The sequence below is a fragment of the Pseudomonas sp. 15A4 genome (assembly GCF_016925575.1).
Lineage (GTDB): Bacteria > Pseudomonadota > Gammaproteobacteria > Pseudomonadales > Pseudomonadaceae > Aquipseudomonas.
In genome coordinates, this window is sequence record NZ_CP068986.1 from 871,137 (window position 1) to 928,807 (window position 57,671).

The following is a 57,671-nucleotide window of genomic DNA, read 5'->3' on the forward strand; positions in this document are numbered from 1 at the left end:
AAGCGCTGGCGATCTGCATCCGGTCGGTGTGCCAACCGGGCGACATCGTTGCAGTCGACTCGCCGAGCTTTCACGGTGCCATGCAGGCGCTCAAAGGGCTGGGGATGAAAGCTTTGGAAATCCCGACTGACCCGCTCACCGGCATCAGTCTCGAGGCACTGGAGCTGGCGCTGGAACAGTGGCCGATCAAAGCCATTCAACTGACCCCGAGCTGCAACAACCCGCTGGGCTACATCATGCCGGAGGACCGCAAACGCGCACTGCTGACCCTCGCACAACGCTTCGATGTGGCAATCATCGAGGACGATGTGTATGGCGACCTGGCCTACACCTACCCTCGCCCGCGCACGATCAAATCCTTCGATGAAGACGGCCGCGTCCTGCTCTGCAGCTCGTTTTCCAAGACGTTGGCGCCGGGATTGCGCGTCGGCTGGGTCGCCCCCGGGCGATACCTCGATCGCGCCCTGCACATGAAATACATCAGCACCGGCTCCACCGCGACCCAGCCGCAACTGGCGATTTCCGATTTTCTCAAGGCCGGGCATTACGAGCCGCATATGCGCCGGATGCGTGGCCAGTACCAGCGCAGTCGCGACCTGATGACCGGCTGGGTCACGCGTTATTTTCCAGAGGGCACCCGTGTGAGCCGTCCCCAAGGCGGCTTCATGCTGTGGATCGAATTGCCGGAGGACTTCGACTCGTTGCGCCTGAACCGCGCGTTGCAGGGGCAAGGCGTACAGATCGCCGTGGGCAGCATATTTTCGGCGTCCGGCAAATACAGAAACTGCCTGCGCATGAACTTCGCCGCCAAACCGACCGCGCAAATCGAGGACGCGGTGCGCAAGGTCGGCGCTGCCACGGCGCTGCTCATGCAGCGGACCGACCCTGCATGACCATTGCGGCTAAACCTTCTGAAGCTTTTAACCTTTTGGGGCTTTTAACCTTTAGGAGAAAGCGCGGTCATATCGCCATGACTGATTTTCGGATGATCGCGTTGACGAACTTACGGGCGGTGCCCCTCCTTCTGGCTCTCGCCCTCGGGCTCAGCGGCTGTGCGCACACGCCCGCCCCCGATGGCCCGAGTCAGGCGCTGCCGGCGGCGCAGTCCTCGTTCGGCCGCTCGATCATGGCCCAGGCCGCACCTCACGAAGGGCGCTCGGGCTTCCGCCTGCTGCCCAACAGCACCGAAGCCTTCATGGCCCGCGCCGAGCTGATTCGCAACGCCAAAACCAGCCTGGACCTGCAGTACTACATCGTTCACGACGGCCTGAGCACCCGGGCGCTGGTTGACGAATTACTCAAAGCCGCCGATCGCGGCGTTCGCGTGCGCATCCTGCTGGACGACACCACCAGCGACGGGCTGGATGAAGTCATCGCCACACTCGCTGCGCACCCGAACATTCAGATTCGCCTGTTCAATCCGCTCAATCTGGGCCGCAGCATGGGCGCCACCCGTAATCTGGGCCGGCTGTTCAATCTGTCCCAGCAGCATCGACGCATGCACAACAAGTTGTGGCTGGCCGATGGCGCCGTGGCCATCGTCGGCGGGCGCAATCTGGGCGACGAGTATTTCGACGCTGAGCCCAATCTGAATTTCACCGACATCGACATGCTCAGTGTGGGGCCTGTGGCCGAGCAGCTGGGTCACAGCTTCGATCAGTACTGGAACAGCACGCTCAGCAAGCCGATCAACGACTTTCTCTACTGGCAGCCCGACCGTAAGGATCTGACCAAAGCGCGCGCACTGCTGGCCGAGTCGCTGGATCAGGCCCACGTTGAGAAGAAGGCCCTGTATGAACGGCTGATGGACTATCGGACTCACCCGCGCATGAAGACCTGGCTCAATGAGCTGATCTGGGCGCACAACCAGGCCTTGTGGGACGCCCCCACGAAGGTGCTGTCACGGGGCGAGCCTGACCCGCACCTCCTGCTGGCGACCCAACTGAGCCCTGATCTGGGCAACGTGCATAAGGAGCTGATGCTGATCTCGGCCTACTTCGTGCCAGGGCAGGAAGGCTTGGTGTACCTGACCGGGCTCTCCGATAAAGGCGTGTCGGTGAACCTGCTGACGAATTCGCTGGAGGCCACCGATGTGCCCGCGGTGCATGGCGGCTATACGCCTTACCGCCGCGCACTGCTGGAACACGGCGTGAAGCTGTTCGAGCTGCGCCGGCAGCCAGGCGACCCGAGCAACGCTCAAGGCAGCGGCCCGAGATTTCTGCGCACAAATCTGATCAAGGGCGGCTCGGAATCGAGCCTGCACAGCAAAGCGATGATCTTTGATCGACAGAAGATGTTCGTGGGTTCGTTCAATTTCGACCCACGGTCAGTGCTGTGGAACACCGAAGTCGGCGTGCTGGTCGACAGCCCCGAGCTGACCGAATACCTGCGCGAACTGGCGCTTCAGGGTATGGCGCCGGCCATCAGCTATCAGGTCAAGCTAGAGAATGACCGGTTGGTGTGGGTGACAGAGGACAACGGCAAAATCCATACGCTGTCCAAGGAACCCGGCGACTGGTGGCGCCGGATGAACGCCTGGTTCAGCACGGCCATCGGCCTGGAAAAGATGCTTTAAGCCGACACCGCTTGTGCCCCGAAAGCCTTGGGACGCTGGGACAGGATCACCAGCCCCAGCGCCCCAGCCGCCATCAGCAACGGCAGCGCCTGACCGCTGACCCACTGACTACCAGCGCCAGCCGCCAAAGGGCCGAGCAGGCAACCGATCCCCCAGAGCTGAGCGACGTGGGCGTTGGCGCGCACCAAGGCGTCATCGCGGTAGCGCTCGCCAATCAGAATCAGCGAGAGGGTGAACAGCCCGCCAGCGCTGGCGCCGAACAGCACCCACAGCGGCCAGATGGCGAGGGTGTCGACCAGCATCGGAATCGCCAGGCTCGACACCATCAGCACCAACGCACACCCGGAGAACAGCTTCCGACGCGACACCCTGTCGGCCAGCGCACCAATCGGCAGTTGCAACAACGCGTCACCGACCACCACGGTGCTGACCATTGCCAGGGCCACGTCGGGCGTATACCCCTGCTGTAGGCAATACACCGGCAGCAAGGTCAGAATCATCGCTTCAAATCCTGCGAACAACGCGATGGCCCACGCAATGGCCGGCAAACTCCGACAGAAGCCGCTGAGATCGCGCAGCGTTACATGGCTGGATTCCGCGCTCGGTGCGCCTGTTCTGCCCAGTAATAAAAGCGGCGATACCGCCAGCAACAGGGTCCCGACCCAGAACCCGTAATCGGCTTCCGTGCCAATGAAGCCCAGCAGCACCGGCCCGCCCAACTGACTCAGCGCGTAAGAACTGCCATATAGCGCCACCAGCTTGCCGCGCAGCCGTTCGATGACCAGCTGGTTGATCCAGCTTTCGCCGAGCACGAACACAATGGTCAGGATCATGCCGAGCATCAGTCGCAGAACCAGCCAGATCCAGTAATTGGGCAATAACGCCAGTAAACCTACAGAAACCGACCCGGCCCACAGGCACAGACGCATCAGGTTGGCGGTGCCGAGGTTTGAAGCGAGTCGGCTGCCAAGACTGGCGCCCACCAACACGCCGATCGCGGGCATCGCGGCCATGACGCCGATGGCAAACGCGCCGTAACCCCAGGCCTCCAGCCGCAGGGACACCAGCGGCATGCTCACGCCCAGCGCCAGGCCGACGCTCAACACCGAGGCCAACACAGCGAAATAAGTACCCCAACGCATCACCACGCTCCTGTGGCTCAAAAGGACGAAACAAAACAGCCGGGCTTTGAGGTAAGTCCGGCTGCATTGGTTTTCTAACGACTGAGTTTGAAGTTGTGCGGCCCTTTACAGCTTGATCCAGGTTGCCTTCAGCTCGGTGTATTTATCGAACGCATGCAACGACTTGTCGCGCCCGTTGCCGGACTGCTTGAAGCCACCAAACGGCGCGGTCATGTCGCCGCCATCGTACTGGTTGACCCACACGCTGCCCGCGCGCAACGCCTTCGCGGTCAGATGCGCCTTGGACAAGTCAGCCGTCCACACCGCCGCAGCCAGGCCATAAGGCGTGTCGTTGGCAATCTGAATGGCTTCTTCAGCGGTATCAAAGGTCAGTACAGACAGCACCGGCCCGAAGATCTCTTCCTGCGCGATCTTCATGGCGTTGGTCACGCCGTCGAAAATCGTCGGCTCGACGTAGGTGCCGCCGGTTTCCTGAAGAATGCGCTTCCCACCCACGACCAGCTTGGCGCCGTCGGTGTGGCCGGCTTCGATGTAAGACAGCACGGTATTCATTTGCTGGGTATCGACCAGCGCGCCAACGGTTGTCGACGGATCAAGCGGATTGCCCGGCTTCCAGGCTTTCAGCGCATCGATCACCATCGGCAGGAATTTCTCTTTGATAGAGCGCTCGACCAACAGGCGGGAGCCGGCCGTGCAGACCTCGCCCTGGTTGAAAGCAATGGCGCTGGCCGCGGATTCCGCCGCCGCTTGCAGATCTGGCGCATCGGCGAAAACGATATTCGGGCTTTTGCCGCCGGCTTCCAGCCAGACGCGCTTCATGTTCGATTCGCCCGAGTAGATCAGCAACTGCTTGGCGATCTTCGTCGAACCGGTAAACACAGCGGTGTCGACATCCATGTGCAGCGCCAGCGCTTTACCCACGGTGTGGCCGTAACCGGGCAGCACATTCAGCACGCCGGCCGGAATACCGGCCTCAATGGCGAGCTGAGCGACGCGGATCGCTGTCAGCGGGGATTTTTCCGACGGCTTGAGGATCACCGAGTTGCCGCTCGACAGCGCAGGACCCAGCTTCCAGGAAGCCATCAACAGCGGGAAATTCCACGGCACGATGGCCGCTACAACACCGATCGGCTCGCGAGTCACCAGGCCCAATTGATCGTGCGGCGTGGGCGCCACTTCGTCGTACAGCTTGTCGATGGCCTCGCCGCTCCAGCTCAACGCCTGGGCGGAGCCGGGAATGTCGATGCCATAGGAGTCGCTGATCGGCTTGCCCATGTCGAGGGTTTCGAGCAGCGCGAGCTCTTCGACGTTCTCGTTGATCAACTCGGCCAAACGAAGCATGGCTGCCTTGCGCTTGGCCGGCGCCAATCGCGACCAGACGCCGGAATTGAAGGTAGCCCGGGCGTTTTCGACGGCGCGTTGCGCATCGGCGGCGTCACAACTGGCGACATGGGCGAGGAAGCGGCCATCGACCGGACTGATGCAGTCGAACGTCGAGCCGGATGCGGCGTCTGTGTATTCACCGTTGATGAAAGCACGGCCTTCGATTTTCAGATCCTGGGCGCGTTGTTCCCAGTCAGCATGAGTCAGGGTGGTCATGAAACGTCCTCCTCTAATGAAATAGGCGCGTCTTCGCACTCCAATCGGGCTTCAGGACAGGGCCTGACGCGTCATCGGATCGGCCGAAGGCATTCGCCACCCTAAACCAGCATTGGGCGAATTTCCAATATATTGGACAAAAGTGGGCGAAACCTGACCGGATCGTGCATTTTATTCAACAGCTGCCCGGGCTCGCCTGCGCTTTCCATCCGGCCCTCGGCGAGCAACAATCACGCAGCGCCCACTTCAGGAATCAGATATGAGCATCGAAAGCATCGTCGACTTCAGCGAAGCCACTACCGCAGCGGAGCGTTTCACCCCTGCCGCTGAAAAGATTCTCAAAGGCGAGCCTAACCAGACGGTTTACAACCACTACAACAGCCCATGCGGGCAGCTGAATGCAGGTGTCTGGGAAGGGGAAGTCGGTCAGTGGAAAGTGAACTACACCGAGCATGAATACTGTGAAATCGTGCAGGGCGTCTCGGTCCTTCGCGACGAAGCAGGCAAATCGAAAACCCTGCGCGCGGGCGATCGATTTGTGATTCCCGCAGGATTCAAAGGCACGTGGGAAGTGCTGGAGGCATGCCGCAAGATCTATGTGGTGTTCGAACAGAAGGCCTGAATGATCGCCCACAAAAAAGCCCGCATCGCTGCGGGCTTTTTTGTAAGACGCAAAAATCAATTACTTGATTTTGGCTTCTTTGTAGATCACGTGCTTACGAACAACCGGATCGAATTTTTTAATTTCGATTTTGTCCGGAGTCGTGCGCTTGTTCTTGTCGGTGGTGTAGAAGTGGCCGGTGTTAGCGGTCGACACCAAACGGATCAATTCACGCATGATTTTCTCCCTTAGACCTTCGCGCCAGCACGGCGGATTTCGGCCAGAACAACCGTGATACCACGCTTGTCGATGATACGCATGCCTTTAGCAGATACGCGCAGACGTACGAAGCGTTTCTCTTCTTCAACCCAGAAGCGGTGATGCTGCAGGTTTGGCAGGAAACGACGACGGGTTTTGTTGTTTGCGTGGGAAATGTTATTCCCGGTTACCGGACCCTTACCGGTAACTTGACATACTCTCGACATGCCTCAGCCCTCTAAAACCACATGCCCAACCCGGCATGGGTTGGCCGCTTAATCTCTCAGTCATTTGGCGCCAGGCGCCGCGTTTCTTCAGGGGTCTTACCGGCCACACCTGCGGTGAAGGCAGCGGGCCCCTAGAAAAGAGCGCTGCTTTATACCAGAAAGCCCCCGGTGCAACAACACAAACCACGAATTGCCTGCCAGATAGCCGCGCCATTCAACCCGGTAACGCCAGCGGCGTTAGGCGCGGCGGGAAATATACCACTCGTCGCGCAGCGGCGATTGTTCTGCGCCAATCGATGGTCTAGGGTTACTGACTCTCCAGACTGCGCCGGCAGATGGGCTCTCTCTGAAAGGAAAATCGCCATGCGCCTAGCCGTTCTACCCCTGTTGCTCGCGTCCCTGTCCACGCCATTACTGGCCCAGGCGGCAACGACGCTGAGCGTCTGCACGGAAGCCAGCCCCGAAGGCTTCGACGTGGTGCAGTACAACTCGCTGACCACCACGAACGCGTCGGCCGACGTGCTGATGAATCGCCTGGTGGACTATGACGCCAAGGACGCCAAGCTTGTCCCGAGCCTGGCGCAGAGCTGGAATGTGTCGCCTGACGGGCTGACCTACGACTTCAAACTTCGCGCTGGCGTGAAATTCCATCACACCGACTATTTCACCCCCACGCGTGAGCTCAACGCTGATGACGTGGTGTTCAGCTTCCAGCGCATGCTCGATCCGGCCAATCCGTGGAACAAGGTCGCTGTGCAGGGCTTCCCCACGCGCAATCCATGCAATGGCCATCGCTCATCAAGAAAGTCGAAGCGACCGACGCCAACACAGTGCGCATCACTCTGGATCACCCGGACGCGACTTTTCTGGCGACGCTCAGCATGGGTTTCGCTTCTATTTATTCCGCCGAGTACACCGCGCAGCTGTTGAAGGCCGGCACTCCGGAGAAGCTTAATAGCCAGCCAATCGGCACCGGCCCATTCGTCTTCAAACGCTTTCAGAAAGACTCGGTGGTGCGTTACGAGTCCAATCCGGATTACTTCGCCGGCAAGCCCGCCGTCGATACGCTGGTCTACGCGATCACCCCGGACGCCAACGTTCGCCTGCAACGCATTCGCCGCAATGAATGCCAGGTTGCCCTGTCTCCCAAGCCGCTGGATGTCGCTGAGGCCGCGAAGGATTCAAACTTGAGGGTCGAAAAAACCGACGCCTTCATGACCGCTTTCCTGGCGATCAACAGTCAGCATTCGCCGTTGGACAAGCCGGAAGTGCGTCAGGCAATCAACTTGGCGTTCGACAAAGACACATACCTGAAAGCGGTGTTCGAGGGTTCGGCGCGCCCGGCCAACGGCCCGTATCCGCCTAACACCTGGGGCTACGCCAGTGACCTGCCGGGCTACAAGCATGACGTGGCGAAAGCCAGGGAGCTGCTGGCCAAGGCCGGGCTGAAAGACGGCTTCAAGACGACGATCTGGACTCGGCCGTCGGGTAGCTTGCTTAATCCCAACCCGAACGCAGGTGCTCAATTGCTGCAGAGCGATCTGGCCGCGGTAGGGATCAAGGCAGAGATCAAAGTCATTGAATGGGGTGAGCTGATTCGCCGTGCCAAAACCGGTGAGCATGACCTGCTGTTCATGGGTTGGTCGGGTGATAACGGTGACCCGGATAACTTCCTGACGCCTCAGTTCTCCTGCGCCGCGGTCAAGTCCGGCACCAACTTTGCCCGCTACTGCGATGAAGGGCTGGACAAGCTGATCAGCAAAGGTAAAGCGGTGACCGATCAGGCCGAGCGCAGCAAGCTGTATCACCAGGCTCAAGAGCAGATCCAGAAGCAGGCACTGTGGCTGCCGCTCGCACATCCAACGGCCTATGCCCTGATCCGCAAGGATGTCGAGGGCTACAGCGTCAGCCCGTTTGGTCGTCAGGATTTCTCCAAAGTGAACGTGAAGTAATTCGCCAAGACTCCGGAGTAAGCGTACGTTCCCCGTAGACCGGCTTCAGCCGGGAAGAGGCCGGTTTGCGCACCGATAGTTTTGCGGTGTGACCGCCAGCGTATTCCCGGCTAAAGCCGGTCCTACATTCGTTCGGCGGCCAGCCCTAGAATCTCCGTGATTAGCCAGTCCTAATGCCGCTACATCAACCCATACTCAACCATCGACAACGGATCGCCGTCGCCGATGATCAAGTGATCCAGCACCACCACGTCCACCAGCGCCAGCGCCTGTTTCAGATGCCGCGTCAGGTCAATGTCGGCTTCGCTGGCATCTTTGACGCCGGAAGGATGGTTATGACAAAGGATCAAGCCCGCCGAGTTGTGGGCCAGTGCCCGCTTGACCACCTGCCGCGCATGGACATGCGCCGTGTTGATCGAGCCGTGAAACAGCACTTCGAAGGTCTGAACCCGATTCTTGCTGTCGAGAAACAAGCAGCCGAAGACTTCATGCTGCTCGTGCCGCAACAGCGCTTTGAGGTAGCGCCGCACCTGAGTCGGGTTTTCCAGGACGGAATCGCGCTTCAAATCCTCGCCCATGTTGCGCCGGGCCATTTCCATGACCGCCTGCAACTGCGCGAACTTGGCGGGTCCAAGGCCCAGTTCGCTGCTGAATGCCGTCAGGTTGGCTTCGAGCAACGCACGCAGACTGCCGAACTGATGCAAAAGGTGCCGGGCCAGGTCCACGGCGCTTCTCCCCGAGACGCCCGTGCGCAAGAAAATCGCCAGCAATTCAGCGTCCGACAGACTCGACGCCCCCGTTCCAGCAGCTTCTCCCGCGGACGCTCTGCCGCCGGCCAATCGCGAATACTCATAGCAGCTCCCTGTCTGTGGCGCCGCTGTTCCCGTGCGGTCGCTGTGCTATCTTAGCCGCTCTTTTTTGCGCGACAGTCAGGCCTGGGGAGGCGTAATGATTGCCGCGTGTTAACCGACCTAAAGGCAGGCCTATGCAGCGGCTGTATCGAAAACGCATCGTTCTCGGCGTCGGCGGTGGCATCGCGGCCTACAAGAGCGCCGAACTGGTCCGCCGTTTGCGCGACCACGGTGCAGAAGTCCGCGTCGTCATGACCAAAGGCGGCGCTGAATTCATTACCCCGCTGACCATGCAGGCCTTGTCCGGCCACCCGGTTCACCTCGATTTGCTCGACCCCGCAGCCGAAGCTGCCATGGGCCATATCGAGCTGGCCAAGTGGGCCGACATGATCCTCATCGCACCGGGTACCGCCGACCTTATGGCCCGTCTGGCCCAGGGCATTGCCAACGATCTGTTGACCACCGTGGTGCTGGCGACCGACGCTATCGTCGCCGTCGCGCCCGCGATGAATCAGGCCATGTGGCGCGACCCCTCCGTGCAGGCCAATCTGCAATTGCTCGAACAGCGCGGCTTTCGCATGTTTGGCCCGGCCAGCGGCAGCCAGGCCTGTGGCGACGTCGGCTACGGGCGCATGCTCGAACCCAATGACCTGGCGCAATCAGCCGCCGATTGCTTCCAGCGCCTGACGCTGACCGGCAAGCACGTGTTGATCACCGCCGGCCCGACCCAGGAAAACATCGATCCGGTTCGCTACATCACCAACCACAGCTCCGGAAAAATGGGTTTCGCCCTGGCCGAAGCCGCTGCCGAAGCGGGTGCGCGTGTCACTCTGATCACCGGCCCGGTGAACCTGCAGACGCCTGACCGGGTGTCGCGCATCGATGTTGTCAGTGCCCGGGACATGCTCGCCGCCTGCGAAGATGCCATGCCTTGCGATCTCTTCATCGCCTCGGCAGCCGTTGCGGACTACCGGCCGGAAGCCGTCGCCACACAGAAATTGAAGAAAGATCCCACCACCGGTGATGGTCTTCTGCTGCAGATGGTCCGTAACCCGGACATTCTCGCCACCATTGCCCAGCGCCCGGATCGCCCGTTCAGCGTCGGCTTCGCGGCCGAAACCGAACACCTGCTTGATTACGCCGCTCGCAAGCTCAAGGACAAGAACCTTGACCTGATCGTCGCCAATGACGTCGCCAATCCCACTATTGGCTTCAACAGCGAAGAAAACGCCTGCAGCGTGATCGACCGAGCGTTGCAAGCGACGCTCTTCGCCCAGACCAGCAAAGCCAAGATCGCGCGGCAGCTGGTGACTTTTATTGCCGATCGCATGAACCAGGTTTAATCACGAATGCACGCTCTACAAGCCAAGATCCTCGACCCTCGCATTGGCAGCGAATTCCCGCTTCCCGCTTACGCCACTTCAGGCTCGGCCGGCCTGGACCTGCGCGCCATGCTGAAAGAAGACACCCTGCTCGAACCCGGCCAGACCCTCTTGATTCCAACCGGGCTGTCGATATACATCGCAGACCCTGGCCTGGCTGCGCTGATCTTGCCGCGCTCGGGACTGGGCCATAAACACGGCATCGTGCTGGGTAACCTGGTAGGCCTGATCGACTCCGATTATCAAGGCGAGCTGATGGTCTCCTGCTGGAACCGCGGCCAGACTGCTTTCAAGATTTCCATCGGCGAGCGTCTGGCGCAGCTTGTACTGGTGCCGGTGGTGCAGGCGCACTTCGAAATCGTCGAAGATTTCGATGAAAGTCAGCGTGGCGCTGGCGGCTTCGGTCACTCCGGCAGCCATTGATCCGGCCACAAACACTCACTTTGGCTAGCGCACTGCTTTTGGCCTGACGGGCTTTGAGCGGTGCGTAACAACAAGAACGCGTCAGGACGACCCAGCAGGGAGAGTTAGTTTGAAAGGCATCAAACGCACGGCCAAAGCGACCCCCACGCCGGAAACGACTGACGCGGCCAGTAAAGACGCCAATTTGAGTTTATCGACCCCCGGCGTCACTCCTTCGCTCATTGGCCTCCTGGCTGCAATGGTGCTGGTGTGGCTCGCCATTCAAAGCCAACCTCAGCAACAGGAGCAACTCGTTCAGGCCTGGGGAGCGCACAGGCCGGGGCCGTCAACAAGGCGCTGCGCCAGATCAACGCCGACACCCAAACCGCTGCAATGGACCCCGCGCTGGGCCAGGCCCTGTTGAGCAACAATCCGTCGGTCATTGAAAGCGCGCAGACGCAGATGCGTTATCGCGACGGCGTGGTGGGCGCACGGCTTAACCCCTTGGGGTTCAACGGCGTCGACACCCAAAGCGCGCTGCCGATCAGCTTCGCCACGCTGGACATGCTGGCCAAGGCTGGCAAGGGCGAAACCCCTGCCCCTGAAGCTCGCAAGGTCGGCGACACATGGCTGATCTACAGCGCAGCGCCCCTGCGCACGGCGCCAGACGCGCCGATCACCGGGACCCTGTTGCTGGCGTTCAACCCGCAGCGCCTGATCAACGCACTCCCCGAAACGCCTGCCGATGCGGGTCAGGTGGTGCTCGTCCAGCAGTTCGGTAACGCCACCGCACAGAGTTTTCTCACCCGTGGCGAGCACGATGGCAGCCGTCCCCAGGAATTCTCCACCGGCTACCCTAACTGGAAACTGACCTTTGCCGCCGGCCCCGCACTGCAAGGCTCGACGCCTTGGCTGATGCTGCTGCTCGCCTTGCTGGTTGCCGCCGGGGCGATGCTGTTGGGGTTGTATCTGAACGAGAGTGCACTCAAGCGCCGGGTGGCGGCTGATGCGCGACAGCTCGAGCAACTGCTGCAAGAGCTCTCCGGAGGCAAGGCCGTCAAAGCCTTCGGCTTGAGCCTGCCCGCGCTGAACGGGCTCGCCCAGAGCATGGCCCGGTTCTCACTGCGCAATAATCCAACGGCAGCCGGAGCGACAGAACAGGGTCAGCCAACCGGGACACCGCCCCACAGCGCCGCGCCGCTCCTTCCGGTTGCGTCGGAGGACGACCACCTGACCGACCCGCTGTTCCAGGACACCGATATTCTGGACCTTGACTTGATCGATGAACCCCAGGACTTCTCGAAGTCGGAGCCATCCCACGCCATGAGCAACACCGCCTCCATCGCCCCGCCTTTTCCGGAGACGATTTTTCGCGCCTACGACATTCGCGGCATCGTCGGCGATACGCTGAGCACTGAAACCGCCTACTGGATCGGCCGAGCCGTCGGTGCAGAAAGTCTGGCGCAGGGCGAGCCGCATGTTTCTGTGGGCCGCGACGGCCGACTATCAGGCCCTGCGCTGGTCGCGGACTTGATCAAGGGTCTGCATGACAGCGGCTGCCACGTCAGCGACATCGGGTTGGTGCCTACCCCCGCGCTGTATTACGCCACCCATGTGCTGGCGGGCAGAACGGGTGTCATGCTGACGGGTAGCCACAACCCGAAAGATTACAACGGCTTCAAGATCGTCATCGCCGGCGACACACTGGCAGACGAACAGATTCAAGCGCTGCATGAACGCATCAAGGCCAACGACCTGCCTTCTGCCAAGGGCAGCATCATCAAGGTCAATATCCTCGACCGTTATGCCAGCGAGATCATTGGCGATGTCGTGCTCGCGCGGCGCATGAAAGTGGTGGTGGATTGCGGCAACGGCGCAGGCGGCGTGATCGCCCCGCAATTGATCGAAGCGCTCAACTGCGAAGTCATCCCGCTGTACTGCGAGGTCGACGGCAATTTTCCCAACCATCACCCTGATCCAGGCAAGCCGGAAAACCTTCAGGACCTGATCGCCAAGGTCCGGGAAACCGGTGCCGATCTCGGCCTGGCCTTCGACGGTGATGCTGATCGTGTCGGTGTCGTCACAAACGCCGGCACTATCATCTACCCCGACCGCCTGCTGATGCTGTTTGCCCGCGATGTGGTCAAGCGCAATCCCGGGGCTGACGTGATTTTCGACGTCAAATGCACGCGCCGCCTGATACCGTTGATCCACGAATACGGCGGCCGCCCGGTGATGTGGAGGACGGGTCATTCGTTGATCAAAAAGAAGATGAAAGAAAGCGGCGCCTTGTTGGCCGGCGAGATGAGCGGACACATCTTCTTCAAGGAGCGCTGGTTCGGTTTCGACGACGGCATCTACAGCGCAGCACGCCTGCTGGAAATCCTCAGTCAGGAGAAACTCAGCGCCGAGAAGCTTTTCCAGACTTTTCCGAACGATTTTTCGACCCCGGAAATCAACGTCAAAGTCACCGAGACCCGCAAGTTCAGCATCATGGAAGCGTTGGAGCGCGACGCCCAGTGGGGCAACGCCAACCTCACCAACATTGATGGTGTGCGGGTCGACTATCCGAGAGGCTGGGGTCTCATTCGCGCGTCCAATACCACGCCAGTGCTGGTGTTACGCTTCGAGGCCGAAACCGAGCAAGAGCTGCAGCGGATCAAAGACGTCTTCCACACCCAGTTGAAACACGTAGCACCGGATCTAGAACTTCCTTTTTGACCCTATTTTGAGTGGAGCCCAAATGACCCTCGAACATGATGCCGCAGCCAATGCCGCCAAGGTCCTCTCCGAAGCGTTGCCCTACATCCGACGCTTTGTCGGCAAGACGCTTGTTATCAAGTACGGCGGCAACGCCATGGAGAGCGATGAGCTGAAAAACGGCTTCGCCCGCGACATCGTGCTGATGAAAGCGGTGGGCATCAACCCGGTCGTGGTTCACGGCGGTGGCCCTCAGATTGGTGACCTGCTCAAGCGCCTGTCCATCGACAGCCACTTCATCGACGGTATGCGCGTCACCGATGCGCAAACCATGGACGTGGTGGAGATGGTGCTGGGCGGCAAGGTCAACAAGGACATTGTCAACCTGATCAACCGCCACGGCGGCAGCGCCATCGGCCTGACCGGTAAGGACGCGCAGCTGATTCGTGCAAAAAAGATGAACGTCACGCGCCAGACTCCGGACATGCTCAAGCCGGAAATCATCGACATCGGCCATGTGGGTGAAGTCGTCGGCATTAACACCGACCTGCTCAACATGCTGGTGAAGGGCGATTTCATTCCGGTTATTGCGCCCATTGGCGTAGGCGCGGATGGCGAGTCCTACAACATCAACGCCGATCTGGTCGCAGGCAAAGTCGCTGAAGCTCTGAAGGCTGAAAAGCTGATGCTGCTGACCAACATCGCCGGCTTGATGGACAAGGAAGGCGAAGTGCTGACCGGCCTGACCACCGAGCAGGTCAATGGCTTGATCGCCGACGGCACCATCTACGGCGGGATGCTGCCGAAGATCCGCTGCGCACTGGAAGCGGTGCAGGGCGGCGTGAACACTTCCCACATCATCGACGGCCGTGTGCCGAATGCCGTGCTGCTGGAAATTTTCACCGATACCGGCGTCGGCACGCTGATCAGCAATCGCAAGCGTCACTGATTGCCACTGCAAACAGCCCCGCCCGGTTCACTGCCCGGCGGGGCTTTTTTACGGCTGGCCTTAAACCGCCCCCACAGACGCGTCAGACAGATCCGACCTGCCTTATCGCTGCCAGATGACAGCAACGCACTCAGAATCTGAACACCGTAGGTCTCGCTCATTATCTCGAGACCTTTTATGTCGACGCTGCATCGCAATACCTCGCTACCCGTTCAACCCGAACCCTCATTGGTACTCCTTTTGCCCGGCGAGCAGCCGGATGCAGCACTGGCACCCCCGGCAGGTCTACTGGAGCCCTACGTCAGCGCGCAGTCGCTGACCGGGCACGTTGCACTTGAGGACGTCGGGCCCTTCAACGGCGTGTACAACATCGACGGCCTGCTGTTCATCGAGCTTGACGGCCACACATACGAAGTGGAGTTCGATTCGGACAACTTCCGCTTCAACGTTGTGTCGCCCAATGACCCCGCTCGAGGAAGTGACAAAGGCGCCAGCGAGCCGACAAACCGCGAGCAGATACTGCGCGAATGGCACCCGCTGTACCGTGAAGACTGTCAGACGTGGATGTTGCTGAGTGCGGGTGCGCGCTTGAATGACGCAGAGCAACCCGCTCGCGTGATGACGCTGCCTCAGCGGGTCGACGCACTCCTCAAGTTCGACGACTTACTGACCATCAGCGAGACAGTGAAGGGTTTCGTGCGGTCACAAGTGTCGCAGGACGCTCACTCGGCACGGACGCACACACTGCTTTTATTGCTTGCGGCGCCACATTTACCCCCATCGACGCTAAGCCACGATAACGCGAAGCGGGCGCAGCAACTGAGCATCGTCCTCGAACAAATGATCAGCTCGGCTCAAGCCGACACGCTCGCCAGGCAACTGCTCTCAGCGCTGAAGTGGTATGGAGGTGACGAGGGCGAAACCACGGCTCCAGTCATCCGACAGCACTTGGTTTGGGCAGCGCTGATGCTGGAGCTCAACCCTCCACGACAACAGCGGCGGGACTACATAGCGGGCTATGACTTGGAGGGGCCGCAAAACTGGGGTTTGACCTATCCGCAACGTCGAGAGCAACTGCTCGTTGCACTCTCGGCCAAAACCTCACTACAAGAATTGGCGCTGCACATCCTGACGCCTGCCCTCCCCGATTTTATGGTTCAGGGCATCGACGAAGACCTGCGCCATGGCACGGCGCCATGGGCGAATTTCATTCACGGTGTATCCCTCGCCAACGCGCTGGATCCGGCCGCAGCGGCGACGCTTACGTTCGAGGCGTTGATTCATTTGCCCATGACGCTGAGCGAAGCAGCCGCCCCTGAAGAGCTGATGCTGATCGCCGCCACCCGGGTGGGTCCGAGTCTGACGTGGGCGATCGCCAACGGTGTGTTATCCGGCAAGGCGCGCACGGACTACTCGTTATCGGAACTGGCCACGGCGGCATCCGCTCTGGATGCTCATATCGCGAACGGCGTAAGCGCGGCGGAGGGGCTGACGCGTGAGGCGCCTGATCGCCTGCAGATGGCACTGCAGAAGCTGCACCAACTTTTCGGGGACAGCGCTGAGCAGATAAAAAAACGAATCATGCATCCCGTCAACATTGCGGACAGGTTTGACTACTCCCTGCGCAGCGAGAACATCTACTCAGGCGCACAGTTTTACCTGCTGGACGTCTTCGCAGCAGGGTACATGAAAAATGGGATGGATAAATTCCAGCCCGTCTCGTCCCATGATCAAGTGCTGGTCAATCGGGCGTTTGGAAGCATCGCTCATCAGCTCGAAGGCATCGACATTCCGCACATGTTCGAAGGGGGTTACCGATTCTATGAGGCTCAGTCCAGGCTGGCCTACACGTTCATTATCGACAGCCTGTGGGCGCAAATAGCGGTCGAGGATCGACGAGCGTTGCACTACGGGAGGGTGAAGATTCATACGCTGCGAACGTTCACGGGAAAAATCGCGGGCATGGAAAGCGTTCAGGATAGGGAGCGCGCGCGAGGCCGGTATGGCTTTATCCTTGAATGTAGCTACCAGAATAGCTCGTTCTTCTACGAACTCCTCCCGTTGAAAGGCATAGTGATCCGCCACGCCAGGATGGCGATACCGACCAAGCCCAAGCCCAAGCCCAAGCATGCCTATCCGTCAGCCCTGCCTTCATTCCTGGAAATCTTCTCTGGCTGCGAGATCGGCGTCGATTGGAACGCCTACGCCTCGCTTTCTGCACCGGTGAGCGGCGCAGTGTCTTTGGTCATCAGCGAAGTCATCATTGAGCTCGCCCCTATCGAGGAGCCTGATAACGACATACCCACGCCGCTCACCTCCCCTCGTTTAAACGCCATTTCGATCGCCGTCGCCAGCCACCACCTGTTTTTCTACCCCCATGACGCCTATCAGCGACTCCGGCATGAAACGGGTTCTGAGGAAGTCGCCAACAACTACCCGACGCTTTTGCGCGAGCTCGCGCTGATCGTGCCGGGGCTCAGTTGTGTCAATTCGATCATCACAGACGAAGCTCCAGCCATCGTATGCGCACTTGAGGGGCTGACATTTGGCATACCTGCTCTCAAGCTTCTGCGGGGTACGATCCAGCTGGCATTCAGGGCAGGAAAGCTACTCATCACAAAGGTCTTGCCACGGTTTGCCTCGCTGTCGACCGAGGTCATCATGCAGTCCACTCAGTTTCAACGTGCAATGAAGACTGCAGGCACGTTGATGCCCGGCGCGCTGAACAGGCTTGCAGGGGCAAAAGCATTTGATCTACGCGCCTTTCACGCGCTGGCCAGCAGATTGCGCAGCTACGCAGTGCCGGCCTCCGACCTGACAGGGGGCTTGCGTCATGTGTCGGGTATTCCCACCATCACCGTGCCCGCGCAATGGCGTGGCACCGGTGCCTTTGACACGCTGGCCGAAGTCAGCGGAATCCAGAACGTGCCAGTCCGCCAGCTATCCAACGCCGTGTCTGGCACATTGGGCCGGCATTATCTGATCGAATCCGGCATGGCGTATGGCCCGCCCTTGATCGTCCGGCAATCGGCCACGGCCGCATTGCAAAGGGTCAACGGCAGGGTGGGGTATCCGATGTCGGGGCGGGGCGCGATAAGAAGCCCCATCGCGAAGCCGGTCCACACAAGGCTGGGGGCTCAGGTCAAAGCCTCCACAGCTCTGGGAGAGGTCATCCAGGCCAATAACATCAGCGCCACTCCGGAGCAGCTCAGCTTGATAAAAACAGCGATGGATGACGGTGCACCACTTTTCGTCTACACAACCCGCGATGGCACCGCAAGTCTGGCGCTGCATGACGTGTATGACGGAATTTACCTGGACGCCTTCACCAACAATCGGGTGAGCATCTCCAGATTCTACGATCACGCCGTCGAGAAAACGTGGCGAGTGGACCCTGCGCTTCAGGCCAACGTCCAGCAGATTGACCCGCAATTGCTGACGACCAATGGAAGGGAGCTGATCAAGGAACGTTTCGACGCGATCAAGTCGGGGATTATGGACGGGCAATATTTGCCGCCTATCCATGTCAGCCCGAAGGCGGGTGGGTTTTACCCGGTAGTGAACGGCAATCACCGGTTGGCGGTTGCGCGGGAGATGAAGCTTGAAACCGTGCCGGTGTTGATCGTTCAGGGGTAACGCCTGAACGGCTGCCTTACCGACCGAGAAGCTTCTGCAACCGCGCGCGATCCTGCGCAAACTCGGCCTCAGCCTGAGTTCGAGCGGTCTGGTAACGAAGGATGTCGACTTTCAGGTTCTGCTGCTGATCACGCAGATCGTCCATCTGATCAAGCAACGTCTTCGGCACTGGCCGCCCTGCCCGCTCCTGATCAGCCGCTTGCGTCTGAAGCGCGCCTTGCTGCGCGACGAGGTTCTGAATATTGCCTTGCGCCACGACGATCAGGCCGTCGAGCTCGGCGAGTCGACGATTCTTCGCACGGTCGACGTCTTCGACGCTGCTGTACAGCCGCAGCAGATGCGCATCGGCGTCGGACTGAAGCTTGGCGGCCTGGGCGTCGCGCAATTCATCGGCGGACGGTGCAGGCGGAATCGTCTGCACCACGCGACCACGCTGATTGAGCACCTCATATCCCTTGCCGACGTACTCTGGCGGCACGCCCTGGCGATCAAGTACCGTCACGCCGCGACTGTCGACGTAGCGATACAGCACGATGCCCGGAGCGTCGTCCGCTTGAACGCTTGCAATGCAACCCAAACCCAGCGACAGACAAAAACCCAACGTGCCCAGCTTGAGCATAAACCGCATCCTTTTGGAGGCTCAGATTCCGTATTGAGCCCGGTACGCTTCGACGGCAGGCAAGTGCTGCTTGAGCTGCGGATCGTCGGCCAGGAATTCCAGCACCTGATTCAACGAAACGATGCTCACCACCGGAATGCCGAAATCGCGCTCGACTTCCTGGATGGCAGACAGCTCGCCGTTGCCACGTTCCTGGCGATTCAACGCGATCAGCACGCCGGCAGCGTTCGCGCTTTGGGCCTGAATAATCTGCATGACCTCGCGGATAGCTGTACCTGCGGTGATCACGTCGTCGATGATCAGCACGTTGCCGGTCAACGGTGCGCCCACCAGGCTGCCGCCTTCGCCATGGGCCTTGGCCTCTTTGCGGTTGAAGCACCAGGGCAGGTCGAGACCGTGATGCTCGGCAAGCGCCACGGCGGTCGCCGCCGCCAGGGGAATGCCTTTGTAGGCCGGACCGAACAGAACGTCGAAGGAGATACCGCTTTCAACAACGGCGGCGGCGTAGAACTTACCCAGTTGGGCAAGGGCCGAACCACTGTTGAAAAGACCGGCATTGAAGAAGTAAGGACTGGTGCGCCCAGACTTCAAAGTGAACTCACCGAAGCGCAAAACTCCGCGATCGATGGCAAAACGAATGAAATCGCGTTGATACGCCTGCATGAAAAAAGCCCCGAATACCACGGATTTAGCTAATTAGGTAGAGCTCGGGTATCATACACGCACGTGATTTTTGGGGCCATTTATGCGGATCATCAGTGTGAACGTTAATGGTATTCAGGCTGCAGTCGAGCGTGGTTTGCTCAGTTGGCTGCAAGCCCAGAATGCCGACGTCATCTGCCTTCAGGACACCCGCGCCTCCGCCTTTGAACTGGACGACCCAGCCTTCCAACTGGACGGCTACTTCCTATACGCCTGCGAAGCCGAAGTCCCTGCCCAGGGTGGCGTGGCGCTTTACTCGCGGCTGCAACCGAAGGCGGTTATCAACGGTCTTGGTTTCGAGACGGCTGACCGTTACGGGCGTTACCTGCAGGCAGATTTCGACAAAGTCAGTATCGCGACCTTGCTGCTTCCTTCCGGGATGAACGGCGATGAAGACTTGAATCAGAAATTCAAGCTCATGGACGATTTCGGCAAGTACCTCGACAAGCAGCGGCGCAAACGTCGCGAGTACATTTACTGTGGCTCGCTGTACGTGGCGCAACAGAAGCTGGACATCAAGAACTGGCGTGACAGCCAGCAATCTCCAGGCTTCCTGGCACCAGAGCGTGCATGGATGGACGAGATCGTTGGCAACATGGGTTATGTCGATGCCCTGCGCGAAGTCAGCCGTGAAGGCGATCAGTACAGCTGGTGGCCGGATAACGAACAGGCCGAGATGCTCAACCTGGGCTGGCGCTTCGATTATCAGTTGCTGACCCCGGGCCTGCGCCGTTTCGTACGCAGTGCGCGCCTGCCACGCCAGCCGCGCTTCTCGCAACACGCGCCGCTGATCGTGGACTACGACTGGACGCTCACCATCTGACGTTCAGTTGCTCAAAAAAGCCGACGGGAAGTCGGCTTTTGTTTGTCCGCTGATCAGGCATATGCCCGATCTCCGTGAAGTCTTACTTGATCAACCGCCAGGTAAACGGATAGCGGTAGGCGACGCCGTCATTGACCTTGACGCCCGCGATTATCGTCAGCACCAGCGCGCCGACGCCCACCAGCATCAACAGCGGAAAGCCGATGATCACCACCATCAGCAAAAAACAGATCATCGCGGCGATGGCGACGGTGATCTGAAAATTAAGGGCTTCCTTGCCCTGGGCATCGATGTACGGGTCGACTTCTTTCTTGAGCTGCCAGACGATGAGCGGCCCAAGCAAATTGCCGAACGGAAAGATCAGGCCGAAAAACGCAGCGAAGTGGCACAGCATCGCCCACTGACGAACTTCTTTACTCGGCGTAGGCAACGGCGACTGACTCTCGATCATCATGCTTTCCCTGTTTTGATGCAGCGCTCTGACGTAGTGTTCTAACTTATTGAAAATCGATCAGTCGGCCAGTGCCGCCTGCTGCAGCTCGAAGATTTCATTCATGCCTTTTTGAGCTAGTGCCAACATTGCGTTCAGGTCTTCAGGCTGGAATGGCGCGCCTTCGGCAGTGCCCTGCACCTCGATGAAACCGCCCGCGTTGGTCATGACCACGTTGAGGTCAGTCTCGGCCGCAGAGTCTTCCAGATAATCCAGGTCCAGGACCGGCTCACCCTGATACATGCCCACCGATACGGCCGCGATCATCTGCTTCAACGGATCGCCACCCTTGAGGCCGCCACGCTTTTTTATCGATTTGAGTGCATCGATCAGCGCAACCATGGAGCCGGTGATCGACGCAGTGCGCGTCCCGCCGTCCGCCTGGATCACGTCGCAGTCGACGTACAGGGTGATTTCACCGAGTTTGGACATGTCCAGTGCCGCGCGCAGCGAGCGCCCGATCAGGCGCTGGATCTCGAGGGTACGGCCGCCCTGCTTGCCACGGCTGGCTTCGCGCTGGTTACGCTCGCCGGTTGCACGAGGGAGCATGCCGTATTCAGCCGTCAACCAGCCTTGGCCCTGCCCCTTGAGAAAACGCGGAACGCCGTTTTCAACGCTGACGGTGCAGATCACCTTGGTATCACCGAACTCGACCAGCACAGAACCCTCGGCGTGCTTGGTGTAGTTGCGGGTGATGCGGATCGGGCGAAGCTGATCGGCAGCGCGACCACTTGGACGTTTCATCTGGGATACCTGTACTGGGAGACGGAAAACTGGGCTGCATTATAGAGGTGCATACGCGGGTTGGGACATCTAATGACGCATTGCTCACGACCGGCGCCGCAGATTTGTACTGCCGGCCAGCAGGATCACTACGCCGCGCATCGCTTGCGACAATGCCACATTTGGGCGCACACCCTGCACTGAGCTACAATCCTGCGCCTTTATAGCCAGTCGTTTCCCCACGACACGTTGCCGGGGATTCATCCCGGTCCGGCTATCCGCAACCGCCTGAATTTATAGAGGTACTTCCCATGGTGCACAGCATGACGGCTTTTGCCCGCGCTGAACGAGCCGGCCCACAAGGCACGCTGAGCTGGGAAATGCGCTCGGTCAATCACCGTTACCTCGAACCCCATCTGCGGCTGCCGGAGTCATTCCGTGACCTGGAAGGCGCCGTGCGTGAGGCCCTGCGCCAAGGCCTATCCCGCGGCAAAATCGAATGCACCCTGCGTTTTACTGAAGAAACCGCAGGCAAGCCGCTGCAGGTTGACCGCGAACGCGCAGGGCAACTGGTCGCGGCAGCGGAGATGGTCGCCAGCCTGATCAAGCAACCTGCTGCGCTGAACCCGCTTGAAGTGCTGGCCTGGCCCGGTGTTCTGGTGGCCGACGCTGCCGACCCGCAAGCGCTGAACAACGACGCACTGGCCTTGTTCAACGAAGCCCTCGAAGAGCTCAAGGCCGGTCGCGCCCGTGAAGGCGCCGATCTGGCCAGGCTTCTCGACGAACGGCTTACCGCGATCAAAACTGAAGTCGCGACCTTGCGTACGCTCGTGCCGCAGATGCTCGCCGCCCAACGCCAAAAGGTGCTCGATCGCTTTGCCGACATGAAGGCCGAGCTCGATCCGCAGCGCCTGGAACAGGAAATGGTCCTGCTGGCGCAAAAAAGCGACGTCGCCGAAGAACTCGACCGCCTGAGCACTCACGTCACCGAAGTACGCCGCGTACTCAAGGCCGGCGGGCAGGCCGGGCGCCGGCTGGACTTCCTGATGCAAGAGCTCAACCGCGAAGCCAACACCCTGGGCTCCAAAGCCTTTGATCCTCGTAGCACGCAAGCCGCCGTCAACCTCAAAGTGTTGATTGAGCAGATGCGCGAACAAGTGCAGAACATTGAGTAAGGCCACCTCTGACATGACCCACAGCACCGGCACCCTGTACATCATTTCCGCCCCATCGGGCGCGGGCAAGACCAGTCTGGTCAACGCCCTGATCAACGCTCAGCCGCAGATCCGCGTGTCGGTGTCACACACCACCCGGGCCATGCGTCCGGGCGAAGCAGACGGCGTGAACTACCACTTCGTCGACCGCGCCGAGTTCGTGCGAATGATCGAGCACGGCGACTTTCTCGAACAGGCAGAAGTCTTCGGCAACATGTACGGGACGTCACAGAGCCGTTTGCAGCAGACCCTGGACGAAGGTCATGACCTGATTCTGGAGATCGACTGGCAAGGTGCGGAGCAGGTTCGCAAACTGATGCCCCGCGCACGCTCGATCTTCATTCTGCCGCCGACTCAGCAGGCGCTGCGCCAGCGTCTGACCAATCGAGGTCAGGACAGCGACGAGATCATCGAAGGCCGTATGCGCGAAGCCGTCAGCGAGATGAGTCACTACGCGGAATACGATTACATTGTGATCAACGACGATTTCGCCACGGCGCTTGAAGACCTGAAAGCAATCTTCCGCGCCAACTTGCTGAGCCAGGAGCATCAGCAGCAGCGCCACACCGAGTTATTGGCTCAACTGCTGGCCTGACCGTTTTATCAGGCAAAACCGACCCATTCAAAATCAGCGCTTCCCTAAACGCTGGTGATTTTTTAGACTGTCGAGTCCGCTCGCCCATTCGGGCACCGCGCATATCGCATTTGCTACGAGGAATACCCATGGCCCGCGTGACCGTTGAAGACTGCCTGGAACATGTAGATAACCGTTTTGAGCTGGTCATGCTCGCCACCAAGCGCTCGCGTCAACTGGCGACCGGTGGCAAAGAGCCAAAGCTGGCATGGGAAAACGACAAGCCTACCGTAGTGGCCCTGCGTGAAATCGCTGCAGGCCTGATGGATTACGCTGTTATCGCAGAAGCCGAAATCGTTGAAGATGAACCACTGTTCGCCGCATTCGAGGACGAGTCCAGCGAGGCCGTCTAAGCCTATGCCTGGTCGACGTAGCAAGGCGCAGGGTCACAGCCTTCGGCAAGGAGAATTATCTTGCCGAGCATAGACGCCCTCGCCGATCGCCTCTCGACCTACCTCGGCGCAGACCAGGTCAATCTGGTCCGCCGGGCGTACTTCTACGCCGAACAAGCCCACGACGGCCAACGCCGTCGCAGCGGTGAAGCCTACGTCACGCATCCGCTGGCGGTGGCCAATATCCTTGCCGACATGCACATGGACCATCAGAGCCTGATGGCCGCCATGCTGCATGACGTGATTGAAGACACCGGCATCGCCAAAGAAGCGCTCTGCGCACAGTTTGGTGAAACGGTGGCCGAACTCGTCGATGGGGTCAGCAAACTGACCCAGATGAACTTCGAGACCAAAGCCGAAGCTCAGGCCGAGAACTTCCAGAAGATGGCGATGGCCATGGCGCGGGACATCCGCGTGATTCTGGTCAAGCTCGCCGACCGCCTGCATAACATGCGCACGCTTGAAGTCCTTTCCGGAGAGAAGCGCCGCCGCATCGCCAAAGAAACCCTCGAAATCTACGCCCCTATCGCCAATCGCCTTGGCATGCATAGCGTGCGCATCGAATTCGAGGACCTCGGTTTCAAGGCGATGTACCCGATGCGCTCTTCGCGCATCGGCCAGGCGGTCAAGCGCGCGCGCGGTAACCGCAAGGAACTGGTCAACAAGATCGAAGAATCGCTGAGCCACTGCCTTGCCGTCGATGGCATCGAAGGCGAAGTCAGCGGTCGTCAGAAGCACCTGTATGGCATCTATAAAAAGATGCGCGGCAAGCGCCGGGCCTTCAACGAGATCATGGACGTCTACGCGTTCAGGATCATCGTCGACAAGGTCGACACCTGCTATCGCGTGCTCGGCGCTGTACATAATTTGTACAAGCCACTGCCCGGCCGCTTCAAGGATTACATCGCGATCCCGAAAGCCAACGGCTACCAATCGCTGCACACTACTCTGTTCGGTATGCATGGCGTGCCCATCGAGATCCAGATTCGTACACGCGAAATGGAAGAGATGGCCAACAACGGCATCGCCGCGCACTGGCTGTACAAGTCGTCTGGCGATGAACAGCCCAAGAGTACCCATGCGCGGGCCCGTCAGTGGGTCAAGGGCGTGCTGGAAATGCAGCAGCGTGCGGGCAATTCGCTGGAATTCATCGAAAGCGTGAAGATTGACCTGTTCCCGGACGAGGTCTACGTGTTCACGCCCAAGGGCCGGATCATGGAGCTGCCGAAAGGCTCCACGGCGGTGGACTTCGCATACGCCGTCCACACCGACGTCGGCAACAGCTGTATTGCTTGCCGGATCAATCGCCGGCTGGCGCCGCTTTCCGAACCGCTGCAAAGCGGCTCGACCGTCGAGATTGTCAGTGCGCCGGGAGCACGCCCTAATCCGGCCTGGCTCAACTTTGTCGTGACCGGCAAGGCCCGCACGCACATCCGCCATGCGCTCAAACTGCAACGCCGGTCGGAGTCGATCAATCTCGGCGAACGCTTGTTGAACAAGGTCCTCAACGGCTTCGACAGCACGCTGGAAAAGATTCCGGCCGAACGTGTGCGTTTGATCCTCACCGAGTACCGGGTCGAGGTCATCGAAGACCTGCTCGAAGACATCGGCCTGGGCAATCGCATGGCGTATGTGGTTGCGCGCCGATTGCTGGCCAGTGAAGGCGATCAACTGCCGAACGCCGAAGGTCCTCTGGCTATTCGCGGTACCGAAGGCCTTGTGCTCAGTTATGCCAAGTGTTGCACACCCATTCCGGGGGACCCGATCGTGGGGCATCTGTCGGCGGGCAAAGGCATGGTCGTGCACCTGGACAACTGTCGGAACATCGCGGAAATCCGCCATAACCCCGAGAAGTGCATTCAGCTGTCGTGGGCTAAAGACGTTACCGGCGAATTCAATGTCGAATTGCGCGTCGAACTGGAGCACCAGCGCGGCCTGATCGCCCTGCTCGCCAGTAGCGTCAATGCCGCGGACGGCAACATCGAAAAAATCAGTATGGATGAACGCGATGGTCGCATCAGCGTGGTCCAACTGGTGGTCAGCGTGCACGACCGCGTGCATCTGGCCCGTGTGATCAAGAAACTGCGCGCCCTGGCCGGCGTGATCCGCATCACCCGTATGCGCGCGTAGTCAAACCGCAGACAGGAGTTTTCCATGAGCAAGACCGTCATCTCCAGCGACAAAGCCCCCGCCGCCATCGGCACCTATTCTCAGGCAATCAAGGCGGGCAACACCGTGTACATGTCGGGCCAGATTCCGCTGGACCCGAAGACCATGGAGCTGGTCGAAGGCTTTGAGGCTCAGACCGTTCAGGTCTTCGAAAACCTGAAAGCTGTGGCCGAAGCCGCAGGCGGTTCGTTCAAGGACATCGTCAAGCTGAATATCTTCCTCACCGACCTGAGCCACTTCGCCAAGGTCAACGAGATCATGGGCCAGTATTTCGAGCAGCCGTACCCGGCGCGTGCCGCCATTGGCGTTGCTGCGCTGCCGCGTGGCGCGCAGGTCGAAATGGACGCCATTCTGGTCGTCGAGTAAATCCCGGTGCGGAGCTCAAGCACGCTCCGCCTCCTCAGAAAAGGAAGGACTCCACCCATGCGCGTTGCGTTTGCCCTCTCGCTGCTGGTCGCACTGCTCAGCGGCTGCGCCAGCCACTCCGACAAAAGCCCGGACGGCACCTGGATCAACCAGGCCGCCATTGACGCTGCAGGCCAAGGCGGCAATCTGCGTCAGGCGCTGCTGGCCCACGGCCCCAATCTGGAATGGAACATCAACACCAAGGCCGGACAAGCCACTGCTTCAAACGGCTTCGAGCTGAGTGAAGGCAAGATAGCCAGTAATGCCGACGGCAAGCTGCGCATCGACTTCTACGGCAATGCGTCTGATGAACTGACCATCAAGGGCGACGAGCTTGTGCAGCGCGCCAGCGATACCGGACCCGAGCAGCATTTCCGCTCGCCGAAAGAAGCGCCCCGGCTGGCGCCCAACCCGGTACCAGCTTTGAGCGCGCGCTTTACACTGCCTACCTCGGCGGCAAATGGACCATCGTCAATGGCGAGGGCCAGGGCAGCACGGTTGAGTTTCTGCCAGACGGCAGCGTCAGTGGCCTGCCGGGCAATGATCGCTACGCACTGTGCCTCGCTGGCGACTGCGCGGCCATGAGCGGTGAATACGACAGCATGTGGCTGGAGAAGAACGAGCGCGGCAACCCGTGGATCTTCGTCCGTAACGGCAAACAGCTGGAGTTGTTCCAGGCGGTCAACAACGCCCAGGCAACTGAAATGCCTGACCTGCGCCCGGGCGAGAAACGTTGGGTGCTTGAGAAGAACTGACTATCGCATATGCAGGGTAGGACCGGCTTCAGCCGGGAAGAGGCCAGTCCATACAACCCCAATTTCCCGGTTGTTAACCTGACGCCTTCCCGGCTAAAGCCGGTCCTACCAATGGGCGCCAAAGCGACCTACTTCGGCTGGTCCGCCAGCATCGCCTCATACCCTTCTTTATAGGTCGCATAACGCGGCGTCCAGCCCAGCGCCTTGGCGCGGGCATTGCTGCAGCGCTTGCTGCCGGCGCGGCGCACGTTGTTTTCATCTGACCACTCCGTAACACCCAGACGCTGACGCATCCAGTCGACCACTTCGGCCAGCGGCGCGGGCGCATCGTCGACGCCGATATAACAGTCTTCCAGCGCTACATCGTCTGCAGCCGCACGCAGCAAAAACGCCAGCAGCCCGGCCGCATCGTCGGCATGAATGCGGTTGCCATACAGCGGCGGATCGATCGCAACGCTGTAGCCCTGCCGCACTCGATTCATCAGGTCACTGCGTCCCGGGCCGTAAATCCCGGTCAGCCTGACGATGGTCGCTGGCACGCCGCTGTCCAACGCCACTTGCTCCGCCTCGCGCATGACTTGGCCCGAATACCCGGTAGCTTCGACGGGCGACGTTTCATCAACCCATTCGCCGTGCTGCTGACCGTAAACGCTGCTGCTGGACACGAAAAATATCCGCTTCGGTCTCTGTCCGCTGCGCTCGCTCCAGCCCAGCACGTGCCGAAGGCCTTCTACATAAGCCGCTCGGTAACCGGCCTCATCACGGTCAGTGGGTGTGGCGCAGTAGACCAGGTAATCAAGCCGGCCTTCCGGCCAGTGCGCGGGAATCCGGGGTCGAAAAGATCGCCGCTGACGCCGAGCACGCCATTGGGCAGTTTCTCTACCGAGCGGCGCAGGCCGTACACGGTCCAGTCATCAGGCATAAGTTGGGAGGCCAGTCGGCTCCCGATATCGCCACATCCAGCAATCAAAACGGATGGCGCTGACATGTCCAATCTCCACATCACTTGTTGAATTTGAGCCTGTAAAACGGGCTGTAAAACCGACCGTTGGGAAGCATTCTCAGGAAAAAGAGACGCTCTTACTTTTGTTAACAAGAATTACTTGCAATAATGACGGCCCTTTGTTCTCCTCCGCTCGCCTCGCGCCAGCGTGACGCTCTCAGAACGAACACCTATTTTCATATCAGGTCGGGCCAGCATGACATCTATTCAAACCCCCGCTTCGTCCATTGCCAATCGAGGTCTGCCACGCGCAGGACGCGCCGTTGCCGCGCTGCTGTTCAGCCTGATGTTGACGCCCGTAGCGCTCGCCGACTCCAACGCTCCCGCACAAAACCCCGCCATACAGGCCGAGGCGCCAACTGCCACACCGGTTGACCCTGCGACTACGCCAGGCGTTCAAGAACTGACCCCGGCATCTGCTCCGGCTGAGTCGCTCGACGCCGTCGCGGAAGATAACAGCCTGGGCATGTCCCACGACCTCTCGCCATGGGGCATGTACAAGAACGCGGACATCATCGTCAAAGCTGTGATGATCGGTCTGGCCATCGCATCGGTCATTACCTGGACCATCTGGATCGCCAAGGGCTTCGAACTGCTGGGCGCCAAGCGTCGTCTGCGGAGCGAAATCGCTGCGCTGAAGCGCGCGCGCAACCTGGACGAAGCCAGCGCAGGGGCGAAGAAAGAAGGGACCCTTTCCCATTTGCTGGTGCATGACGCACTGGAAGAGATGCGCCTGTCGGTTAACACACGCGAACGGGAAGGCATCAAGGAGCGCGTCGCTTTCCGCCTTGAACGCCTGGTCGCCGCTTGCGGCCGCAACATGAGCATGGGCACTGGCGTACTGGCCACCATCGGTTCAACCGCGCCCTTCGTTGGCCTGTTCGGCACCGTCTGGGGATCATGAACAGCTTCATCGGCATCGCCAAAACCCAGACGACCAACCTGGCCGTTGTGGCGCCGGGCATCGCCGAGGCCTTGCTGGCCACCGCGCTGGGTCTGGTTGCAGCAATTCCGGCCGTGGTCATTTACAACGTCTTCGCCCGCTCCATCGCCGGTTACAAGGCGCAAGTGTCCGACGCTTCGGCGCAGGTTCTGTTGCTGGTCAGCCGCGATCTGGATCACCAGCCCGCGGTCGAGCGCAGTCAATCGCCGCACATGGTAAAGATGGGGTAAACCATGGGCCTGCATTTGAAGGAAGGCGACGACGATCTCGCCGAGAACCACGAAATCAACGTGACGCCGTTCATCGACGTTATGCTGGTCCTGCTGATCATCTTCATGGTTGCCGCACCGCTGGCAACCGTGGACATCAAGGTTGATCTACCGGCCTCCACAGCTAAGCCGGTGCCTCGGCCCGAGAAGCCGATTTTCCTGAGCGTGAAAGCCGACCAGAGCCTGTACCTGGGCGATGAAAAGGTCGCGCGCGAGCAGATCGGTCAGGTGCTGGATGCCAAGACCAAAGGCAAGAAAGACACCACGATCTTCTTCCAGGCCGACAAGGGCGTCGACTACGGCGACCTGATGGACGTCATGAACGCACTGCGCGGCGCCGGCTACCTGAAGGTGGGCCTGGTGGGTCTTGAGACGGTCGGCAAGAAATGATCAATACGCGCCAAAAGCTGACGCGCTATAGCGGTAGTCTCTTGTTGGTGCTGGCGGTCCATGCCGTGGCGATTGTCGTCGCGTTGCGCTGGCCCTCCTCGCAGGCCATCGAGCTGCCGCCGGCCGCGATGATGGTTGAGCTGGCGCCTGCTCCCGAGCCTGCTCCGCCGCCACCGCCGAAAGTCGTGCAACCACCGCAGCCGCCTGCGCCTGAAGAACAACTGCCGATTCCGCCAGTCGCCGAGGCGCCCAAGGCCGAAATCGCTGTACCCAAGCCGGTCAAGCCCAAACCCAAACCACAGCCGCCAAAACCTGTGAAGAAGGTCGAGCCGCCAAAGGAAGAAAAACCCGCCGACGATAAGCCGCTGGAGGCGCCGCCATCCAACGCCAAGCCGGAGAAGTCAGCGTCGCCGCAACCTGCTGCGCCCACACCGCCAAGCAATGCATTACCCACTTGGCAAGGCGAACTGCTGAGTCACCTGAGCAAGTTCAAGCGTTATCCGGAAGACGCCCGACGTCGCGGCATGCAGGGCACCAGTAAGTTGCGCTTTGTGGTCGATGGCGAAGGTCGCGTATTGTCCTACGAACTGGCTGGAGGTTCAGGAAGCGCCTCGCTGGACAGAGCGACGCTGGAAATGATCCGCCGCGCGCAGCCGCTGCCTAAACCGCCGCCGGAACTGCTGAAGAACGGCTCGCTGGAAGTGGTCGCGCCCTTCGTTTATTCGCTGGATAAACGCTGAAACCAGAATTTTGTCAGCCGCGACGGGTTGATAACGTGCGTCTATCGATTGCACCCGCTATGCTGGGGCCGCAACTTCATGGACGCACGTTATGACCCTTACAGAATTGCGCTACATCGTTACCCTCGCTCAAGAGCAGCACTTCGGCCATGCCGCTGAACGCTGCCACGTCAGCCAGCCGACCTTGTCGGTGGGCGTCAAGAAGCTGGAAGATGAACTCGGCGTGCTGATTTTCGAGCGCAGCAAGAGTGCCGTACGTCTGACCCCGGTTGGCGAGGGCATCGTGGCTCAGGCGCAAAAAGTCCTCGAACAGGCTCAGGGCATTCGTGAACTGGCCCAGACCGGCAAGAATCAACTGACCGCGCCGCTTAAAGTCGGCGCGATCTACACCGTTGGCCCCTACCTGTTTCCTCACCTGATTCCCCAACTGCACCGGGTTGCCCCGCAGATGCCGTTGTACATTGAGGAAAACTTCACTCACGTGCTGCGCGACAAGCTGCGCAATGGCGAGCTCGACGCGATCATCATCGCTTTGCCGTTCAACGAGGCCGATGTTCTGACCCTGTCGCTGTACGACGAGCCGTTTTACGTGCTGATGCCGGCCGATCATCCATGGACTCAGAAAAAGACCATCGATGCTTCGGCGCTGAACGACAAGAGCCTGCTGCTGCTGGGCGAAGGCCACTGCTTCCGTGATCAGGTGCTTGAAGCCTGTCCGACATTGGTCAAGGGCGGCGATGCGGCCAAGCACACCACGGTGGAATCCAGTTCGCTGGAAACCATTCGGCACATGGTCGCTTCGGGCCTGGGTATCTCCATCCTGCCGATGTCCGCCGTCGACAGCCATCACTACGCGCCCGGCGTGATCGAAGTTCGTCCGCTGTCGCCGCCGGTGCCCTTCCGCACCGTGGCAATCGCCTGGCGTGCCAGCTTTCCTCGTCCCAAAGCCATCGAAATCCTCGCAGACTCGATTCGTCTGTGTTCCGTCGCTCGCCCTAAAGCTCAGGCTGAAGCGAGTTAAGGGACGGTATGACGGAGCTGTCTCATGTCTCGGTCACGGCGCTAAAAGGCGTCGGTGAGGCCATGGCTGAAAAGCTGGCGAAAGTCGGTCTTGAGAACATTCAAGACGTGCTGTTTCACCTGCCGTTGCGTTATCAGGACCGGACTCGCGTCGTGCCCATCGGTGAGTTGCGCCCGGGTCAGGACGCCGTGATCGAAGGTGTGGTGAGCGGCGCCGACGTCGTCATGGGCAAACGTCGCAGTCTGCTGGTCAGGATCGGCGACGGCACCGGGGTGTTGAGCCTGCGCTTTTATCACTTCAGCAACGCGCAGAAGGACGGCCTCAAGCGCGGTACACACGTGCGCTGCTACGGTGAAGCTCGTCCCGGCGCCTCGGGGCTTGAGATCTACCACCCGGAATACCGCGCAATCACTGGCGATGAGCCGGTTGCTGTGGAGCAGACGCTGACACCGATCTATCCCACGACCGAAGGCCTCACCCAGCAGCGCCTGCGGCAACTGTGTCAGCAGAGCCTGTCGATGCTTGGGCCGAAGAGCCTGCCTGACTGGCTGCCGGACGAGCTGGCGCGCGACTACCAACTGGCGCCCCTGGCTGACGCCATTCATTACCTGCACAACCCGCCCGCCGATGCCGACGTTGAAGAACTCGCGCTAGGCCATCACTGGGCGCAGCACCGACTGGCATTCGAAGAGCTGCTGACGCACCAGCTTTCCCAGCAACGCCTGCGTGAAAGCCTGCGCTCGCAACGCGCGCCTGCACTGCCCCCGGCGAAACGCCTGCCGAAGAAATTCCTCGCCAACCTCGGATTCCCGCCCACAGGTGCGCAGCAGCGCGTTGGCAACGAGATCGCCTACGACCTCAGTCAGCAGGAACCGATGCTTCGGCTGATTCAGGGCGATGTGGGCGCTGGCAAGACGGTCGTCGCAGCACTCGCGGCGCTTCAGGCGCTGGAGGCGGGCTATCAGGTCGCACTGATGGCGCCCACCGAGATTCTTGCCGAACAGCACTTCATCAACTTCACCCGCTGGCTGGAGCCTCTCGGCATAGAGACGGCCTGGCTCGCGGGCAAACTCAAGGGCAAGGCGCGGGCGGCATCCCTGGCGCAGATTGCCGGCGGCACACCGATGGTGGTCGGCACCCACGCGCTGTTCCAGGACGAGGTGCAGTTCAAGAACCTCGCGCTGGTCATCATCGACGAACAGCACCGTTTCGGTGTTCAGCAACGGCTGGCCCTGCGCAAGAAAGGCGTCGGCGGCTCGATGTGTCCACATCAGCTGATCATGACCGCAACGCCTATTCCGCGCACGCTGGCGATGAGCGCCTACGCCGACCTCGACACGTCGATCCTCGACGAACTGCCGCCCGGGCGTACGCCGGTGAACACCGTTCTGGTTGTCGACAGTCGACGGATCGAAGTCGTCGAGCGCGTGCGCAATGCGTGCGCCGAAGGCCGGCAGGCGTATTGGGTGTGCACGCTGATCGAGGAGTCCGAGGAGCTGACGTGTCAGGCCGCTGAAACCACGTTCGAGGAACTCACCAGCGCGCTGGGTGAGCTCAAGGTCGGTTTGATTCACGGGCGCATGAAGCCCGCCGAAAAAGCCGCCGTCATGGGCGAATTCAAGCAGGGCAACCTGAATCTGCTGATCGCAACAACGGTGATCGAAGTCGGCGTGGACGTCCCCAACGCCAGCCTGATGATTATCGAAAACCCGGAACGCCTGGGCCTGGCCCAGCTTCATCAATTGCGCGGTCGGGTCGGCCGAGGCAGCGCCGCCAGCCATTGCGTGCTGCTGTATCACCCGCCGCTTTCTCAGATCGGTCGTCAGCGGCTGGGCATCATGCGTGAGACCAACGATGGCTTCGTGATTGCCGAAAAAGATCTGGAGCTGCGCGGGCCGGGCGAGATGCTCGGCACCCGCCAGACAGGGCTGCTGCAATTCAAGGTTGCAGACCTGATGCGCGACGCAGATTTGCTGCCTGCGGTCAGGGACGCCGCCCAGGCGCTGCTCGAACGCTGGCCGCAACACGTCAGTCCGCTGCTGGAACGCTGGCTGCGCCATGGCCAGCAATACGGCCAAGTGTGAAGCAGTCAACGCAATATCAGGGTGTCTCACCTCTATAACAACTAAGCTGGTTATACTTCAGCGATTGTAGGAATCTGGATACAGGCCATGACAGAAGTTGCCCACATCGACGCAACCCCACACTGCCCTTCCGTCATTCGGCAGCTGCTAGGCAAAATCGACTTTCGTGAAGTGACCGACGACGAGTCGCTCCCGCTCCAACAGAAAGTTCAGGCCATTCTGGTCGATGACTCCGTCGGCGCGCTGTTCATCCTGCTTCCGCAAAACCATTTGCTCGACCTCAATCGCATTACTGAATTGACCGGCCGCAAATTGAAGGCGGTGCCGAAAGAGTCGCTCGAACTCATGCTGCAGAAGCATAAACTCGGCACGTTGCCCGGCCTGCCTGCACTGACCAGCTCGCCTTGCCTGTACGAAGAACGCATTCTCTCCGGTCCTGCTGTTCTGATCGACTCTGGCGAACCGGGCCTGTTGCTGGAAATCAGCAGCGAGGATTTCAAGACGCTGCTGACCAAGGCCAGCGCCGCCCGCTTCGGCGAACCGGTGGCGTCGGTCACCCCCAACCTCACGCGTCCCGATGACGACCGCGAGGAGATCACCAAAGCCGTACAGAATTTCACCGCCCGGCGTATTCAGCAGCGTCTGGAGTCAACGGTGGAAATCCCGCCGTTGGCCGACACGGCGCAGAAGATCATCAAGCTGCGTGTCGACCCGGACGCGACCATCGATGACATCACCGGTGTAGTCGAAACCGATCCAGCATTGGCGGCACAGGTCGTGAGCTGGGCGGCCTCCCCGTATTACGGTTCGGCCGGCAAAATTCGCTCGGTGGAAGATGCCATCGTTCGCGTGCTGGGTTTTGATCTGGTGATCAATCTTGCACTCGGTCTGGCGTTGGGCAAAACCCTGGCGCTGCCCAAGGATCATCCGCAGCAGGCAACGCCGTACTGGCAGCAGTCGATTTATACGGCTGCGATCATCGAAGGGCTGACCCGCGCCATGCCCCGTGCCGAGCGCCCGGAAAGTGGCCTGACGTACCTTGCCGGCTTGCTGCACAACTTCGGCTACCTGCTGCTGGCGCATGTGTTTCCACCGCACTTTTCGCTGATCTGCCGCCAGATCGAAGTCAATCCGCATTTGCACCACAGCTACGTCGAGCAGCACCTGCTGGGCATCACCCGTGAGCAGATCGGCTCCTGGCTGATGCGCAACTGGGACATGCCGGAGGAACTGGTCGTCGCACTGCGCTTTCAGCACGATCCGCACTACGCAGGTGAGCATTACAAATATGCGAACCTGGTGTGCCTGGCCGTGAGCCTGCTGCGCAAGGAAGGCATCGGCTCAGGCCCTCTGGAAAGCATTCCGGACGAGCTGCTAGAGCGTCTGAAGCTCTCTCGCGAGAAAGCCCAGGACGTGGTGAAGAAAGTGCTGGAGGCCGAAGTGCTGTTGCGCGAACTGGCCTCTCAGTTCAGCTGATCTCGGACTGACCGAGGAAGACTATTTCTTCTTCCTCGGCTTCAAATACTTCGTCAGCCCTTGAAACCACATCACCAGGCCGGCATTGCCGGTGACCACGATGTTCTTGTCCTGAATGCCCTGCATGAACGCGAGCTGCTTGTTCCGAGCCTGCAGGGTGGCAAAGCCGTAATCGGCATCCTTGAAAGCGATCACGAAAGCAGGTGCGGCAAAGGTGCCCGCGCGGCTCTTGACGCGTTGCTCGTGCACGATGAAATGCCGGGCAATCTTGCCGTCAGCCGTCTGCAACTGGAAAGCCAGGTCCTTCCCCGCGAGTTGCTGCTGAAAAGCGGGATTGTTGCGACTGGCGCGGGCCATCAACAGGCCCAACATCCAGAGTAGAAAGCGAAACTTCATGCGTGGGCCTCATGGAATAGACGGCGGTCAGGGTAACCAGCCGCAGTGTAGCGAGCTTGATCGCCCGATGAGCAAGCAGAACCGCTCAGTCGCAAAGTGGCGGAGTAGACGTAACGCGCAGGTCCGCAAGGTGGATTCGTCGAGCATAAAAAATGGACATGCCGACTGATCGGCATGCCCATCCCCATGCTGCTCGCCCTCCGCAGAGCGCTCAGCGAATTACTTTTTCTTTGCTGCAGGTGCCTTGGCGACTGCTGTCTTGGCTGGCTTGGCATCTTGGGCGGCGGCAGCAGGCTTGGCTGATTTCGCTGGCTTTACCGAGTCCGGATTAACGCTGTCTTTGAGAAACTTGCCCGGCTTGAATGCAACCGTGTTGCTGGCCTTGATCTTGACGGGCTCACCGGTCTGAGGGTTCTTACCGGTACGGGCGCCACGATGGCGTTGCAGGAAAGTGCCGAAGCCGACCAGCGTGACGCTGTCCTTTTTGTGCAGCGCGTTGGTGATTTCGTCGAGCACGGCGTTGAGGACGCGATTGGCTTGTTCTTTGGTGAGATCTGCTTTCTCGGCAATAGCCGCTGCGAGTTCTGGTTTACGCATATGAAGCCTCTTTTACGGTTTTTTGTTTTTATGTCCCGTGCAGCCCTTGCGGACAGCGAGCAGGTGCCGCAACAGCTCTACGTTGCGGCAGACCGGAATGAGAATGGCACGCCACCGTGACCCACGCCAGTACATGGGACACGTTTGTTTCAACTAAAAGATGGCTTATCCGACAGAACGACTGTTAATCAGGCCAACAAGGGGGGCAAGGCCTTGTTCAGCGCGAGCTTCTCCATCACTGCAGCGCCTGTTAGCGCGTACCCCAGCAGATTACCGTCGCTGTCGCGGCACAGCGCCTTAATGTCTGCGCCCTCGCCTTCAACGGTCCAGACACCTTCCAGGCCCTTCGGCGGCGGGGAGACAACCAGCGGGCAAACCGGCGTTTTCACGGTGACCGGCATCGGGCCATATTTGACGGGTGTGGGCGTGCCAGCCAGAGTTTGCGCCAATGCCCGGGCGCAGTTCATCAACGGCATGACGTAGAGCAGGTTCAGCCCATCGACTTCAGCGCAGTCGCCCAGTGCATAGATGTTGGCGTGGGAAGTCTGCAAATGCCGGTCGACCACAACGCCCCGCCCGATTTCCAAGCCCGCCGCTGCGGCGAGATCAGTGCGAGGGCGCAGGCCGATGGCCGACACCACCAAATCGCAGTGCAGCACCTCGCCATCCGACAGATGCGCTTCGAGCCCGTCGTCGGTGCGCTCAAGCCGAGTCAGCAACGGGCCAAGGTGAAAGCGCGCGCCCAGGCTCTCCAGCCCGGCCTGTACCGCTGCGGCGGCAGCAGGGTGCAGCAACGTCGGCATGACCTGCTCGCATGGCGCAACCAGGTCGATTTCGTAGCCACCCAGGATCAAATCGTTGGCGAACTCGCAGCCGATCAGGCCTGCCCCAAGGATCAACACCCGTTTCTTGCTGGCGGCAGCGGCACGGAAACGCGCGTAGTCCTCCAGATCGTTGATCGGGAATATGGCGTCGGCAGCGTCGCCCGCCACCGGCACGCGCACGGTTTCCGCGCCCCACGCCAGAATCAGATCGCGATAGGGCACCGCTTCTTCGCCGATCCACAGACGCTTGTGCCCCGGATCGATGCCGCTGACGCGGGTGTGCGTGCGCACTTCAGCCTTGAGCTGATCGGCCATGGCGCCCGGCTCGGCCATGCTCAGTCCATCGGCTTCCTTGTTTTTGCCAAAGCCGGTGGAGAGCATGGGTTTGGAGTACGAACGGCCGTCATCGGCGGTGATCAGCAAGAGCGGGGTTTCGCCATCCAGCTTGCGAAATTCGCGGGCAAGGTTGTAGCCGGCCAGCCCGGTGCCGATGATCACGACAGGTGCGTTCATTCATTTCTCCAGAGGGTCATGGAAGTCGGCGGATCAGCCGATTTCGATCATTTCAAAATCCATTTTGCCGACGCCGCAGTCGGGGCACAGCCAGTCTTCCGGCACATCCTGCCAGAGCGTGCCCGGCGCGATGCCGTCATCCGGCCAACCGTCGGCTTCGTTGTAGATAAGGCCACAGACTATGCATTGCCACTTTTTCATCGCTCGGTTCTCTTGGTTTCAGGCTAGACGTCCCAGACGTTCCGCTGTGGTCGCGAAGTTTATCGAATGGGTCAGGCCTTTTACTGATCACAGCGTCATGACGCAAGTTTCATTGATGTACAACGCGCGCGCTTTTCGGAGGATTGGCTCTGGCTGCGATGGCGTCGGTCGTCATGTCGCAAGATTGATAGCGTCCAAACCCGCCTCTCCCCGGCTAAAGCCGGTCCTACGAACGCCGTGCATCATGTAGGACTGGCTTTAGCCGGGAAGACGTCGGGTGCTTCAGCGCAAAACAGGGGCGCTCCGGTCGTCGGTCATAAATCGCAATCATGCTAAGCTCGCCGCCTCGATTGCCGCCTGTGTTTGTCCCCCGTGAGCCAGCAAACCCCAGCATTTCCAACGCCTGAATGGCTTTCGCGCGATCAGTTGATCGAAGCGCCTTCGCCGATTGTCCTAGAGTGGCTGTTCCACGAAGACTCCCTGACCCGACGCCTGACCCGCCTCTCTGACAATCGCTTCTGTGTCAGTCCGCAGTTCGAAGGCTGGCAGCGTCTACGTGATGATGAATGCGCCGCGCTGCAGTTACCTGAAGGCAGCGAGGGCTGGGTACGGGAAGTCTATCTGCTGGGCCATGATGAAAATTGGGTGTTTGCCCGCAGTGTTGCCGGAAGAGGTGCGCTGGAGCATGCCGGCCTGCACATGGACGAACTCGGTAGCCGATCGCTGGGGGAGTTACTGTTCAGCGATAAAGCCTTCGTCCGCGGCCCGCTCCAGGTCTGCCGCTATCCTGCGAAATGGCTGCCTGCGACGGATGCACAGCAGGGCTTGTGGGGCCGCCGCTCCTGTTTCAGCCGTGGGGCTTTGAGCATTCTGGTGGCGGAAGTGTTTCTGCCCACCGCATGGCGCGCGATCGAAGCCCACCTTCCACTGCACGCCCAAGAGGGCCGCTGATGTACCTGTCGCTGCTCAAATCTCTGAACCGTCTGCACCCGCGCGCCTGGGACTTTGTCCAGCTCACGCGCATCGACAAGCCCATCGGCATCTATCTGCTGCTGTGGCCCACCCTGTGGGCTGTGTGGATTGCCAGCAAAGGCTCTCCCTCCCTTAGCACGCTGCTGATTTTCGTCGTCGGCGTGTTCTTGATGCGCGCGGCGGGCTGCGTGATCAACGACTTCGCCGACCGCAAGGTGGACGGCCACGTCAAACGCACCGAGCAGCGGCCGTTGGTCAGCGGCAGGGTGACGTCAAAAGAAGCGCTGATCCTATTCGCCGTGCTGGTGACGCTGAGCTTTGTGCTGGTGTTGTTCACCAACGCGACGACGATCTGGCTGTCATTCGGCGGGCTGGCCCTCGCAGCGACTTACCCCTTCATGAAGCGCTACACCTACTACCCGCAAGTGGTGCTGGGTGCGGCGTTCTCGTGGGGCATGCCGATGGCGTTCACCGCCGAGACCGGCGAGCTGCCGGCTGCCGCGTGGCTGCTGTACATCGCCAATCTGCTGTGGACGGTGGGGTACGACACGTACTACGCGATGACGGATCGCGAGGACGACTTGAAAATCGGTGTGAAATCCACCGCCGTGCTATTCGGCGACGCGGATCGGGTGATCATCCTGACGCTGCAATGCCTGGCGTTGTTCTGCCTGATGCTGGCAGGAACACGCTTCGAGCTGGGCCTGTACTTCTTCATCGGCCTGCTGGTCGCGGCGGGATGCTTCGCCTGGGAGTTCTGGTCGACGCGAGACAAAGACCCGCAAGCCTGCTTCAAGGCGTTTCTGCACAACCACTGGGCGGGACTGGCGATTTTTGTCGGTATCGTAGTGGACTACGCGCTGCGCTGACCGATTCGGGCCGACGCAGCGCGAAGGTTCAGATCAAGGCTTGGCGATGTGCCAAACGTCGCCCTTGCCGTCGCCGGTTTTGTCGCCAGCGGCCTTATCGCTTTTGAAGAAGTACAGCGGTTTGCCCTTGTAAACCCACTGCGAGGCGCCGTCATCGCGCTTGATGATGGTCCAGTCGCCTTCAGGCTTATCACTGGCGGTGGCGGTCAGCGGCGGCCAGTTGGTTGCGCATTGATCGTTGCAGACGGACTTGCCTGCAGAGGTGTCTTTGTCAAAGGTATAAAGCGTCATGCCCTTGTGGTCGGTGAGCATGCCGTCGCTGGTCATTGCAGGCGCGGCAGCGAATGCCATGCCGGAGGACGCCAGTGCGGCTGCCGCCAAAAGGCGCATCAGAGCGGAAGAAATTTTAGCCATGGATGAATCCTCTTCTTGTTTGTCTTTGTATGGACGTTTCTTGTAGGACAAGTCGCCAGCTTAGCGCTAGACCGGCGAATACGCCTAGCTCGAACTAACCTGTCACACGACTGCAATAATTCCGTTATCTAATGCGCCCCAAGACAGTTAAATGACATGAGGTTCGAGGCATGGTTGGCAGGAGCATTCTGATCGTCGACGACGAAGCGCCCATACGCGAAATGATTGCCGTCGCACTGGAAATGGCTGGCTATGACTGCATTGAGGCTGAGAATTCGCAACAGGCCCACGCCGTTATCGTCGACCGCAAGCCGGACCTCATCCTGCTGGACTGGATGCTGCCCGGCACATCCGGCATCGAGCTGGCGCGCCGCCTCAAGCGTGACGAACTGACCGGCGACATCCCGATCATCATGCTCACGGCCAAAGGCGAAGAGGACAACAAAATCCAGGGCCTCGAAGTCGGCGCCGACGACTACATCACCAAACCATTCTCTCCTCGCGAGCTGGTCGCCCGGCTCAAGGCCGTGCTGCGTCGCGCAGCCCCGAACGATGGCGAATCACCGATCGAAGTAGGCGGTCTGCTGCTCGACCCGATCAGCCACCGTGTGACCATCGACGGCACACCTGCCGAGATGGGCCCGACCGAATACCGCCTGCTGCAATTCTTCATGACCCATCAGGAACGCGCCTATACCCGCGGGCAGTTGCTCGATCAGGTCTGGGGCGGAAACGTCTACGTGGAAGAGCGCACCGTGGATGTCCACATCCGGCGTCTGCGCAAAGCCCTCGGCGAGGCTTACGAAAATCTGGTACAAACCGTCCGCGGTACTGGCTACCGTTTCTCCACCAAAAGCTGAAGAAGCATTTGGCAGCGATTCAGACCGCTGAAGACAAGGACGCGTTAATTGAATCACAACTGGCATGGCACCCTGATCCGCCACTTGCTGATTTTGGTCACAGCCTCGCTGCTGGCCGGTTTGATCAGCGGCCATTACGGCGGGTGTCTGGCAATCGGTCTGGGGCTTTATCTGGCCTGGACCCTCAAACAGCTGTTACGCCTGCACGACTGGCTTCGCCATCACAAACCCGACGAGCCGCCGCCCGATGGCTATGGCTTATGGGGTGAAGTCTTCGACAGCATTTATCATCTGCAACGACGCGACCAGCGCGTGCGTGGCCGCCTGCAAGCGGTTATCGACCGTGTGCAGGAATCCACTGCCGCACTGAAAGATGCCGTGATCATGCTCGACAGCGACGGCAACCTGGAATGGTGGAACCGCGCTGCCGAAACCTTGCTGGGCTTGAAGACGCCCCAGGACAGCGGTCAGCCGGTGACCAATCTGGTGCGCCATCCGCGCTTCAAAGAGTACTTCGAGCACGCCAATTACGCCGAGCCGCTGGAGATCCCTTCGCCGGTCAATGACCGCCTGCGCATTCAGATGCTGATCACCCGATACGGCAACAACGAGCATTTGATGCTGGTGCGCGACGTGACGCGCATGCACCAGCTGGAGCAAATGCGCAAAGACTTCGTCGCCAACGTGTCCCATGAACTGCGCACGCCGTTGACGGTTATCTGCGGCTATCTCGAGACGCTGCTGGATAACGTCGAGGAAGTGAATCCGCGCTGGGTCCGGGCGTTGCAGCAAATGCATCAGCAAGGCGGGCGCATGCAGACGCTGCTCAACGACCTGCTGCTGCTGGCCAAGCTGGAAGCCACCGATTATCCGTCGGACAACCAGCCCGTGGCCGTGTCATCGCTGCTGCAAAGCATTACCAATGATGCTCAGGCGCTATCGGGCAGCAAGAATCAACAGATCACTCTGGATCTGGAAAGCGACGACAGACTCAAGGGCAGCGAGGCCGAATTGCGCAGCGCGTTCTCCAATCTGATCTTCAACGCCGTCAAATACACGCCGGCCGAGGGCAAGATCCGCATCCGCTGGTGGAGTGACGGCCGTGGCGCACACTTAAGCGTGCAGGACTCCGGCATCGGCATCGACAGCAAGCACATTCCACGCCTGACCGAGCGCTTCTACCGGGTTGATTCCAGCCGCGCATCAAATACCGGCGGCACAGGCCTGGGCCTGGCGATCGTCAAGCACGTGCTGTTGCGCCACCGAGCGGCATTGGAAATCAACAGCGTTCCCGGCAAGGGCAGTGTGTTTATCTGCAACTTTGCCCCGGCGCAGATGACCAAAGCCTAGGCAAGCCTGTAGATAGCCGCTAAATTGCGTCCCTTGTGCCCTCCAATTGTGAGGGCTTGTTTCATTCCACACTTCAAAACGGAACCTGCAAAACCCCATCATGGACCCTTCCCCTGGTATCAGCCTGGCTTCACTCTTCGCCGATTTCGGCATGATTCTTTTCGCAATGGTGTTGGTTCTGCTCAACGGATTTTTCGTTGCGGCCGAGTTCGCCATGGTCAAACTGCGCTCGACCCGCGTCGAGTCCATTGCCGAGAAAAACGGCTGGCGCGGGCGCATCCTGCGCACCGTTCACAGTCAGCTCGATGCTTATCTGTCGGCCTGCCAGCTGGGTATTACGCTGGCGTCGCTGGGCTTGGGCTGGGTCGGTGAGCCGGCATTTGCGCACTTGCTGGCGCCATTGCTCGAAACCGTAGGCGTGGAATCGCCGGAAGTCGTCAAAGGCGTGTCGTTCTTCAGCGCCTTTTTCATGATTTCGTACCTGCACATCGTGGTGGGTGAACTGGCGCCGAAATCCTGGGCCATTCGCAAACCCGAGCTGTTGTCGCTGTGGACGGCTGTGCCGCTGTACCTCTTCTACTGGGCGATGTACCCGGCCATTTATCTGCTCAACGCCAGTGCCAACGGCATTTTGCGCATCGCAGGCCAAGGTGAGCCCGGCCCGCATCACGAGCATCATTACAGCCGTGAAGAGCTCAAGCTGATCCTGCACTCAAGTCGTGGTCAGGACCCGAGTGACCAAGGCATGCGCGTGCTGGCCTCCGCCGTGGAAATGGGCGAGCTGGAAGTCGTGGACTGGGCAAACTCCCGCGAAGACATGGTCTCGCTGGAATTCAACGCCCCGCTCAAAGAAATCCTCGCGATGTTCCGTCGGCACAAGTTCAGCCGGTACCCAGTGTACGACTCGGACCGCAACGAGTTTGTGGGTCTGCTGCACATCAAGGACCTGCTGCTAGAGCTGGCGGCGCTGGACCATCTTCCCGAGTCCTTCAACCTCGCCGAGCTCACGCGGCCGCTGGAGCGGGTGTCCAAGCACATGCCACTGTCGCGTCTGCTGGAGCAGTTCCGTCAAGGCGGCGCGCACTTTGCGCTGGTTGAAGAAGCCGACGGCAAGATCATCGGCTACCTGACGATGGAGGACGTGCTGGAAGTGCTGGTGGGCGACATTCAGGACGAACACCGCAAGGCCGAGCGCGGGATTCTGGCCTATCAGCCGGGCAAGCTGCTGGTTCGCGGGGACACCCCGCTGTTCAAGGTCGAGCGCCTGCTGGGCATTGATCTGGACCACGTTGAAGCCGAAACCCTGGCAGGCCTGATCTACGACAGCCTCAAGCGCGTGCCTGAGGAAGAGGAAGTCATGGAAGTCGAAGGCCTGCGCATCATCATCAAGAAGATGAAAGGCCCGAAGATCGTGCTGGCGAAGGTGCTGAAGCTGGATTGACCTGCCCGTCAGAGCAGATGATCAATTCCCGCCAATCGCGAAGTTGGGCAGGCTCTGGACAGGTTGCGAGAATTCGTACGGGATCGACTCCAGCGCCAGCCCGACATTGCGCTGCACCACGAAGTGCAAATGCGGGCCGGTGCTGTTGCCGGTGTTGCCGGACCGCCCGAGCGGCGCGCCCACGGCCACATGCTGGCCTTCCTTCACGCTCACCGATCCCTGCTGCAGATGCAGATAAACGCCCATCGTGCCGTCATCGTGCAGGATGCGAACGAAGTTGCCAGACGGATTGGCGCCACGGCCCGACTGGGCATTTTCGGTCTTGATCACGGTACCGCCCCGCGCAGCGATGATCTGCGTGCCTTCGGGCATGGCGATGTCGATCGCATAGCGGCTCTTGGCGCCAACGTGGCTGTAGGACCCGTTGGCACCCTGACTGATGCGAAACGGCCCGCCCACCCACGGCAATGGATAGCGATAGGCAAATCCACTCGCTGAGACACCGCGCTGCGGGTCACCCACGATTGATCGCAGACTGGGCTTATAGGCCATGGCCTTGCTGGCGACTTGCGGGCTGAGGGCGATGAGGCGTTCGTTGCTGCGCGCTGGAATCGTACGACGAATGACCTGATCCGACACGCCGACCACATTCTTCACCCCGGCCAGACGCAGTTCGACTTCCACGGGCGCGTAGAGATCATTGCGAACATACAGGCTGTCGCTGCCATTGGCTTTCTTGACGCTAAGGCGCACCTGGCTGTCGATGCGTTCGACCATGCGCTCGCGAAGCTTCATCACCTGGGCGCCGCGCACGGGCTGGTCGGTAAACGACACCACGCCATTGGCATCGGTGAACCGATAGATCGTGACTGCCCCGGCGGTCTGCGTGGCCAGCAGCAGGGCACAGACAACCAGCATGCGCTCTAACATCGGGAAGACCTGGTGAGTGGACGATTGGCGCCCAGCCTAACAGCGATGCCGACGCAATTGGACTCATCCGAATCAATCGGTAATAGACGAAGCGTCAAGGAAATCGCGTCAGCACAGGGCGCGATCGGATTTGCAATTTCTATGCTAGGTAACGCGGGAGCGAGCTTGCTCGCGAAGATGGACGCCCGGCCGCTGCACATTTAGCGGAGATACCGGTCTCATCGCGAGCAAGGTGGAGCGCCACCCGGTCGCTCCCACACATGAGTGCGCAGCGAATCAGGCACCCGGCACGAAGTGCTTCTGCGCCGTACCACGGGCAATCAGACGCGAAAGGTAATCAAGCTTCTGGGTGTCCTTGTCGACGAAGCGGAAAGTGACCTGCAGCCACTCACTGTCCGGCTTCTGCTCGAACGCGGCAATCGCGTGCAGATAGCCGTTGAGACGCGCCACCTCAGCGTTTTCACCTTGCTCCAGATCGAGCACGGCGCTTTCAAGGATCTGCGGCAGGACTTCGCCACGGCGGACCAGCAGCGACGCTTCCTTGAGCGTCAACGCCTTGATCACGCAGGGCTGGTTTCCACCTGGGAGACGCAACTGACCCTGACCACGACCGGTAGGTGCGGCGGAAGGAGCCGCTTTTGCCACAGGCGGGACCATAGACTGAGCAATTTGCGATGCAGTTGAAGCCGCAGGTGCCGTGTTGACGACCTCGGGACGGTTACCCGTCAAGGCGCTGAGCGAGTCATTGGCAAACGCTGCATTGACGCGGGCCGGGCCACTGGACATCAACGCGTCAAGCTTGCCAACCTTGTGCAGCGCCTTCTTGACCTTGGTCAGCAGTTGCTCGTTGGTGAACGGCTTGCCGATGAAGTCCGATACGCCGGCCTGGATCGCCTGAATCACGTTTTCCTTGTCGCCACGGCTTGTGACCATGATGAAAGGCATGGTCTTCAGGTTGTCCTGCTGGCGGCACCAGGTCAGCAATTCAAGCCCGGACATTTCGGGCATTTCCCAATCGCACAGCACCAGATCGAACACTTCACGGCTGAGCAGCACTTGCGCCTTGCGACCGTTGACCGCGTCTTCCAGAGCGATACCCGGGAAGGCGTTGCGCAGGCCTTTCTTGACCAGATCGCGGATGAACGGTGCGTCATCCACCACCAATACACTGACTTTACTCATCGACGCTCCTGATGGCGTGTTCACCGTAAATGGCGAGCATTTGCTGGCGGGTGGCCAGCTGCCAAACTGTTTGACGACACCGGGACTTTTATTCGCGGGTGACTTGAAAAATATGGGCAGACCGGAGAAACAAAAACGCCCGGCGGTCGCCAGGCGTTTTTTCTCAGGCAATCTTATTTATCGTCAGGCTTGTCCAGAACATTAATCCTTTCGGCGGTCAGGCCTTTGACTTCTTCCTGCATGCGCTTGAGGCCCAAGTGGCGAACATCGGTACCGCGCACGAGGTAGATCACCAGTTCGGAGATGTTGCGCGCATGATCACCGATGCGCTCCAGCGAACGCAGGACCCAGATCACATTTAACACGCGGGAGATCGAGCGCGGATCTTCCATCATGTAGGTGACCAGCTCACGCAATGCGGTCTTGTACTCACGGTCGATGTTTTTGTCGTACTGCGCCACCGACAACGCCAGATCGGCATCGAAGCGGGCGAACGAGTCCAGTGCATCGCGCACCATCTTGCTGACCTGATCGCTGATGTGGCGCACTTCGACGTAACCGCGCGGCGACTCACCCTCTTCGCACAACTGAATCGCACGGCGGGCGATCTTGGTGGACTCATCGCCAATACGCTCAAGGTCGATGACCGACTTGGAGATGCTGATGATCAGACGCAGGTCGGAGGCGGCAGGCTGACGACGGGCCAGAATGCGCAGGCACTCTTCGTCGATATTGCGCTCCATCTGGTTGATCCGGTCGTCCACCTCGCGCACTCGCTGGGCCAGGCCCGAGTCGGCTTCGATCAACGCGGTGACCGCGTCATTGACCTGCTTCTCGACCAGACCACCCATTTCCAGCAGGTGGCTGCGAACTTCTTCCAGTTCAGCGTTGAACTGCTGGGAGATGTGATGTGTATGGCTGTCTTTGATCATGAGTGTCCGTCCGATTGATTGCGCGGTGGTTCAAGGCTGACGAAACACGTGCTAGCCGTAACGACCGGTTATGTAGTCTTCAGTCTGCTTTTTGGTCGGATTGGTGAACAACGTATCGGTGTCCCCGTATTCGACCACCTTGCCCATGTGCAGAAACGCGGTGTAATCCGACACGCGCGCCGCCTGCTGCATGTTGTGGGTAACGATCACAATGGTGTATTTGGATTTCAGTTCGTAGATCAACTCTTCGACTTTCAGCGTCGAAATCGGGTCGAGCGCGGAGCACGGCTCATCGAGCAGCAGCACCTCGGGTTCGACGGCGATAGTGCGGGCGATCACCAGACGCTGCTGCTGACCACCGGAAAGTCCGAGCGCCGACTCATGCAGGCGGTCCTTGACCTCGTCCCACAGGGCGGCGCCACGCAAGGCCCACTCGACGGCTTCATCAAGCACGCGCTTCTTGTTCACGCCTTGAATGCGCAGCCCGTAGACCACGTTCTCGTAAACGGTCTTGGGGAACGGGTTGGGCTTCTGGAACACCATGCCAACCCGGCGACGCAACTCGGCGACGTCCTCGCCTTTGGTGTAGATGTCGTGTCCATAGAGCTTGATCTGGCCCTGTACGCGACAGCCGTCCACCAGATCGTTCATGCGGTTGAAGGTGCGCAGCAAGGTGGACTTGCCGCACCCGGACGGCCCGATGAACGAGGTGACGCGCTGTTTCGGGATGTTCATGCGGATGTCGAACAGCGCCTGCTTCTCGCCATAGAAGAGATCCAGCCCCGGCACTTCCAGCGCAACGGCTTCGTTCGCCAGATCCAGCACCTGGCGCTTGCGGCCCAGGGCCGACATGTTGATGCCGTGGGCGTGGGGTTCGTGTTGCATGGTCTCACTCCGATCGTAGCTGCAAGCCTTAAGCCGCAAGCTGCAAGTGTGGTGCTGATACGGTATGCGGCTCTCAGCTTGCCGCTTGTAGCTGACTCAGTCTTCAAACGCCTTGTACTTGTCGCGCAGGCGGTTGCGAATCGTCACCGCCGACAGGTTCAGCAGCGCAATCACCAGCACCAGCAGCAGCGCCGTGGCGTACACCAGCGGGCGCGCCGCCTCGACGTTGGGGCTTTGAAAACCGACGTCGTAGATATGAAAACCCAGGTGCATGATCTTCTGGTCGAGGTGCAGGTACGGGTAATTGCCGTCCACCGGCAGCGACGGCGCCATCTTGACCACACCCACCAGCATCAGCGGCGCCACTTCACCGGCCGCCCGGGCCACGGCCAGAATCAGCCCGGTCATCATGGCCGGGCTCGCCATCGGCAAAACGATCTTCCACAGCGTTTCGGCCTTGGTCGCACCCAGGGCCAGCGAACCCTCACGCAGCGTCAACGGGATGCGCGCCAGGCCTTCTTCGGTGGCGACGATCACCACCGGGACGGCGAGTAGTGCCAGAGTCAACGACGCCCAGAGCAAGCCGGGCGTGCCGAACGTCGGCGCCGGCAAGGCTTCGGGGAAGAACAGCTGGTCCAGAGAACCGCCCAGCACGTAAACAAAAAGCCCAGCCCGAACACGCCGTAGACAATGGCGGGGACGCCCGCGAGGTTGTTCACAGCAATGCGGATCAAGCGCGTCATCACGCCCTGGCGCGCGTACTCACGCAGATACACCGCCGCGAGCACGCCAAAGGGCGTCACGATCACGGCCATGATCAGCGTCATCATCACGGTGCCGAAGATCGCAGGAAAAATCCCGCCCTCGGTGTTGGCCTCGCGCGGGTCATCGCTGAGGAACTCCCAGAGCTTTTGAAAGTAGAACCCCATCTTGGTCATCGTGCCCATCGCGTTGGGTTGATACGCGTGAACCACCTTACCGATGCTGATCTCGATTTCTTTGCCGTTGGCGTCACGCGCCGTCAGGCTGTCACGATTGTATTCGGCGTGTAGCGCGCCCAGCCGCGATTCGACTTCCTTGTAACGCGCGTCATATTCAGCGCGCTCAGTGGCCATGTCGGCCTGAGCCGCTGCATCAAGTTCGCCATTGAGCTCAAGCTTGCGCGCCTGCAGACGCAGCCGCTCGATGCCGTGGTTGATCGCGCCGATCTCACCCTTCTCCAGGTCGTCCAGCTGATCGGAAATACCCTGCACCCGCTCGATACGCGCCTGCAGTTGCGGCCATGCGGCTTCACCTTCGGCGACGACCTTGCCGTCTTCCTTGACGTTGACCAGATAGCCGTAGAAGTTTCCCCACTCGCGGCGCTCCAGCGTCATCAACTCCGCTGGCTTGCGCAGATCCTTGAGCCACTCGCCAATGATCCAGTTGAAATCGCTGGGGCTGATGTCCCGGTTGCCGACCTTGAACAGATCGCGGGTCATGAACTCGGGCCCCTGATCAGGGACTGGCAGCCCGGCGGCCTTGAGCCTGGCGCGCGGCACTTGTTCAGACTGAACCAGCTCGCCAACCAGCACGTGGCTTTCCTGCCCGGGAACGTCGTACTGGGCGGAAATCACATCGGCCGGCCAGAAATGCCCCAGCCCACGCACGGCGATCACCGCGAGCAAACCGATGGTCATGATCACGGCGATAGAGACCGCACCTGCGCTTAACCAGACGCCGGGGCCGCCACTGTTGAACCATCGCTTGAGGGAGGTCTGCTTCATCGGTTTCAACCTGCCCTAAAGAGACGAATACTGCTTGCGCAGGCGCTGACGAATCAGCTCTGCCAAGGTATTCATGACAAATGTGAACATCAGCAGCACCAGGGCGGCGAGGAACAGCACGCGGTAATGACTGCCGCCCACTTCCGACTCCGGCATCTCCACCGCCACGTTGGCCGCGAGCGTGCGCATGCCTTCGAACAGGTTCATGTCCATGATCGGCGTGTTGCCGGTGGCCATGAGCACGATCATGGTTTCGCCGACGGCGCGCCCCATCCCAATCATGAGCGCCGAGAAAATTCCTGGGCTGGCCGTCAGAATCACCACACGAACCAGCGTCTGCCACGGCGTGGCGCCGAGGGCCAGTGAGCCGAGCGTCAGCCCCCGCGGCACGCTGAACACGGCGTCCTCGGCGATGGAATAAATGTTGGGGATGACCGCAAAACCCATGGCGATCCCGACCACCAATGCGTTGCGCTGATCATAGGTGATGCCCAGGTCGTTGGTGATCCACGAGCGCATGTCGCCGCCGAACCACCAGTTCTCGAGGTGCGGGCTCATGCTCAGTGAGACCCAGCCAATCAGCAGAATGACCGGAATCAGAATCGCGCTTTCCCAACCGTCGGGTACCCGCAGGCGAATCGAGTCGGGCAAGCGCGTCCAGCCAAACCCTGCCAACAAGATGCCGATGGGGGTGAAGATCAGCAGGCTGAAGATGCCCGGCAGATGCCCTTCCAGATAGGGCGCCAGGAACAGCCCGGCGAAGAATCCGAGAATCACCGTCGGCATCGCTTCCATCAGTTCGATGATCGGCTTGACCTTGCGGCGCATGCGCGGCGCCATGAAGTAAGCGGTGTAGATCGCCGCAGCGACAGCAATTGGCGCGGCCAGGAGCATGGCGTAGAACGCGGCCTTCAGGGTGCCGTAAGTGAGTGGCGCGAGGCTGAGCTTAGGCTCGAAATCACTGCTGGACGCGGTGGATTGCCAAACGTATTTGGGTTCGTCGTAGTTCTCGTACCAGACCTTGTCCCACAACGCGCTCCAGGAAATCTCCGGGTGCGGGTTGTTCAGGCTCAGGGGCAGCAGCTTGCCGCTGTCTTCAACGATGATCCGATCCGCCCGCGGCGACAGGCCCATGACGGCCGGGCCGCTGGCTATCGAGTCGATCAGCAGCGTGCGGTGGGCGGTGCTGTGGAACACGCCGAGCTTGCCGGAGGTGTCCATGGCAATGAAGCCTTTGCGGCGTTGCTCGGCGGTGATCTGGGAGATCGGCGCGCCACTCATTTTGAAATCACGAATGTGCTGCAGGCGCATCTCGCCATCGACGTCTCGGGCCATGAACCACTGCGCGATGTTGCCTCTTGAGCTGCCGATCACCAGAGAGACGCCACCGACCAGTTGCGTGCTGGCAGTCGTTTCGGCATTGGCATCTTCAAGGAGTTTGTACCGGCCGTTCAGTGTGCGATCGCGTAGGTCGAACACGTCGGCCAGCGCGCGACCATTGATCACGTACAGCCACTGCTGGCGCGGGTCGACATAAATGGCTTTGACCGCTGCTGACAGCTGCGGCAGATCGATGCGGTTCTGCTCGCGATCGGTATCGCTCGTCATCAGGTTTTCGGATTGGGTCAGCGAAAGCACGTGCAGTTGGGTACCGGTTGCACCGGCCAGAATCAGGGTCGTGTCACTGGCGTTCAGATTGACGTGCTCGACGGCGCGCCCTCCTTCGTCCAGCACCAGCGGCGTCTCGCCGTAGGGATAGGTAATCGTGGGGGTAATGGTCTTTTTGTTGTCGGGATAGCTGATCGGGTACGCGTGCTTGAACACTATTACGCTGCCGTTGGACAGGCCAATCGCGATCAGGGGCTTGCCGGGCTGATCCTGCGCCACCGACGTGACCTTCGCGCCTGCGGGGATCGGCAAGGCCACGCGGGAGATTTCGCCGCCGTCCTTGAGACGGAAAAACAGCGCTTCGCCCTTGTCGGACACGCGCATGGCAACCTGATTCTGCTCTTCGATGACCAGCACCATGGGCTTGCCGGCATCTTGGAGCCAGGCAGGCGTTTGAGCATCGCTGCGCGTCAGCTTCGCACCCTGGAACAACGGCGCGACGACGTAAGCCAGGTAGAAGAAGATCAAGGTAATGGCGGCCAACACGGCAAGACCGCCCACTAACACGTACCAACGCGTCAGGCGATCTTTGAGCGCACGGATCCTGCGCTTGCGCTGCAGCTCGGGCGCATTGAAATCGATGCGCTCGGGACGGGGTTTGTCGGTCATTGATGAATTGGCCAAATCATTCATGCGCACACCGTAGCCACTCTGTATGACAAATACATGACAGCGAGGTGACGCAAAAAAGCCCGCCGCTCCTGAATCGGGGCAACGGACTGTTCAGTGTTCTGCGAGCCTCGTTCCATAAGGCCTTTGTCGTTTGTGGCGGGACGAACCTGTCACCCCGCTTCAGGGTTGTCTGGGCAGCGTGCTCGCTACCGTTCTTGTAGCCCCAGATCAGCCAAGGCTTTGCTGACGACCTTGGCTGGTAACGGAATGTACCCGTCTTTCATGACAACTTCCTGACCTTGTTTTGACAGGATCAATCTGACGAACTCGGCTTCGAGCGGATTCAACGGTTGGTTCGGCGCCTTGTTGACGTACACATAAAGGAAGCGTGCCAGCGGGTAGGTGCCATTCAATGCGTTGGCTTCGTTGTCTTCGACATACTCGCCGCCCTCCTTTTTTGCGAGGGGAACAGTGCGAACGCTGGACGTTTTATAACCAATGCCCGAGTAACCAATGCCGTTCAGGGAGTTGCTGATGGAGCTGACCACCGACGCAGAGCCGGGCTGTTCGTTGACGTTGGGCTTGAAGTCGCCCTTGCACAGCGCCTCTTCCTTGAAGAAACCGTAAGTGCCGGAAACCGAATTACGCCCGAACAGCTGGATGGCCTTGCCGGCCAGATCACCCGTCACGCCCACATCGCCCCAGGTTTTTGCATCGGTCTTGGCGCCGCACAGCCGGGTTGCGGAGAAGATTGCGTCAACCTGCTGCAGCGTGAGGCCCTTGATCGGGTTGTCCTTGTGAACAAACACCGCCAGCGCATCCACCGCCACCGGAATCGCCGTAGGCTTGTAGCCACGCTTCTGCTCAAAGGCCGACAACTCGCCGTCTTTCATCTTGCGGCTCATGGGCCCCAGTGTTGCGGTGCCCTCGGTCAGTGCAGGCGGCGCTGTCGAGGAGCCAGCGGCCTGAATCTGGATGTTCACGCTTGGGTATTCTTTTTGTAGGCCTCGGCCCACATCGTCATCAGGTTGGCGAGCGTGTCGGAGCCTACGCTGGACAGATTTCCGGAGACACCACTGGTTTTGACGTAGGGCTTGATCGCCGGGTCGACGGCGGCACTCGCATTGTCGACCGCCACGCCAGCCGCCACGAAAGTCAGCGCCGTCATCAAACGTTTGAAGGTCATGCCTTGCTCCTGGCGAGGTGAAGAGTACCGCCATCGATGATGGCCATGTGACCACTCTATGACCGGAATATGACAATCAAATGAAAGCCGCCAGTCATCATGACTGGCGGCTTTGATTTTTCAGCGGGACGATTCGTCGTAGGCTGGATCAGGACTCGACCGGCTTTCCTCTCATCAGGAAAATACCGATCCCCATGCCCATGGCGCAAAGAATCGCCACGTACCAGGAAGGCCCCATCGGGTTGGCTGCGAACATCAGGCTGACGACCATTGGCGTTAAACCGCCAAAGATGGCGTACGCCAGGTTGTAGGAAAACGACAGCCCGGAGAAACGAACCACCGGCGGGAAGGCCTTGACCATCACGAAGGGCACCGCGCCGATGGTGCCGACGAACAAGCCGGTAATCGCGTACAGCGGATACAGCAGATCCGGGTGCGTGCCGATCATGTGGTAGAAGGTCCACGAACTCACCAGCAGGCCCAGCGAGCCGAACAGGAAGACCAGCCCCGCGCCGACTCGATCCGCCAGCGCGCCCGCCCCGATACAGCCCAGACTCAGCAAAACAATGGCGAGGCTGTTGGCTTTCAGGGTGTCGGCGGGTGCGAAACCGTAGGCCTTTTGCAGCAGGGTCGGCGTCATCAGAATGACAACCACCACACCGGCGGAGAGCAACCAGGTCAGAAGCATCGACAGCACAACCGCGCCACGGTGATCACGCAATACCGCTTTGAGCGGCACTTCGTCAGCCAGTTGCTTGCGCAATTGCAGCTCGGCGAACACCGGGGTTTCGTGCAGCCAGCGGCGCAGGTAAACCGACATCAGACCGAAAACGCCACCAAGCAGGAAAGGAATCCGCCAGGCGTAGTCCGATACCTCAATGGGCGAGTACACGCTGTTGATCCAGGTTGCGACCAGCGAGCCAAGCAGAATCCCGGCCGTCAGGCCGGACGTGAGGGTACCGCAGGCGTAACCGACGTTACGGGCGGGAACGTGTTCGGAAACGAATACCCACGCGCCAGGCACTTCGCCACCGATTGCAGCACCCTGAATGACGCGCATCAGCAGCAACAACATGGGAGCCCAGATGCCGATCTGCGCGTAGGTTGGCAGCAAGCCCATGATCAGCGTCGGCACGGCCATCAGAAAAATGCTCAGGGTGAACATTTTCTTGCGGCCCAGCAGATCGCCGAAGTGCGCCATGACGATGCCGCCAAGGGGCCGAGCCAGATAACCGGCGGCAAAAATGCCAAACGTTTGCATCAAACGCAGCCATTCGGGCATGTCTACGGGGAAAAACAGCTTGCCTACCACTGCTGCGAAGAACACGAAGATGATGAAGTCGTAGAACTCCAACGCTCCGCCCAGGGCAGACAGTGAAAGGGTTTTGTAATCGTTGCGGTTCAGCGGGCGCGAAGGCTGCGTAGCACTTAAAGGCACAGAGGACATGACAATGGCTTCTCTTTTGAGGCTCTCTTTGGGCGAAAAATCAACGGTGACTCAACCGTGGGTAACGGCTTCACACGCGATTTCTCGACTCGAAAAGTTAATCGGGCATCAAAATTGCGTGCCAAAAATGGCGTAGTGCGCCAGGTCGGTCCGGCACGATAGCAAATTGCGTACAAATGCACATGGATTGCAATGACCCGAAGGCATCATGAAAAAGCGGCGGTCGTGTCGTGACGGCGCGCCAGATATACTCGCCGGCCGCGACTCAACCGGGCTCTTCAGGGAAGTTGTGCGAAACCATTTGCCCAAGTCGTTTTCGCAGAGTTTCCCTTTAAACAAGATGAAGACTTAGTAGAGTCATGGGTCAGAGGGACCCGATAATGATTGAGCTCGAACAAGAAGATCCGATACCGCAGGGCGATCTTGCTTTGCAGATTACCGCCCTACCCCGCGAAACCAACGGCTTCGGGGATATTTTCGGCGGCTGGCTAGTTTCTCAGATGGACCTTGCCGGTACTGCCATGGCGAGCAAGGTGGCCGGTGGCCGCGTGGCGACGGTTGCCATCGACCGCATGGCGTTCCTGGTGCCCGTCGCGGTGGGGGCGCAGTTGTCGTTCTACACCCAGACCCTGGAAATCGGCCGCAGCTCGATTCAGATGATGGTCGAGGTGTGGAGCGATGATCCCCTGTCCAGCGAATGGCGCAAGGTGACCGAAGCCGTGTTCGTTTTCGTCGCCATCGACGGCAGCGGCCGTACTCGCTCGGTGCCGGCTCGTCGCTGATCAGTAAGCCAAGGGGGCCGATGTGCCCGCCCTTGGCTTTGCGCAACAAACTCATCAAGCTTGGCGCAGTCTGAGTCAGTCACTGTCCTTCGAGTGAGAACCCCTATGCCTACGTCAAACGTCGAATCCTTCCAGCTCGGTGAGCTTAATTGCTGGCGCATCCGCCACGGTCAGGCCGAACTGGTGATCGCCCAGCAAGGCGCGCACATCATCAGTTACCAGGTGGACGGCGATGAGCCGCTGATCTGGTCCAACCCGGGCGCGCTGTTCAAATCGGGCAAGCCTATTCGCGGCGGGATGCCGATCTGCTGGCCGTGGTTTGGCAATTTTCAGCGTAATCCGTCCAGCGTGCAGGCCATGCGTGCAAGCGACGAACCGGCAAAGGCCCACGGCGAAGTTCGGGCGATCGACTGGGAGTTGATGGGCGTGGGTGAGGATGGCGACGCGTTGATTGTCGAATTCATCCAGCCCCAGGCCGAAGGACATTTGCCGGGGTGGCCGCACACTGTTGGCTTAAAGCTACACATCCGCCTGGATACCGCGCTGAATGTCAGCCTGGTGAGCTTCAACGCTGGCGCTGAAGACGTCACGCTCAGTCAGGCGCTGCACAGCTATTTCGCGGTCAGTGACGTCAGCCAGATCAGCATCGAAGGGCTGGACGGCGTGGAGTACCTGAACACACTGGAAAGTTGGGAAACTCGGAATGTACAGGTGGGCGATATCACCTTCACCGGCGAGACCGACCGTATTTATCAGGACACGCCCGACCTGATCTCAGTGGTCGATCCGAAATGGGAACGCCGGATTCAGATTCAGACGACGGGTTCGCAATCGGCCATCGTCTGGAACCCGTGGATCGACAAGACCAAAACCTTCGACGACATGCAGCCGGATGGCTGGAAAAGCATGGTGTGTGTTGAGACAGCCAACGTCATGACCGATGTGGTGACGCTCAAACCGGGTGATATGCATGCGCTGAGCGTCAGCATCTGGGCCGAGCCGTTGGCAGAAGCCTGACGACACTGCGCTATTTTGTAGGACCGGCTTCAGCCGGGAAGAGGCCTGCATGAACACCGTAAATTTGCGGTGTGGCACCTGGCGCTTTCCCGGCTGAAGCCGGTCCTACAGTGGGTTCCAAGACCAACCTCCGGAATGTACGCGGTCCCACCAGGATATTGCTGTGTCAGCGAACTACAAATCCGCCTCAACCACCACCCGCACTTTCGACGCATCCAGCGTGTAAGCCGCGTCGGCGAGATCATTGCTGACCTTCTCGACCTTCAACGTGCCGATGACCCACAACGGTGTATAGATGTCGGTGATCTTCAGGCCTTTCGGATAACGCACCAGCACCAGCTGATTCGGCGGCGGTGGCGGCACATGGATGCAGGCGCCCGGGTACGGGACGAGGAAGAACAGCGTGCTGTGGCCTTTCGCATCAGTCTCCAGCGGCACCGGATAACCACCCAGACGAATGGTTTTGTCGTTCATCGACGCGACGGTTTTGGTGGAGTACATGACGGCAGGCAAGCCCTTGCTCTGCTTCAAACCGCCCTTGCTGTCGAACGTTCCCTGGCCTTCAGGCGAGTTGTGATCGATTTCGGGCATGGCTTCGAGGGCTTTCTGATCCGACTTCGGCATCAGCTCTAGCCAGTCGGTTTCAGGTAATTCAGCGGCGCGTACCAGTCCGCAGACCAGCAGCAATGAAACGAAGAGGAGATGACGCATTGGAGAGGCTCGGCGGAAGGAGTTGAGTGCCGGGCATTCTAGCCCTCTGCGCAGCAATAGCGCAGAGGGCCAGGCGTGCTTAACGCTTTTTAATCATGCCGTAGATCACCAGCAGGATGATCGCGCCGACAAGTGCACCGAGGAAACCTGCACCCTCGCCTGCGCGGTAGATACCCAGCGCCTGACCACCATAAGTGGCAGCCAGCGAGCCGCAGATGCCGAGCAGGATGGTCATGATCCAGCCCATGCTGTCGTCGCCTGGCTTCAGGAAGCGCGCCAGCAGACCTACGATCAAGCCGATGAAGATGGTTCCGATGATTCCCATGCCATGTCCCTCTGTTTGAATGAATATGCCAATAGCCTAGCTAGCTATTGGCAACACGCTATGAGAGGGGCGGCCCGGCGAAATGGTTCAACAGGATATGAAGGACACTGTAGGAGCGAGCTGGCTCGCGATCTCGCTGGGTCCGACAGCAATGAGGTCGCGGACAAAATCCCATCGCGATCAAGCTCACTCCCACAGAGGCCGTCAAGACCGACCACGCTGTGATCAGTTTTTGATCAATGCCTCGACCTGCTTCACCTGACGATCCAGCGTCTTGCGGTCTTTGCTGCGCACCGTGGCGTGGCCGACCTTGCGCCCGGCCTTGAAGGCCTTGCCGTAGTGATGCAGATGACAGTCTTCGATGGCGATCACGTCGCTCACAGCCGGCACTTCACCGATGAAGTTGAGCATCGCGCTCTCACCAACCTTGGCCGTCGAACCCAGCGGCAGCCCGGCAACGGCGCGCAGATGGTTCTCGAACTGACTGCACTCGGCACCTTCGGTGGTCCAATGGCCCGAGTTGTGGACACGCGGGGCGATCTCGTTGGCTTTCAGGCCGCCATCGACTTCGAAGAATTCAAAGGCCAGCACGCCTACGTAATCCAGCTGCTTGAGCACACGCCCGGCGTAATCTTCAGCCAGCGCCTGCAACGGGTGATCGGTGC

At 60.0% G+C, this 57,671-nt stretch carries 46 protein-coding genes and 9 pseudogenes (2 of these 55 cut by a window edge); 29 read left to right on the forward strand and 26 right to left on the reverse strand.

The features are described 5' to 3' along the window. Positions 1-893: the 3' portion of a PLP-dependent aminotransferase family protein gene (locus JN403_RS03875; RefSeq protein ID WP_205485447.1), read on the forward strand. The gene continues 535 nt to the left of window position 1, outside the view; the window shows 893 of its 1,428 coding nt (coding positions 536-1,428); its start codon lies off the left edge, out of view; it ends in the stop codon at positions 891-893. A gap of 101 nt (positions 894-994) precedes the next feature. Beyond that, a complete protein-coding gene (locus JN403_RS03880) occupies positions 995-2,575 on the forward strand; it encodes a phospholipase D family protein (protein WP_240356929.1) in 1,581 nt (526 codons plus the stop codon). Here JN403_RS03880 and JN403_RS03885 read toward each other — a convergent pair. Further along, entirely contained in the window at positions 2,572-3,717 is a 1,146-nt protein-coding gene (locus tag JN403_RS03885; RefSeq protein ID WP_205485451.1) for an MFS transporter, read from the reverse strand. The two genes, JN403_RS03880 and JN403_RS03885, sit on opposite strands and share 4 nt — an antisense overlap. A gap of 105 nt (positions 3,718-3,822) precedes the next feature. After that, complete coding sequence (locus JN403_RS03890; RefSeq protein WP_205485453.1) at positions 3,823-5,316, reverse strand: aldehyde dehydrogenase; 1,494 nt, start codon at positions 5,314-5,316, stop codon at positions 3,823-3,825. Between the two features lie 259 nt (positions 5,317-5,575). Here JN403_RS03890 and JN403_RS03895 point away from each other — a divergent pair, with 259 nt between their 5' ends. Next, entirely contained in the window at positions 5,576-5,938 is a 363-nt protein-coding gene (locus JN403_RS03895) for a cupin domain-containing protein (protein ID WP_065988238.1), read from the forward strand. 60 nt (positions 5,939-5,998) lie between these two features. Here the strand turns inward: JN403_RS03895 and rpmG are convergent, their stop codons facing one another. After that, a complete protein-coding gene (rpmG, locus tag JN403_RS03900; RefSeq protein ID WP_010225867.1) occupies positions 5,999-6,154 on the reverse strand; it encodes a 50S ribosomal protein L33 in 156 nt (51 codons plus the stop codon). 11 nt (positions 6,155-6,165) lie between these two features. After that, positions 6,166-6,402, reverse strand: coding sequence for a 50S ribosomal protein L28 (gene rpmB, locus JN403_RS03905; RefSeq protein ID WP_037016669.1), 237 nt, complete (start codon positions 6,400-6,402; stop codon positions 6,166-6,168). A 363-nt stretch (positions 6,403-6,765) separates the two neighbouring features. Here rpmB and JN403_RS03910 point away from each other — a divergent pair. After that, a pseudogene (locus JN403_RS03910) lies at positions 6,766-8,354 on the forward strand (ABC transporter substrate-binding protein). Positions 8,355-8,533: 179 nt separating this feature from the next. On the opposite strand, the pseudogene radC reads toward JN403_RS03910, so the two are convergent. Then, a pseudogene (radC, locus tag JN403_RS03915) lies at positions 8,534-9,207 on the reverse strand (DNA repair protein RadC). A gap of 132 nt (positions 9,208-9,339) precedes the next feature. On the opposite strand from radC, the gene coaBC reads away from it, so the two are divergent. The 5 genes from coaBC (at position 9,340) to JN403_RS03940 (ending at position 18,274) form a co-directional block, all read left to right on the forward strand. Continuing rightward, the gene (gene coaBC / locus JN403_RS03920; RefSeq protein WP_205485455.1) at positions 9,340-10,548 is read left to right on the forward strand and encodes a bifunctional phosphopantothenoylcysteine decarboxylase/phosphopantothenate--cysteine ligase CoaBC; all 1,209 of its coding nucleotides are present in this window, start codon (positions 9,340-9,342) and stop codon (positions 10,546-10,548) included. Between the two features lie 6 nt (positions 10,549-10,554). Next, positions 10,555-11,010, forward strand: a complete 456-nt coding sequence (dut, locus tag JN403_RS03925) for a dUTP diphosphatase (protein ID WP_122534166.1) — start codon at positions 10,555-10,557, stop codon at positions 11,008-11,010. A 1,302-nt stretch (positions 11,011-12,312) separates the two neighbouring features. Continuing rightward, positions 12,313-13,710 (forward strand): phosphomannomutase/phosphoglucomutase, encoded by a 1,398-nt coding sequence (locus JN403_RS25270; RefSeq protein WP_240356930.1) that lies wholly within the window; start codon positions 12,313-12,315, stop codon positions 13,708-13,710. Positions 13,711-13,732: 22 nt separating this feature from the next. Then, positions 13,733-14,638, forward strand: a complete 906-nt coding sequence (argB, locus tag JN403_RS03935; protein ID WP_122534167.1) for an acetylglutamate kinase — start codon at positions 13,733-13,735, stop codon at positions 14,636-14,638. A gap of 177 nt (positions 14,639-14,815) precedes the next feature. Further along, positions 14,816-18,274, forward strand: a complete 3,459-nt coding sequence (locus tag JN403_RS03940; protein WP_205485457.1) for a ParB N-terminal domain-containing protein — start codon at positions 14,816-14,818, stop codon at positions 18,272-18,274. 16 nt (positions 18,275-18,290) lie between these two features. On the opposite strand, the gene JN403_RS03945 is transcribed toward JN403_RS03940, so the two are convergent. Next, entirely contained in the window at positions 18,291-18,893 is a 603-nt protein-coding gene (locus tag JN403_RS03945) for a DUF4124 domain-containing protein (RefSeq protein ID WP_172610262.1), read from the reverse strand. Positions 18,894-18,914: 21 nt separating this feature from the next. Beyond that, positions 18,915-19,556 (reverse strand): orotate phosphoribosyltransferase, encoded by a 642-nt coding sequence (gene pyrE, locus JN403_RS03950; protein WP_122534170.1) that lies wholly within the window; start codon positions 19,554-19,556, stop codon positions 18,915-18,917. An 82-nt stretch (positions 19,557-19,638) separates the two neighbouring features. Here pyrE and JN403_RS03955 point away from each other — a divergent pair, with 82 nt between their 5' ends. After that, positions 19,639-20,418 (forward strand): exodeoxyribonuclease III, encoded by a 780-nt coding sequence (locus JN403_RS03955; protein ID WP_065988229.1) that lies wholly within the window; start codon positions 19,639-19,641, stop codon positions 20,416-20,418. A gap of 82 nt (positions 20,419-20,500) precedes the next feature. On the opposite strand, the gene JN403_RS03960 is transcribed toward JN403_RS03955, so the two are convergent. Further along, positions 20,501-20,869, reverse strand: coding sequence for a DUF4870 domain-containing protein (locus tag JN403_RS03960; RefSeq protein ID WP_065988228.1), 369 nt, complete (start codon positions 20,867-20,869; stop codon positions 20,501-20,503). Positions 20,870-20,929: 60 nt separating this feature from the next. Further along, entirely contained in the window at positions 20,930-21,652 is a 723-nt protein-coding gene (gene rph, locus JN403_RS03965) for a ribonuclease PH (RefSeq protein WP_122534172.1), read from the reverse strand. A 290-nt stretch (positions 21,653-21,942) separates the two neighbouring features. Here rph and JN403_RS03970 point away from each other — a divergent pair, with 290 nt between their 5' ends. The 6 genes and pseudogenes from JN403_RS03970 (at position 21,943) to JN403_RS03995 (ending at position 27,200) form a co-directional block, all read left to right on the forward strand. After that, complete coding sequence (locus tag JN403_RS03970; RefSeq protein WP_122534173.1) at positions 21,943-22,806, forward strand: YicC/YloC family endoribonuclease; 864 nt, start codon at positions 21,943-21,945, stop codon at positions 22,804-22,806. 13 nt (positions 22,807-22,819) lie between these two features. Next, a complete protein-coding gene (gene gmk, locus JN403_RS03975; protein WP_122534174.1) occupies positions 22,820-23,440 on the forward strand; it encodes a guanylate kinase in 621 nt (206 codons plus the stop codon). Between the two features lie 128 nt (positions 23,441-23,568). Further along, complete coding sequence (gene rpoZ, locus JN403_RS03980; protein WP_025257879.1) at positions 23,569-23,832, forward strand: DNA-directed RNA polymerase subunit omega; 264 nt, start codon at positions 23,569-23,571, stop codon at positions 23,830-23,832. 60 nt (positions 23,833-23,892) lie between these two features. Beyond that, the gene (gene spoT / locus JN403_RS03985; protein WP_122534175.1) at positions 23,893-26,001 is read left to right on the forward strand and encodes a bifunctional GTP diphosphokinase/guanosine-3',5'-bis pyrophosphate 3'-pyrophosphohydrolase; all 2,109 of its coding nucleotides are present in this window, start codon (positions 23,893-23,895) and stop codon (positions 25,999-26,001) included. Between the two features lie 24 nt (positions 26,002-26,025). Next, a complete protein-coding gene (locus tag JN403_RS03990) occupies positions 26,026-26,406 on the forward strand; it encodes a RidA family protein (RefSeq protein ID WP_205485459.1) in 381 nt (126 codons plus the stop codon). Between the two features lie 57 nt (positions 26,407-26,463). Beyond that, positions 26,464-27,200 (forward strand): annotated as a pseudogene (locus tag JN403_RS03995) (hypothetical protein). 128 nt (positions 27,201-27,328) lie between these two features. Here JN403_RS03995 and JN403_RS04000 read toward each other — a convergent pair. Further along, positions 27,329-28,188 (reverse strand): annotated as a pseudogene (locus JN403_RS04000) (NAD-dependent epimerase/dehydratase family protein). A 211-nt stretch (positions 28,189-28,399) separates the two neighbouring features. Here JN403_RS04000 and exbB point away from each other — a divergent pair. From exbB to JN403_RS04030, 6 genes and pseudogenes are all read left to right on the forward strand, one after another. After that, a pseudogene (exbB, locus tag JN403_RS04005) lies at positions 28,400-29,376 on the forward strand (tonB-system energizer ExbB). A gap of 3 nt (positions 29,377-29,379) precedes the next feature. Further along, a complete protein-coding gene (exbD, locus tag JN403_RS04010; RefSeq protein ID WP_122534179.1) occupies positions 29,380-29,805 on the forward strand; it encodes a TonB system transport protein ExbD in 426 nt (141 codons plus the stop codon). Next, positions 29,802-30,545, forward strand: a complete 744-nt coding sequence (locus JN403_RS04015) for an energy transducer TonB (RefSeq protein ID WP_205485461.1) — start codon at positions 29,802-29,804, stop codon at positions 30,543-30,545. The genes exbD and JN403_RS04015 overlap by 4 nt, the downstream gene beginning before the upstream one ends. Positions 30,546-30,636: 91 nt before the next feature. Then, positions 30,637-31,566, forward strand: a complete 930-nt coding sequence (locus tag JN403_RS04020) for a hydrogen peroxide-inducible genes activator (protein WP_065988216.1) — start codon at positions 30,637-30,639, stop codon at positions 31,564-31,566. A gap of 8 nt (positions 31,567-31,574) precedes the next feature. After that, entirely contained in the window at positions 31,575-33,650 is a 2,076-nt protein-coding gene (gene recG / locus JN403_RS04025; protein ID WP_122534181.1) for an ATP-dependent DNA helicase RecG, read from the forward strand. Positions 33,651-33,737: 87 nt separating this feature from the next. After that, entirely contained in the window at positions 33,738-35,126 is a 1,389-nt protein-coding gene (locus JN403_RS04030; RefSeq protein WP_205485463.1) for an aminoacyl-tRNA deacylase and HDOD domain-containing protein, read from the forward strand. A 21-nt stretch (positions 35,127-35,147) separates the two neighbouring features. On the opposite strand, the gene JN403_RS04035 is transcribed toward JN403_RS04030, so the two are convergent. The 4 genes and pseudogenes from JN403_RS04035 to JN403_RS04050 all read right to left on the reverse strand — a co-directional run bounded on the left by JN403_RS04035 (position 35,148) and on the right by JN403_RS04050 (position 37,657). Continuing rightward, a complete protein-coding gene (locus tag JN403_RS04035; RefSeq protein ID WP_122534183.1) occupies positions 35,148-35,522 on the reverse strand; it encodes a helicase in 375 nt (124 codons plus the stop codon). A 327-nt stretch (positions 35,523-35,849) separates the two neighbouring features. Then, a pseudogene (locus tag JN403_RS04040) lies at positions 35,850-36,119 on the reverse strand (HU family DNA-binding protein); the annotation flags it as partial. Positions 36,120-36,307: 188 nt separating this feature from the next. After that, the gene (locus JN403_RS04045; protein ID WP_205485465.1) at positions 36,308-37,456 is read right to left on the reverse strand and encodes an FAD-dependent oxidoreductase; all 1,149 of its coding nucleotides are present in this window, start codon (positions 37,454-37,456) and stop codon (positions 36,308-36,310) included. A 33-nt stretch (positions 37,457-37,489) separates the two neighbouring features. Further along, on the reverse strand, positions 37,490-37,657 hold the full coding sequence (locus JN403_RS04050) for a rubredoxin (protein WP_002555879.1): 168 nt from the start codon (positions 37,655-37,657) through the stop codon (positions 37,490-37,492). 372 nt (positions 37,658-38,029) lie between these two features. On the opposite strand from JN403_RS04050, the gene JN403_RS04055 reads away from it, so the two are divergent. Together JN403_RS04055 and ubiA are read left to right on the forward strand one after the other, a co-directional pair. Next, positions 38,030-38,608, forward strand: coding sequence for a chorismate lyase (locus JN403_RS04055; RefSeq protein ID WP_205485467.1), 579 nt, complete (start codon positions 38,030-38,032; stop codon positions 38,606-38,608). Then, positions 38,608-39,498 carry a 4-hydroxybenzoate octaprenyltransferase gene (ubiA, locus tag JN403_RS04060; RefSeq protein ID WP_205485469.1) on the forward strand — a complete coding sequence of 297 codons (891 nt, stop codon included), beginning with the start codon at positions 38,608-38,610 and terminating at the stop codon, positions 39,496-39,498. The genes JN403_RS04055 and ubiA overlap by 1 nt, the downstream gene beginning before the upstream one ends. A gap of 33 nt (positions 39,499-39,531) precedes the next feature. On the opposite strand, the gene JN403_RS04065 is transcribed toward ubiA, so the two are convergent. Further along, positions 39,532-39,912: a hypothetical protein gene (locus JN403_RS04065; protein WP_122534187.1), complete on the reverse strand. Its 381-nt coding sequence runs from the start codon at positions 39,910-39,912 to the stop codon at positions 39,532-39,534. Positions 39,913-40,082: 170 nt separating this feature from the next. On the opposite strand from JN403_RS04065, the gene phoB reads away from it, so the two are divergent. From phoB to JN403_RS04080, 3 genes are all read left to right on the forward strand, one after another. Then, entirely contained in the window at positions 40,083-40,772 is a 690-nt protein-coding gene (phoB, locus tag JN403_RS04070) for a phosphate regulon transcriptional regulator PhoB (protein WP_037016751.1), read from the forward strand. 48 nt (positions 40,773-40,820) lie between these two features. After that, positions 40,821-42,122 carry a phosphate regulon sensor histidine kinase PhoR gene (gene phoR / locus JN403_RS04075; RefSeq protein ID WP_205485470.1) on the forward strand — a complete coding sequence of 434 codons (1,302 nt, stop codon included), beginning with the start codon at positions 40,821-40,823 and terminating at the stop codon, positions 42,120-42,122. A gap of 100 nt (positions 42,123-42,222) precedes the next feature. Then, positions 42,223-43,563: a hemolysin family protein gene (locus JN403_RS04080; RefSeq protein WP_122623573.1), complete on the forward strand. Its 1,341-nt coding sequence runs from the start codon at positions 42,223-42,225 to the stop codon at positions 43,561-43,563. A 21-nt stretch (positions 43,564-43,584) separates the two neighbouring features. On the opposite strand, the gene JN403_RS04085 is transcribed toward JN403_RS04080, so the two are convergent. From JN403_RS04085 to JN403_RS04120, 8 genes and pseudogenes are all read right to left on the reverse strand, one after another. Beyond that, the gene (locus tag JN403_RS04085) at positions 43,585-44,493 is read right to left on the reverse strand and encodes a M23 family metallopeptidase (protein ID WP_205485477.1); all 909 of its coding nucleotides are present in this window, start codon (positions 44,491-44,493) and stop codon (positions 43,585-43,587) included. Positions 44,494-44,769: 276 nt separating this feature from the next. Next, positions 44,770-45,675, reverse strand: coding sequence for a response regulator (locus tag JN403_RS04090; RefSeq protein WP_205485479.1), 906 nt, complete (start codon positions 45,673-45,675; stop codon positions 44,770-44,772). 173 nt (positions 45,676-45,848) lie between these two features. Next, a complete protein-coding gene (phoU, locus tag JN403_RS04095) occupies positions 45,849-46,607 on the reverse strand; it encodes a phosphate signaling complex protein PhoU (protein ID WP_122534192.1) in 759 nt (252 codons plus the stop codon). A gap of 51 nt (positions 46,608-46,658) precedes the next feature. Beyond that, positions 46,659-47,492: a phosphate ABC transporter ATP-binding protein PstB gene (pstB, locus tag JN403_RS04100; protein WP_205485481.1), complete on the reverse strand. Its 834-nt coding sequence runs from the start codon at positions 47,490-47,492 to the stop codon at positions 46,659-46,661. Between the two features lie 96 nt (positions 47,493-47,588). Beyond that, positions 47,589-49,258 (reverse strand): annotated as a pseudogene (gene pstA, locus JN403_RS04105) (phosphate ABC transporter permease PstA). Positions 49,259-49,273: 15 nt separating this feature from the next. Continuing rightward, positions 49,274-51,559 (reverse strand): ABC transporter permease subunit, encoded by a 2,286-nt coding sequence (locus JN403_RS04110; RefSeq protein WP_205485483.1) that lies wholly within the window; start codon positions 51,557-51,559, stop codon positions 49,274-49,276. Positions 51,560-51,744: 185 nt separating this feature from the next. Beyond that, positions 51,745-52,724 (reverse strand): annotated as a pseudogene (locus JN403_RS04115) (phosphate ABC transporter substrate-binding protein PstS family protein). Between the two features lie 148 nt (positions 52,725-52,872). After that, positions 52,873-54,171 carry an MFS transporter gene (locus tag JN403_RS04120; protein WP_205485486.1) on the reverse strand — a complete coding sequence of 433 codons (1,299 nt, stop codon included), beginning with the start codon at positions 54,169-54,171 and terminating at the stop codon, positions 52,873-52,875. Between the two features lie 380 nt (positions 54,172-54,551). Here JN403_RS04120 and JN403_RS04125 point away from each other — a divergent pair, with 380 nt between their 5' ends. Then, entirely contained in the window at positions 54,552-54,953 is a 402-nt protein-coding gene (locus tag JN403_RS04125) for an acyl-CoA thioesterase (protein ID WP_037016781.1), read from the forward strand. Between the two features lie 105 nt (positions 54,954-55,058). After that, positions 55,059-55,970 carry a D-hexose-6-phosphate mutarotase gene (locus tag JN403_RS04130; protein WP_205485488.1) on the forward strand — a complete coding sequence of 304 codons (912 nt, stop codon included), beginning with the start codon at positions 55,059-55,061 and terminating at the stop codon, positions 55,968-55,970. A gap of 174 nt (positions 55,971-56,144) precedes the next feature. Here JN403_RS04130 and JN403_RS04135 read toward each other — a convergent pair whose 3' ends face one another. The 3 genes and pseudogenes from JN403_RS04135 to JN403_RS04145 form a co-directional block, all read right to left on the reverse strand. Further along, entirely contained in the window at positions 56,145-56,681 is a 537-nt protein-coding gene (locus tag JN403_RS04135; RefSeq protein WP_205485490.1) for a DUF3299 domain-containing protein, read from the reverse strand. Positions 56,682-56,760: 79 nt separating this feature from the next. Beyond that, complete coding sequence (locus tag JN403_RS04140; protein WP_037016790.1) at positions 56,761-57,006, reverse strand: GlsB/YeaQ/YmgE family stress response membrane protein; 246 nt, start codon at positions 57,004-57,006, stop codon at positions 56,761-56,763. A 225-nt stretch (positions 57,007-57,231) separates the two neighbouring features. Continuing rightward, positions 57,232-57,671: pseudogene (locus JN403_RS04145) on the reverse strand (5-(carboxyamino)imidazole ribonucleotide synthase) (it continues 642 nt past the right edge of the window).

Coding starts and splice junctions, on each gene's coding strand:
- JN403_RS03885 (WP_205485451.1), bottom strand. CDS start 3,717: ATGCGTTGGGGTACTTATTTCGCTGTGTTGGCCTCGGTGTTGAGCGTC.
- JN403_RS03890 (WP_205485453.1), bottom strand. CDS start 5,316: ATGACCACCCTGACTCATGCTGACTGGGAACAACGCGCCCAGGATCTG.
- JN403_RS03895 (WP_065988238.1), top strand. CDS start 5,576: ATGAGCATCGAAAGCATCGTCGACTTCAGCGAAGCCACTACCGCAGCG.
- rpmG (WP_010225867.1), bottom strand. CDS start 6,154: ATGCGTGAATTGATCCGTTTGGTGTCGACCGCTAACACCGGCCACTTC.
- rpmB (WP_037016669.1), bottom strand. CDS start 6,402: ATGTCGAGAGTATGTCAAGTTACCGGTAAGGGTCCGGTAACCGGGAAT.
- coaBC (WP_205485455.1), top strand. CDS start 9,340: ATGCAGCGGCTGTATCGAAAACGCATCGTTCTCGGCGTCGGCGGTGGC.
- dut (WP_122534166.1), top strand. CDS start 10,555: ATGCACGCTCTACAAGCCAAGATCCTCGACCCTCGCATTGGCAGCGAA.
- JN403_RS25270 (WP_240356930.1), top strand. CDS start 12,313: ATGAGCAACACCGCCTCCATCGCCCCGCCTTTTCCGGAGACGATTTTT.
- argB (WP_122534167.1), top strand. CDS start 13,733: ATGACCCTCGAACATGATGCCGCAGCCAATGCCGCCAAGGTCCTCTCC.
- JN403_RS03940 (WP_205485457.1), top strand. CDS start 14,816: ATGTCGACGCTGCATCGCAATACCTCGCTACCCGTTCAACCCGAACCC.
- JN403_RS03945 (WP_172610262.1), bottom strand. CDS start 18,893: ATGCTCAAGCTGGGCACGTTGGGTTTTTGTCTGTCGCTGGGTTTGGGT.
- pyrE (WP_122534170.1), bottom strand. CDS start 19,556: ATGCAGGCGTATCAACGCGATTTCATTCGTTTTGCCATCGATCGCGGA.
- JN403_RS03955 (WP_065988229.1), top strand. CDS start 19,639: ATGCGGATCATCAGTGTGAACGTTAATGGTATTCAGGCTGCAGTCGAG.
- JN403_RS03960 (WP_065988228.1), bottom strand. CDS start 20,869: ATGATCGAGAGTCAGTCGCCGTTGCCTACGCCGAGTAAAGAAGTTCGT.
- rph (WP_122534172.1), bottom strand. CDS start 21,652: ATGAAACGTCCAAGTGGTCGCGCTGCCGATCAGCTTCGCCCGATCCGC.
- JN403_RS03970 (WP_122534173.1), top strand. CDS start 21,943: ATGGTGCACAGCATGACGGCTTTTGCCCGCGCTGAACGAGCCGGCCCA.
- gmk (WP_122534174.1), top strand. CDS start 22,820: ATGACCCACAGCACCGGCACCCTGTACATCATTTCCGCCCCATCGGGC.
- rpoZ (WP_025257879.1), top strand. CDS start 23,569: ATGGCCCGCGTGACCGTTGAAGACTGCCTGGAACATGTAGATAACCGT.
- JN403_RS03990 (WP_205485459.1), top strand. CDS start 26,026: ATGAGCAAGACCGTCATCTCCAGCGACAAAGCCCCCGCCGCCATCGGC.
- exbD (WP_122534179.1), top strand. CDS start 29,380: ATGGGCCTGCATTTGAAGGAAGGCGACGACGATCTCGCCGAGAACCAC.
- JN403_RS04015 (WP_205485461.1), top strand. CDS start 29,802: ATGATCAATACGCGCCAAAAGCTGACGCGCTATAGCGGTAGTCTCTTG.
- JN403_RS04020 (WP_065988216.1), top strand. CDS start 30,637: ATGACCCTTACAGAATTGCGCTACATCGTTACCCTCGCTCAAGAGCAG.
- recG (WP_122534181.1), top strand. CDS start 31,575: ATGACGGAGCTGTCTCATGTCTCGGTCACGGCGCTAAAAGGCGTCGGT.
- JN403_RS04030 (WP_205485463.1), top strand. CDS start 33,738: ATGACAGAAGTTGCCCACATCGACGCAACCCCACACTGCCCTTCCGTC.
- JN403_RS04035 (WP_122534183.1), bottom strand. CDS start 35,522: ATGAAGTTTCGCTTTCTACTCTGGATGTTGGGCCTGTTGATGGCCCGC.
- JN403_RS04045 (WP_205485465.1), bottom strand. CDS start 37,456: ATGAACGCACCTGTCGTGATCATCGGCACCGGGCTGGCCGGCTACAAC.
- JN403_RS04050 (WP_002555879.1), bottom strand. CDS start 37,657: ATGAAAAAGTGGCAATGCATAGTCTGTGGCCTTATCTACAACGAAGCC.
- ubiA (WP_205485469.1), top strand. CDS start 38,608: ATGTACCTGTCGCTGCTCAAATCTCTGAACCGTCTGCACCCGCGCGCC.
- JN403_RS04065 (WP_122534187.1), bottom strand. CDS start 39,912: ATGGCTAAAATTTCTTCCGCTCTGATGCGCCTTTTGGCGGCAGCCGCA.
- phoB (WP_037016751.1), top strand. CDS start 40,083: ATGGTTGGCAGGAGCATTCTGATCGTCGACGACGAAGCGCCCATACGC.
- JN403_RS04080 (WP_122623573.1), top strand. CDS start 42,223: ATGGACCCTTCCCCTGGTATCAGCCTGGCTTCACTCTTCGCCGATTTC.
- JN403_RS04085 (WP_205485477.1), bottom strand. CDS start 44,493: ATGTTAGAGCGCATGCTGGTTGTCTGTGCCCTGCTGCTGGCCACGCAG.
- JN403_RS04090 (WP_205485479.1), bottom strand. CDS start 45,675: ATGAGTAAAGTCAGTGTATTGGTGGTGGATGACGCACCGTTCATCCGC.
- phoU (WP_122534192.1), bottom strand. CDS start 46,607: ATGATCAAAGACAGCCATACACATCACATCTCCCAGCAGTTCAACGCT.
- pstB (WP_205485481.1), bottom strand. CDS start 47,492: ATGCAACACGAACCCCACGCCCACGGCATCAACATGTCGGCCCTGGGC.
- JN403_RS04110 (WP_205485483.1), bottom strand. CDS start 51,559: ATGAATGATTTGGCCAATTCATCAATGACCGACAAACCCCGTCCCGAG.
- JN403_RS04120 (WP_205485486.1), bottom strand. CDS start 54,171: ATGTCCTCTGTGCCTTTAAGTGCTACGCAGCCTTCGCGCCCGCTGAAC.
- JN403_RS04125 (WP_037016781.1), top strand. CDS start 54,552: ATGATTGAGCTCGAACAAGAAGATCCGATACCGCAGGGCGATCTTGCT.
- JN403_RS04130 (WP_205485488.1), top strand. CDS start 55,059: ATGCCTACGTCAAACGTCGAATCCTTCCAGCTCGGTGAGCTTAATTGC.
- JN403_RS04135 (WP_205485490.1), bottom strand. CDS start 56,681: ATGCGTCATCTCCTCTTCGTTTCATTGCTGCTGGTCTGCGGACTGGTA.
- JN403_RS04140 (WP_037016790.1), bottom strand. CDS start 57,006: ATGGGAATCATCGGAACCATCTTCATCGGCTTGATCGTAGGTCTGCTG.